General features: G+C 59.9%; 51 protein-coding genes and 1 tRNA gene (2 of these 52 only partly in view). 21 read left to right on the top strand and 31 right to left on the bottom strand.

Annotated elements, in window-relative coordinates:
• Both BUB53_RS11850 and BUB53_RS11855 read right to left on the bottom strand, forming a co-directional pair.
• A protein-coding gene (locus tag BUB53_RS11850) for an aspartate aminotransferase family protein (RefSeq protein WP_073034984.1) crosses the window boundary here: on the bottom strand, window positions 1–1,058 show its 5' portion. 340 nt of this gene lie to the left of the window's left edge; only the first 1,058 of its 1,398 coding nucleotides appear in the window; it begins with the start codon at window positions 1,056–1,058; the stop codon falls past the left edge of the window.
• A gap of 94 nt (window positions 1,059–1,152) precedes the next feature.
• Entirely contained in the window at window positions 1,153–1,848 is a 696-nt protein-coding gene (locus BUB53_RS11855) for a GntR family transcriptional regulator (RefSeq protein ID WP_073034985.1), read from the bottom strand.
• Between the two features lie 148 nt (window positions 1,849–1,996).
• Between BUB53_RS11855 and BUB53_RS11860 the strand changes: the two genes are divergently transcribed.
• The 5 genes from BUB53_RS11860 (at window position 1,997) to BUB53_RS11880 (ending at window position 7,379) form a co-directional block, all read left to right on the top strand.
• Complete coding sequence (locus tag BUB53_RS11860; RefSeq protein ID WP_073034986.1) at window positions 1,997–3,082, top strand: polyamine ABC transporter substrate-binding protein; 1,086 nt, start codon at window positions 1,997–1,999, stop codon at window positions 3,080–3,082.
• A 61-nt stretch (window positions 3,083–3,143) separates the two neighbouring features.
• The gene (locus tag BUB53_RS11865; RefSeq protein WP_073034987.1) at window positions 3,144–4,268 is read left to right on the top strand and encodes an ABC transporter ATP-binding protein; all 1,125 of its coding nucleotides are present in this window, start codon (window positions 3,144–3,146) and stop codon (window positions 4,266–4,268) included.
• A gap of 3 nt (window positions 4,269–4,271) precedes the next feature.
• Window positions 4,272–5,162, top strand: coding sequence for an ABC transporter permease subunit (locus tag BUB53_RS11870; protein ID WP_073034988.1), 891 nt, complete (start codon window positions 4,272–4,274; stop codon window positions 5,160–5,162).
• A gap of 79 nt (window positions 5,163–5,241) precedes the next feature.
• Entirely contained in the window at window positions 5,242–6,057 is an 816-nt protein-coding gene (locus BUB53_RS11875; RefSeq protein WP_073034989.1) for an ABC transporter permease, read from the top strand.
• A complete protein-coding gene (locus BUB53_RS11880) occupies window positions 6,054–7,379 on the top strand; it encodes an NAD(P)/FAD-dependent oxidoreductase (RefSeq protein ID WP_073034990.1) in 1,326 nt (441 codons plus the stop codon). The genes BUB53_RS11875 and BUB53_RS11880 overlap by 4 nt, the downstream gene beginning before the upstream one ends.
• Window positions 7,380–7,384: 5 nt before the next feature.
• Here the strand turns inward: BUB53_RS11880 and BUB53_RS11885 are convergent, their stop codons facing one another.
• The 13 genes from BUB53_RS11885 to BUB53_RS11945 form a co-directional block, all read right to left on the bottom strand.
• Window positions 7,385–8,308: a DMT family transporter gene (locus BUB53_RS11885; RefSeq protein ID WP_073035123.1), complete on the bottom strand. Its 924-nt coding sequence runs from the start codon at window positions 8,306–8,308 to the stop codon at window positions 7,385–7,387.
• A gap of 143 nt (window positions 8,309–8,451) precedes the next feature.
• Entirely contained in the window at window positions 8,452–8,946 is a 495-nt protein-coding gene (msrA, locus tag BUB53_RS11890) for a peptide-methionine (S)-S-oxide reductase MsrA (RefSeq protein WP_073034991.1), read from the bottom strand.
• Complete coding sequence (gene msrB, locus BUB53_RS11895) at window positions 8,943–9,392, bottom strand: peptide-methionine (R)-S-oxide reductase MsrB (RefSeq protein ID WP_073034992.1); 450 nt, start codon at window positions 9,390–9,392, stop codon at window positions 8,943–8,945. The genes msrA and msrB overlap by 4 nt, the downstream gene beginning before the upstream one ends.
• A 62-nt stretch (window positions 9,393–9,454) precedes the next feature.
• Window positions 9,455–10,483, bottom strand: a complete 1,029-nt coding sequence (tdh, locus tag BUB53_RS11900; protein WP_200797802.1) for an L-threonine 3-dehydrogenase — start codon at window positions 10,481–10,483, stop codon at window positions 9,455–9,457.
• An 8-nt stretch (window positions 10,484–10,491) separates the two neighbouring features.
• Window positions 10,492–11,688: a glycine C-acetyltransferase gene (locus BUB53_RS11905; RefSeq protein ID WP_073034994.1), complete on the bottom strand. Its 1,197-nt coding sequence runs from the start codon at window positions 11,686–11,688 to the stop codon at window positions 10,492–10,494.
• 26 nt (window positions 11,689–11,714) lie between these two features.
• Window positions 11,715–13,715 carry a hydantoinase/oxoprolinase N-terminal domain-containing protein gene (locus tag BUB53_RS11910; protein WP_073034995.1) on the bottom strand — a complete coding sequence of 667 codons (2,001 nt, stop codon included), beginning with the start codon at window positions 13,713–13,715 and terminating at the stop codon, window positions 11,715–11,717.
• Between the two features lie 49 nt (window positions 13,716–13,764).
• Entirely contained in the window at window positions 13,765–14,814 is a 1,050-nt protein-coding gene (queG, locus tag BUB53_RS11915) for a tRNA epoxyqueuosine(34) reductase QueG (protein ID WP_073034996.1), read from the bottom strand.
• A 62-nt stretch (window positions 14,815–14,876) separates the two neighbouring features.
• Window positions 14,877–15,542: an FtsZ-binding protein FzlA gene (gene fzlA, locus BUB53_RS11920; RefSeq protein ID WP_073035124.1), complete on the bottom strand. Its 666-nt coding sequence runs from the start codon at window positions 15,540–15,542 to the stop codon at window positions 14,877–14,879.
• Window positions 15,543–15,606: 64 nt separating this feature from the next.
• Window positions 15,607–16,326, bottom strand: coding sequence for a monofunctional biosynthetic peptidoglycan transglycosylase (gene mtgA, locus BUB53_RS11925; protein WP_073034997.1), 720 nt, complete (start codon window positions 16,324–16,326; stop codon window positions 15,607–15,609).
• A 51-nt stretch (window positions 16,327–16,377) separates the two neighbouring features.
• On the bottom strand, window positions 16,378–16,962 hold the full coding sequence (locus BUB53_RS11930) for a hypothetical protein (RefSeq protein ID WP_159437819.1): 585 nt from the start codon (window positions 16,960–16,962) through the stop codon (window positions 16,378–16,380).
• 251 nt (window positions 16,963–17,213) lie between these two features.
• Complete coding sequence (gene gltB, locus BUB53_RS11935) at window positions 17,214–21,746, bottom strand: glutamate synthase large subunit (RefSeq protein ID WP_073034999.1); 4,533 nt, start codon at window positions 21,744–21,746, stop codon at window positions 17,214–17,216.
• A 4-nt stretch (window positions 21,747–21,750) separates the two neighbouring features.
• Window positions 21,751–22,185, bottom strand: coding sequence for a GFA family protein (locus BUB53_RS11940; RefSeq protein WP_073035000.1), 435 nt, complete (start codon window positions 22,183–22,185; stop codon window positions 21,751–21,753).
• A 169-nt stretch (window positions 22,186–22,354) separates the two neighbouring features.
• The gene (locus BUB53_RS11945; protein ID WP_229709540.1) at window positions 22,355–23,788 is read right to left on the bottom strand and encodes an NAD(P)-dependent oxidoreductase; all 1,434 of its coding nucleotides are present in this window, start codon (window positions 23,786–23,788) and stop codon (window positions 22,355–22,357) included.
• 220 nt (window positions 23,789–24,008) lie between these two features.
• On the opposite strand from BUB53_RS11945, the gene BUB53_RS11950 reads away from it, so the two are divergent.
• Window positions 24,009–24,812 carry an undecaprenyl-diphosphate phosphatase gene (locus tag BUB53_RS11950; protein ID WP_073035002.1) on the top strand — a complete coding sequence of 268 codons (804 nt, stop codon included), beginning with the start codon at window positions 24,009–24,011 and terminating at the stop codon, window positions 24,810–24,812.
• Here BUB53_RS11950 and BUB53_RS11955 read toward each other — a convergent pair.
• The gene (locus tag BUB53_RS11955) at window positions 24,809–25,792 is read right to left on the bottom strand and encodes a complex I NDUFA9 subunit family protein (RefSeq protein ID WP_073035003.1); all 984 of its coding nucleotides are present in this window, start codon (window positions 25,790–25,792) and stop codon (window positions 24,809–24,811) included. The genes BUB53_RS11950 and BUB53_RS11955 overlap by 4 nt on opposite strands.
• Before the next feature lie 145 nt (window positions 25,793–25,937).
• Here BUB53_RS11955 and BUB53_RS11960 point away from each other — a divergent pair.
• Window positions 25,938–26,024, top strand: a tRNA-Leu gene (locus BUB53_RS11960).
• A 138-nt stretch (window positions 26,025–26,162) separates the two neighbouring features.
• On the opposite strand, the gene ubiV is transcribed toward BUB53_RS11960, so the two are convergent.
• From ubiV to ubiT, 3 genes are read right to left on the bottom strand one after another with little or no spacing between them, the layout of a single operon-like run.
• Entirely contained in the window at window positions 26,163–27,074 is a 912-nt protein-coding gene (gene ubiV, locus BUB53_RS11965) for a ubiquinone anaerobic biosynthesis protein UbiV (RefSeq protein ID WP_073035004.1), read from the bottom strand.
• Window positions 27,075–27,078: 4 nt separating this feature from the next.
• A complete protein-coding gene (gene ubiU, locus BUB53_RS11970; RefSeq protein ID WP_073035005.1) occupies window positions 27,079–28,098 on the bottom strand; it encodes a ubiquinone anaerobic biosynthesis protein UbiU in 1,020 nt (339 codons plus the stop codon).
• Window positions 28,095–28,595: a ubiquinone anaerobic biosynthesis accessory factor UbiT gene (gene ubiT / locus BUB53_RS11975; RefSeq protein WP_073035006.1), complete on the bottom strand. Its 501-nt coding sequence runs from the start codon at window positions 28,593–28,595 to the stop codon at window positions 28,095–28,097. Before ubiT ends, ubiU begins: the two co-directional genes overlap by 4 nt.
• A 210-nt stretch (window positions 28,596–28,805) precedes the next feature.
• Here ubiT and BUB53_RS11980 point away from each other — a divergent pair, with 210 nt between their 5' ends.
• The 10 genes from BUB53_RS11980 (at window position 28,806) to BUB53_RS12025 (ending at window position 38,356) form a co-directional block, all read left to right on the top strand.
• Window positions 28,806–29,225: an RrF2 family transcriptional regulator gene (locus tag BUB53_RS11980; RefSeq protein WP_073035007.1), complete on the top strand. Its 420-nt coding sequence runs from the start codon at window positions 28,806–28,808 to the stop codon at window positions 29,223–29,225.
• Window positions 29,226–29,312: 87 nt separating this feature from the next.
• Window positions 29,313–29,921: a TetR/AcrR family transcriptional regulator gene (locus tag BUB53_RS11985; RefSeq protein ID WP_159437820.1), complete on the top strand. Its 609-nt coding sequence runs from the start codon at window positions 29,313–29,315 to the stop codon at window positions 29,919–29,921.
• Window positions 29,918–31,225, top strand: a complete 1,308-nt coding sequence (locus tag BUB53_RS11990) for an efflux RND transporter periplasmic adaptor subunit (RefSeq protein ID WP_073035009.1) — start codon at window positions 29,918–29,920, stop codon at window positions 31,223–31,225. Before BUB53_RS11985 ends, BUB53_RS11990 begins: the two co-directional genes overlap by 4 nt.
• Entirely contained in the window at window positions 31,222–34,311 is a 3,090-nt protein-coding gene (locus BUB53_RS11995; RefSeq protein WP_073035010.1) for an efflux RND transporter permease subunit, read from the top strand. The genes BUB53_RS11990 and BUB53_RS11995 overlap by 4 nt, the downstream gene beginning before the upstream one ends.
• A gap of 239 nt (window positions 34,312–34,550) precedes the next feature.
• The gene (locus tag BUB53_RS12000) at window positions 34,551–35,162 is read left to right on the top strand and encodes a ribonuclease D (protein WP_073035011.1); all 612 of its coding nucleotides are present in this window, start codon (window positions 34,551–34,553) and stop codon (window positions 35,160–35,162) included.
• 81 nt (window positions 35,163–35,243) lie between these two features.
• On the top strand, window positions 35,244–35,780 hold the full coding sequence (locus BUB53_RS12005) for a hypothetical protein (protein WP_229709541.1): 537 nt from the start codon (window positions 35,244–35,246) through the stop codon (window positions 35,778–35,780).
• Between the two features lie 15 nt (window positions 35,781–35,795).
• Window positions 35,796–36,278: an LptA/OstA family protein gene (locus BUB53_RS12010; RefSeq protein WP_229709543.1), complete on the top strand. Its 483-nt coding sequence runs from the start codon at window positions 35,796–35,798 to the stop codon at window positions 36,276–36,278.
• Window positions 36,278–37,036, top strand: coding sequence for an LPS export ABC transporter ATP-binding protein (gene lptB / locus BUB53_RS12015; RefSeq protein ID WP_073035014.1), 759 nt, complete (start codon window positions 36,278–36,280; stop codon window positions 37,034–37,036). Before BUB53_RS12010 ends, lptB begins: the two co-directional genes overlap by 1 nt.
• A 236-nt stretch (window positions 37,037–37,272) precedes the next feature.
• Window positions 37,273–37,836 (top strand): ribosome hibernation-promoting factor, HPF/YfiA family, encoded by a 564-nt coding sequence (gene hpf / locus BUB53_RS12020; protein WP_073035015.1) that lies wholly within the window; start codon window positions 37,273–37,275, stop codon window positions 37,834–37,836.
• Between the two features lie 55 nt (window positions 37,837–37,891).
• A complete protein-coding gene (locus BUB53_RS12025) occupies window positions 37,892–38,356 on the top strand; it encodes a PTS sugar transporter subunit IIA (RefSeq protein ID WP_073035016.1) in 465 nt (154 codons plus the stop codon).
• 11 nt (window positions 38,357–38,367) lie between these two features.
• On the opposite strand, the gene BUB53_RS12030 is transcribed toward BUB53_RS12025, so the two are convergent.
• The 8 genes from BUB53_RS12030 to cysQ all read right to left on the bottom strand — a co-directional run bounded on the left by BUB53_RS12030 (window position 38,368) and on the right by cysQ (window position 47,349).
• Window positions 38,368–39,795, bottom strand: coding sequence for a sulfotransferase family 2 domain-containing protein (locus BUB53_RS12030; RefSeq protein WP_073035017.1), 1,428 nt, complete (start codon window positions 39,793–39,795; stop codon window positions 38,368–38,370).
• A 5-nt stretch (window positions 39,796–39,800) separates the two neighbouring features.
• Window positions 39,801–41,501 (bottom strand): DUF5927 domain-containing protein, encoded by a 1,701-nt coding sequence (locus tag BUB53_RS12035; protein ID WP_073035018.1) that lies wholly within the window; start codon window positions 41,499–41,501, stop codon window positions 39,801–39,803.
• 17 nt (window positions 41,502–41,518) lie between these two features.
• Window positions 41,519–42,505, bottom strand: coding sequence for a glycosyltransferase family 2 protein (locus tag BUB53_RS12040; RefSeq protein WP_073035019.1), 987 nt, complete (start codon window positions 42,503–42,505; stop codon window positions 41,519–41,521).
• A gap of 145 nt (window positions 42,506–42,650) precedes the next feature.
• Complete coding sequence (locus tag BUB53_RS12045; RefSeq protein WP_073035020.1) at window positions 42,651–43,673, bottom strand: glycosyltransferase family 2 protein; 1,023 nt, start codon at window positions 43,671–43,673, stop codon at window positions 42,651–42,653.
• Between the two features lie 43 nt (window positions 43,674–43,716).
• Complete coding sequence (galE, locus tag BUB53_RS12050; protein WP_073035021.1) at window positions 43,717–44,700, bottom strand: UDP-glucose 4-epimerase GalE; 984 nt, start codon at window positions 44,698–44,700, stop codon at window positions 43,717–43,719.
• Window positions 44,701–44,717: 17 nt separating this feature from the next.
• The gene (galU, locus tag BUB53_RS12055; RefSeq protein ID WP_073035125.1) at window positions 44,718–45,611 is read right to left on the bottom strand and encodes a UTP--glucose-1-phosphate uridylyltransferase GalU; all 894 of its coding nucleotides are present in this window, start codon (window positions 45,609–45,611) and stop codon (window positions 44,718–44,720) included.
• 140 nt (window positions 45,612–45,751) lie between these two features.
• Window positions 45,752–46,552 (bottom strand): 3-deoxy-manno-octulosonate cytidylyltransferase, encoded by an 801-nt coding sequence (kdsB, locus tag BUB53_RS12060; RefSeq protein WP_073035022.1) that lies wholly within the window; start codon window positions 46,550–46,552, stop codon window positions 45,752–45,754.
• Window positions 46,552–47,349 carry a 3'(2'),5'-bisphosphate nucleotidase CysQ gene (gene cysQ, locus BUB53_RS12065; protein ID WP_073035023.1) on the bottom strand — a complete coding sequence of 266 codons (798 nt, stop codon included), beginning with the start codon at window positions 47,347–47,349 and terminating at the stop codon, window positions 46,552–46,554. The genes kdsB and cysQ overlap by 1 nt, the downstream gene beginning before the upstream one ends.
• A gap of 139 nt (window positions 47,350–47,488) precedes the next feature.
• Between cysQ and BUB53_RS12070 the strand changes: the two genes are divergently transcribed.
• Window positions 47,489–48,310 (top strand): ABC transporter permease, encoded by an 822-nt coding sequence (locus tag BUB53_RS12070; protein WP_073035024.1) that lies wholly within the window; start codon window positions 47,489–47,491, stop codon window positions 48,308–48,310.
• Window positions 48,311–48,316: 6 nt separating this feature from the next.
• Here BUB53_RS12070 and BUB53_RS12075 read toward each other — a convergent pair whose 3' ends face one another.
• Window positions 48,317–48,925, bottom strand: coding sequence for an alpha-ketoglutarate-dependent dioxygenase AlkB family protein (locus tag BUB53_RS12075; RefSeq protein WP_073035025.1), 609 nt, complete (start codon window positions 48,923–48,925; stop codon window positions 48,317–48,319).
• A 219-nt stretch (window positions 48,926–49,144) separates the two neighbouring features.
• Between BUB53_RS12075 and dnaK the strand changes: the two genes are divergently transcribed.
• The 3 genes from dnaK (at window position 49,145) to radC (ending at window position 53,257) form a co-directional block, all read left to right on the top strand.
• Complete coding sequence (gene dnaK / locus BUB53_RS12080) at window positions 49,145–51,064, top strand: molecular chaperone DnaK (protein WP_073035026.1); 1,920 nt, start codon at window positions 49,145–49,147, stop codon at window positions 51,062–51,064.
• A gap of 75 nt (window positions 51,065–51,139) precedes the next feature.
• Window positions 51,140–52,303 carry a molecular chaperone DnaJ gene (gene dnaJ, locus BUB53_RS12085; RefSeq protein ID WP_073035027.1) on the top strand — a complete coding sequence of 388 codons (1,164 nt, stop codon included), beginning with the start codon at window positions 51,140–51,142 and terminating at the stop codon, window positions 52,301–52,303.
• Between the two features lie 189 nt (window positions 52,304–52,492).
• Window positions 52,493–53,257, top strand: a complete 765-nt coding sequence (gene radC, locus BUB53_RS12090; RefSeq protein WP_073035028.1) for a RadC family protein — start codon at window positions 52,493–52,495, stop codon at window positions 53,255–53,257.
• Here radC and BUB53_RS12095 read toward each other — a convergent pair.
• The 3 genes from BUB53_RS12095 to secA form a co-directional block, all read right to left on the bottom strand.
• Window positions 53,254–54,813, bottom strand: a complete 1,560-nt coding sequence (locus BUB53_RS12095) for a substrate-binding domain-containing protein (RefSeq protein WP_073035029.1) — start codon at window positions 54,811–54,813, stop codon at window positions 53,254–53,256. The two genes, radC and BUB53_RS12095, sit on opposite strands and share 4 nt — an antisense overlap.
• A gap of 24 nt (window positions 54,814–54,837) precedes the next feature.
• Window positions 54,838–55,836 carry a hypothetical protein gene (locus BUB53_RS12100; RefSeq protein ID WP_229709542.1) on the bottom strand — a complete coding sequence of 333 codons (999 nt, stop codon included), beginning with the start codon at window positions 55,834–55,836 and terminating at the stop codon, window positions 54,838–54,840.
• 179 nt (window positions 55,837–56,015) lie between these two features.
• Window positions 56,016–57,671 carry the 3' portion of a preprotein translocase subunit SecA gene (secA, locus tag BUB53_RS12105; protein ID WP_073035031.1) on the bottom strand. It continues 1,059 nt past the right edge of the window, so only the last 1,656 of its 2,715 coding nucleotides appear in the window; the start codon falls outside the window, past its right edge; it ends in the stop codon at window positions 56,016–56,018.

The raw sequence follows: 57,671 nt of genomic DNA on the forward strand, positions 1-57,671 counted from the left end.
TCGGCCCCGGCACGGTCGACGATGCCCTCTTCTTCCAGAATGCGCAGGTTTTCCAGCGCCACGGCGCACGACACCGGATGCCCCGAATAGGTATAGCCATGCGCGAACTCGCAATCGTTCATCACCTCGGCCACCTCGTCACATACCAGTGACCCGCCAATCGGCGCATAGCCCGAGCTGAGCCCCTTGGCGATGGTCATGATATGCGGGCGGATATTGTAGGTTTGCGACCCGAACCAGTTGCCCGTCCGGCCAAATCCGCAGATCACCTCGTCGGCGATCAGCAGGATCTCGTACGTGTCGCAGATCCGCTGGATTTCCGGCCAATAGGTCTCGGGCGGAACAATCACGCCGCCCGCGCCCTGCACCGGCTCGGCGATGAAGGCCGCGACCTTGTCTTCGCCCAACTCGTGAATCGCCTCTTCCAGTTCCCGCGCACGGGCAAGGCCGAACTCTTCGGGCGACATGTCGCCGCCCTCGGCCCACCAGTGGGGCTGATTGATGTGGTGAATATCCGGGATCGGCAGGCCGCCCTGCGCATGCATCCCCGACATCCCGCCAAGGCTGGCACTGCCCACGCTGGAGCCGTGATAGGCGTTCTTGCGGCTGATGACGATTTTCTTGTCGGGCTTGCCCTTCTGCGCCCAATAGGTGCGCACCATACGCAGGTTCGTATCGTTCGCTTCAGACCCTGATCCGGCGTAAAATACATGATTCAGGTCATGCGGCGCCAGTTTGGCCAGCTTGTCGGCCAGTGCGATGGCGGGCACATGGGTCGTCATGAAGAAGGTGTTGTAATAGGGCAGTTCCTTCATCTGGCGCGCGGCGGCCTCGGCCAGTTCATCCCGGCCATAGCCGATATTCACGCACCACAGCCCGGCCATGGCATCCAGGATGTCATTGCCTTCGCTGTCGGTCAGGGTCACACCCTTGGCGCGGGTGATCACCCGCGCGCCGCGCCCGGCCAGTTCGTTGCCGTTGGTAAACGGGTGCATATGGTGCGCGGCATCCAGCGCCTGCAATTCCGCCGTGGGCATGTGATTTGAAATCAGCGTCATGACTTAACCTTTCAAGAGCAAGAGGACACGGCGCCGCCCGGCGGCCCGTCTGTTCTTTGCCAGAATATGATCAAATTATTCGCTGTCAATCGAATCAGTTCGATACCGCCGGGGCGTCGAAAGATTGCCGTACCTGCTCCATTCCCTGGATCACATCCTCGCGGATCGCCCGCGCCGCGCCTTCCGCATCCTTCGCGCGCATCGCCTCCAACAGGTCCTTGTGCTTGTCCGGCAGGTTCTGAGTCCCGAGCCGCCCACAGACCACCCGCAGCGACGGGCCGAACCGCAACCACAACCCATCGGCCAGATCGGCCAGGATCGGGGCCTCGGCCAACTCGTACAGGCGCTTGTGAAACCGGTAGTTCAGCTCCAGATATCCGCGCAAATCGCCCGCCGAAATCGACCGGTCCAGCGCCTCGTCCAGGGCCGTCAGCTCCTCCAGGTCGTCGGGGGTCGCGCGCTCGGTGGCGCGCAGGCTCAGATGTGGGTCAAGCCATTGTCGTGCAAGGATTAATTCGCTGATATTATCGGCGTTCAGAAGCGGCACAGAGACCCGGCGATTGCCCTGAAACTCCAGCGCCCCCTCGGCAATCAGGCGGCGGATCGCCTCGCGCACCGGGGTCATGCCCGCGCCCAGCCGTTCAGTCAGGCCCTGAATGGTCACCGCCTGCCCCGGCGCCAGATCGCCGTACAGCACCAGATCGCGCAACTGCCGATAGATCACCTCATGCGCCGGCAGACGCCCTCTGGCAGTGGCGGATTCGGTTAATTTTCCGGCAGCCTTGTTCATGTCCGGGGCCTCCAGTCGCCCTGTCCTCATAACTGATCTTGCGAGTTTAACGGCTGCGTGAAAACATTGCCATATTGCCATGAGCGGAATTTTTTGATCAAATCCGCAGACAAGGCAAAACAACTTGCCGAACCAACGGGAGACCACAATGCGCAAGCTGATTCTGACAACCACCGCAACGATTGCCCTCGGCGCTGTATCCGCCAGCGCAGAAGAGGTGCGGGTCTACAACTGGTCCGACTACATCGACGAGGAACTGCTGACCAGGTTCGAGGAAGAAACCGGACTGGACCTGATCTATGACGTGTTCGACAGCAACGAGGTTCTGGAAACCAAGATGCTGGCCGGTGGCTCGGGCTATGATGTCGTGGTCCCCACCGGAACCTTCCTGCAACGCCAGATCAGTGCCGGTGCATTCCAGAAACTGGACCCGGCCAAGCTGCCCAATCTCGACAACATGTGGGACGTGGTCGAACAGCGCACCGCGCAATACGATCCCGACAACGCCTATTCGATCAACTACATGTGGGGCACCACCGGAATCGGCGTGAATGTCGGCAAGGTCACCGAATTGCTGGGCGAAGATGCCCCGGTCGACAGCCTGGACCTGATCTTCAACCCGGAAAACATGGAAAAGCTGGCCGGGTGCGGCGTGCATTTCCTGGACGCCCCGGCCGAGATGATCCCCGCAGCGCTCAAATATATCGGTGAAGACCCCGACAGCCACGATCCCGACGTGATCGCCAGGGTCGAAGAGGTCTATGCCCCGATCCGCCCCTATATCCAGAAGTTCCACAGCAGCGAATACATCAACGCGCTGGCCAATGGCGATATCTGTGTGGCCGTGGGCTGGTCGGGCGACATCCTTCAGGCGCGGGACCGCGCGGACGAGGCCGGTAACGGTGTCGAAATCGCCTATAACGCCCCAAAGGAAGGCGCGCAGATGTGGTTTGACCAGATGGCCATTCCCACCGATGCGCCCAACCCCGATGGCGCGCACAAGTTCCTGAACTTCATCATGGACGCGCAAAACATGGCCGCCGCGTCGAACTATGTGTATTACGCCAACGGCAACAAGGCTTCGCAGGAATACCTGATCGAGGATGTGATCGACGATCCAGCGATCTATCCGTCGCAAGAGGCGATGGACAACCTGTTCACGACCACGCCCTACCCGGCAAAGGTTCAGCGCGTCGTGACGCGTCTGTGGACCAAGATCAAATCGGGCACCTGACGCCCTTTTACGGCCCGCGCAACGCATTTGCGCGGGCCATTTTCTGACAGGTGGGACAGGTATGACTCAAACCGTATTCGAGCCGTGGAACGACCCGAACGAAAAACCGCTGATCCAGTTCAGGGGTGTCACCAAACGGTTCGGCGATTTCACCGCCATCGACAATCAGACATTCGACATTTTCGAACGTGAGTTCTTTGCCCTGCTCGGCCCTTCGGGCTGTGGCAAGACCACGATGATGCGCATGCTGGCAGGGTTCGAAACGCCCACCGAAGGCACAATCCTGCTGGCCGGGCAGGATATCGCGCCGATCCCTCCCAACAAACGCGCCGTGAACATGATGTTCCAGTCTTATGCGCTGTTCCCGCACCTGTCGGTCTGGGACAACATCGCCTTCGGCCTGAAACGCGACGGCATGGCCCGCGACGCCATCGGCGATCGTGTCGCCGAGATGCTGAAACTCACCCGGCTGGAGAAATTCGCCAGGCGCAAACCCCACCAGATTTCCGGCGGTCAGCGGCAGCGCGTGGCGCTGGCCCGCAGCCTTGCCAAGGCGCCCAAGCTGCTGTTGCTCGACGAACCCCTGGGCGCGCTCGATGCCAAGCTGCGCCAGGATACCCAGTTCGAACTGATGGACATTCAGGAAAAGACCGGCACCACCTTCGTGATCGTCACCCACGATCAGGAAGAGGCGATGACCGTCGCCAGCCGCGTCGCGGTGATGGATCACGGGCAGATCATTCAGGCCGACACCCCCGCGCGCATCTACGAGACCCCCAATTCCGTCTACGTGGCCGATTTCATCGGCGATGTAACCATCATCGAAGGCACCGCCACCCGGGACGGCGCGGGATACCGGATCGACTTTGCCGAAGGACAGCCCGCCCTCTATGCCGAAACCGATATCGCGCTGACCGACGGACAGCGCGCCTATCTGGCGATCCGGCCTGAAAAAGTCTCTATCACGGCGGAAAAGCCCGAAGACAAACGCAACGCGCTGCGCGGCAAGATCCTCGATATCGCCTATCTGGGCAATCTGTCGACCTATCACGTCGAATTGCCGAAGGGTCAGATCGTGCGCGCCCAGACGGCCAACACACGCCGCCTGTCGCGCCGCTCTTTCACATGGGAGGACGAGGTCTGGCTCAGCTGGACCGACACCGCCGCCGTCCTGCTGGAGCGCTGAACGATGCGGCGCGCAACTCTCATCCTCGTTCCCTACCTGTGGCTTCTGGCGCTGTTCCTGGTGCCTTTCGTGATCGTCCTGAAAATCAGCCTCAGCGACACGGCCCTGGCCATCCCGCCCTACACCCCCACGCTGGATTTCGGTGCAGGCTGGCAGGGCATCAGGGATTTCTTCTCACAGCTCGATCTTGAGAACTTCTGGTTCCTGAGCACCGACGACCTCTACTGGAAGGCCTACCTGTCCTCGGTCAAGATCGCGGCCATCGCCACCTTCCTGACCCTGCTGGCGGGCTATCCCATCGCCTACGGCATGGCCAACGCCCCCGATCACTGGCGGCCCACGCTGATGCTGCTGGTGATCCTGCCCTTCTGGACCAGCTTCCTGATCCGCGTCTATTCGTGGATGGGGATTCTTTCGGGCGAAGGCTATCTGAACCAGTTCCTGATGTGGACAGGTCTGATTTCCCAACCGCTGACCATCCTCAACACACCCATCGCGGTCTATATCGGCATCGTCTACACCTACCTGCCCTTCATGATCCTGCCCATCTATGCCGCGCTCGAACGCATGGATGCCTCCCTGCTGGAGGCTGCCGAGGATCTGGGCTGTTCGCGGTTCAAGGCCTTCTGGCTGATCACCATTCCGCTGTCCAGGAACGGCATCATCGCGGGCTGTTTCCTTGTATTCATCCCGACCATCGGTGAATTCGTGATTCCCTCGCTTCTGGGCGGATCGCGCACCCTGATGATCGGCAAGGTGCTGTGGGAGGAATTCTTCAACAACCGCGACTGGCCGGTGGCCAGCGCCGTGGCGGTGATCCTGCTGCTGATCCTGATCGTCCCGATCATCCTGTTCCAGCGCAACGAGCAGAAACAGCGGGAGGCCGAAGGATGAGAACCGTCGAGCACCTGAAATCTTCAAAAGATTTCAGCCCGATGTCTTTTCAGGACATCGTCACCCGGAGGGCGTGCGCATGAGACGCTTCACCTGGTTCAACGCCACATCGCTGACCCTCGGCTTTGCGTTCCTCTACCTGCCGATGGTCCTGCTGATCATCTACAGCTTCAATGAGTCCAAGCTGGTCACGGTCTGGGCGGGATTTTCCACCAAATGGTACGGCGAACTCCTGCGGAACGAGGCATTTCTGGACGCCGCATGGGTCACGCTTCAGGTGGCCTTTGTCAGTTCCACCATCGCCACGGTCCTTGGCACCATGGCGGCCTATGTCATGGTCCGCGCGGGCCGTTTCGCGGGGCGTACCCTGTTTTCCGGCATGATCTACGCACCGCTTGTCATGCCCGAGGTGATCACCGGCCTGTCACTGCTGCTGTTGTTCATCGGCATCGGGCTGGACCGCGGGGTATTCACCATCATCCTCGCCCATACGACCTTTTCGATGTGCTACGTCTCGGTCGTGGTGTCCTCTCGGCTGGTCAGCTTTGACCGTTCACTGGAAGAGGCCGCGCTCGATCTGGGCTGTTCGCCGATGCAGGCGTTTCGCCTTGTCACCCTGCCCATCATCGCGCCTGCGGTGATTTCCGGCTGGCTGCTGGCCTTTACCCTGTCGCTGGACGATCTGGTGATCGCATCCTTTACCGCCGGTCCGTCGGCCACCACCCTGCCGATCAAGATCTGGTCGTCGATCCGCCTGGGCGTCAGCCCCGAGATCAACGCATTGTCCACGCTGATGATCGCCGTGGTCGCCGTTGGGGTCATCACCGCCTCGATCGTGACGAAACGTGCGGCCCTGCGGCAACAGGCAGATCAACGCGCCGCCGAACGCGCATGAAACACGTCTTTCCCGAGCACACCTATGGCGATGCGCCCCGTGCGCAGTGCTATTGGGGCGATACGGTGTCCGATCCCGGCTATCCTGCCGCCTCGGGGCAGATCACCTGCGATATCGCGGTGATCGGCGCGGGCTTTACCGGCCTTTCCGCCGCCTTGCATCTGGCCGAATCCGGGGCCGATGTAGCCGTATTAGAGACGAATACACCCGGCTGGGGCGCCTCGGGGCGCAATGGCGGATTCTGCTGTCTTGGCGGGTTCGGGGCCCCCGACCCGGTGATCGCCAAGCTGCACGGCGAAAACGCCCGCGCCGAGGCCCGCCGCGCCGAAATGGCCGCCGTCGAAACCGCCGCCGATCTGATCGAGCGCCACGATTTGCAGGTCAACCGCCACTCGGACGGCGAAACCGTCATGGGCTTCACCCCCAGATCGCTGGCCGGGTTCGAAGCCGAGTCGAAACGGATCGAGGTCGATCTCGGCATCACGCCACAAATCATCCCGAACGAAGATCTGGCACAGCACGGCATGACCGGCCCGTTCCACTGCGGCATGAGTATTCCGGTGGGGTTCGCCCTGAACCCGGCCAAATACGCGCTTGGCCTCGCACAGGCGGCCAGCACGCAGGGCGCGCGTATCTTTTCGCGCTCACCCGTGCAGCGGATCGACCACGGCAATCGCTTTACCCTGCATACGGATAGCGCCCGGATCACCGCCAAACGCCTGATCGTAGCAACCAACGGCTATTCCTCGGACGACCTGCCGCGCTGGATGCGGGCGCGATACCTGCCTGCGCAATCCAATGTGCTGGTCACCCGCACCCTGTCGGACGAAGAGATCGCCGAACAGGGCTGGTCCAGCCACCAGATGGCCTATGACGAACGGTTCTTCCTGCATTATTTCCGCCTGATGCCCAACCGGCGCTTCCTGTTCGGGATGCGTGGCGGGTTGTTCAGCTCCCCGGCACAGGATGCCCGCATGCACCGCACGATCCGCAGCCATTTCGAGCGGATGTTCCCCGCCTGGGCGCATGTCGATACCCCCTATAGCTGGAACGGGTTGCTCAGCCTGTCGCGCGACATGACCCCCTATGCCGGCCCGATCCCCGAAATGCCGGGGGCCTTCACCGCGCTCAGCTATCAGGGCAACGGCGTGGCGATGGCCAGCCACGCGGGGGCGATCCTTGCCGATCTGGTACAGGACAAGACACCAAGCCGCGCCTATCCGTCCATCCTGCGCAAACCGCCCCGGCGCTTTCCCCTGGGCCGTTTCCGGCGCGCATGGCTTTGGCCGCCCTACGCGGTGGCTGCATTGACCGGCGGGTAACAGGCTTAGCCCTGCGGGGTACGCAATGCACGGGCCTGCCCACGCTTCAGGCCCAGATGACGCTCGCGCAGGATGATGATGATCCCCGCCGCAATCACCAACACCGCACCCAGCAACATCGGCCCGGTCGGCACCTCGTCGAAAATCACGTACCCGATCGCCAGCGCGAACAGCATCGACGCATAATCGAACGGCGCCACCACACTGGCATCGGCAAAGCGATAGGCCGAAGTCAGGAAAATCTGCGCGATGCCGCCGATCAGCCCCGCGAGGATCAGATAAACAGTCTCTGTTCCGCCCGGAATCGTCCAGCCAAAGGGAATCGTCAGCAACGACAGCAAGGTCGAGGTGGCCGAGAAATAGAACACGATGGCACTGGTTTGCTCGGTCGCCACCAGCTTGCGGATATAGATCTGCGCCAGCGCCGCACAGGTGGCCCCCATCAGAACCATCACCGCGCCCACGGCCTGCGTGGTCTGCACCGTTTCGCCCGTCAGCGTGCTCAGGCGCGGGGCCAGCACGATCAGAACCCCCACCAGCCCCAGCGCGACCGCCCCGATCCGGAACAGGCCCACCCGCTCGTCCAGGAACATCGCCGCGAACACTACCGTCAGCAGCGGCGCGGTATAGCCCAGCGCCGTGACCTCGGGCAGCGGCAGCAGGCCAAGACCGGCAAACATCAGCCCCATCGCCGCCGTGCCCACGAACCCGCGCCAGAAATGCCCCATCGGCGACGTCACCCGCAGCCCCGTGCGCAGATCGCCGCGCACCGCCAGCCATGTCAAAATCACCGGAATCGCGAACAACGAGCGGAAAAACACCGCCTGGCCCGGCGGCACGGCATCCGACGCCGCCTTGATCAGCGAGGACATGACCACGAACAGGATCACGGAACAAAGTTTGAGGGCAATCCCCTTGAATGGGCTCATCTGCGCGTTTCCTTCCACGCGCATGATTGCGGCGACCCGGCAGAGAAATCAATCCGCTTGCACCACAATCCACCCTTCAACGAGGCGCATAGCTGATCCCGGTCAGGCAGAAACAGTCACTATTCCAGCCTGAACAGACAATCTCAGCTTTCCGGCAACACCCAGTCCGGGCGCGGAAAATGGCAGGTATAGCCCTGCGGAAAGCGTTCCAGATAATCCTGATGCTCGGGCTCGGCCTCCCAGAAATCGCCGACGGGCTCGACCTCGGTCACCACTTTTCCGGGCCAGCGTCCCGAGGCTTCGACATCGGCGATGGTCTTCAACGCCATCTCCTTCTGCGCCTCGTCCACATAGTAAATCGCCGAACGATAGGACATGCCCATATCGTTCCCCTGCCGGTTCAGTGTCGTCGGATCGTGGATCTGGAAAAACACCTCCAGCAACTTGCGATAGCTGATCCTGCCGGGATCGAAGATGATCTCGATCCCCTCGGCATGGGTGCCGTGATTGCGATAGGTGGCGTTGGGCACATCCCCGCCGGTATAGCCGACACGGGTGGAAATCACCCCGTCCAGCTTGCGGATCAGGTCCTGCATTCCCCAGAAACAGCCCCCCGCCAGTACGGCACGTTCGCTCATGTCACGTCCTCCACCTGATCCAGGTAATCGCCATAGCCCTCAGCCTCCATGTCGTCGCGATGGATGAACCGCAGGCTGGCCGAATTGATGCAATAGCGCAAACCGCCCCGGTCCTGCGGCCCGTCGGGAAACACATGCCCCAGATGGCTGTCGCCATGGGTGCTGCGCACCTCGGTGCGGACCATGCCGTGACTGTCATCGCGCAGCTCGTTGATATGCGCAGGCTCGATCGGCTTGGTGAAACTGGGCCAGCCACAGCCCGATTCATACTTGTCCGAGGACGCAAACAGCGGCTCCCCCGAGACAATATCCACGTAAATCCCCGGCTCCTTATTCTCCAGATACCGGCCCGTGCCGGGCCGCTCGGTCCCGCTTTCCTGCGTGACCCAGTATTGCTCCGGGTCCAGGGCGGCGATTGCATCGGGGTCTTTGGTATACCTGGTCATTCTCACGCTCCTGTTCCTGTCCCTTCAAAAGATGGGGCAAAGGACGACCGATGAAAGGGGGCTCACCCCTCCCAGTCCATCACAACCTTGCCAGAATTGCCCGAAATCATCGCCGCGAACCCCTGCTCGAACGCGTCGATATGAATCCGATGCGTGATCAGGCCCGACACGTCCAGCCCCGACTGCACCAGCGCGATCATCTTGTACCATGTCTCGTACATCTCGCGGCCATAGATGCCCTTGATCTGAAGCATCTTGAAAATCACCGTGTTCCAGTCCACCGGGAATTCCGTCGGCGCGATCCCGAGCAGGGCCAGCTTGCCGCCATTGTTCATCCGCGCGATCATCTGCTGCATCGCCGGGGCCGCGCCCGACATTTCCAGCCCCACGTCGAACCCTTCGGTCATGCCGATCTCGTCCATCACGTCGCGCAGGGTCTCGTTGCCCACATCCACGACATGCTGCACCCCCATCCGGCGCGCCAGATCCAGCCGATAGGGGTTGATATCGGTGATCACCACCTTGCGCGCGCCCACCTTCTGGGCCACCAGCGCGCCCATGATCCCGATTGGCCCGGCACCCGTCACCAACACATCCTCACCCACCAGATCAAAGCTCAGCGCAGTATGCACCGCATTGCCCAGCGGATCGAAAATCGCGGCGATCTCGTCGGGGATGTCCTCGGGGATCGGCACCACGTTACTTTCGGGGATGCACAGGTACTCGGCAAAGGCGCCGGGGCGGTTCACCCCCACGCCCTTTGTATTGCGGCACAGATGCCCCCGCCCGGCGCGGCAATTCCGGCAGGTTCCGCACACGATATGCCCCTCGCCCGATACACGCTGCCCGATACGATAGGTCCGCGCCGCCGCACCCATATCCACGATCTCACCGACGAATTCATGCCCCACGACCATCGGCACCGGCACCGTTTTCGCGCTGAATTCGTCCCACTTCCAGATATGCACGTCGGTGCCGCAAATCGCGGTTTTCTTTATCTTGATCAGCACGTCGTTCGGCCCCGGTTCGGGCACCGGAACGTTCTGCATCCACAGCCCCTCTTCGGGCCGCGCCTTGACCAGCGCCTTCATCTCGTTCGTCATCGGATCACCCCCAGATCACGACCGACCGTTTCAAAGGCATCAATCGCCCGGTCCAGCATCGCGCGATCATGCGCCGCGCTCATCTGGGTGCGGATGCGGTCCTGATCCTTCGGCACCACCGGAAAGCTGAAAGCAGAGACAAACACACCGTGATCGTCCAGTTTCGCCGCCATCGCCTGCGCCAGTTTAGGGTCGCGCAACATCACCGGAATGATCGCATGATCGCCGGGCAACAGTTCGAACCCCAGCGCGCCCATACGTTCACGAAAATAGGCCGCGTTGTCCCAGATACGGGCGCGGCGTTCGGCCCCGTCCTCCATCATCCCGAACACCTTCAGCGAGGCCGCCGCGATCACCGGCGCCAGCGTGTTGGAAAACAGATAGGGGCGCGAGCGCTGCCGCAGCCAGTCCACCACCGGCCCGCTGGCCACCGTATACCCGCCCGAGGCCCCGCCCAGTGCCTTGCCCAGCGTCCCGGTCAGAATATCCACCCGGTCCATGACCCCGAACTTTTCCGGCGTACCCCGGCCCGTATCGCCCACGAACCCCGTGGCATGGCAATCATCCACCATCACCATCGCATCGTAACGATCCGCCAGATCGCAAATCTCGTCCAGTTTCGCGTAATAGCCATCCATCGAAAACACACCATCCGTGGCGATCAGGCGATGCCGCGCCCCCTGCGCGGCCTGCAAACACTGCTCCAGATCGGCCATATCGGAATTGGCGTACCGATGCCGCTGCGCCTTGCACAGGCGCACGCCGTCGATGATGCTGGCATGGTTCAGCGCATCGGAAATGATCGCGTCCTCGGGGCCGAGAATCGTCTCGAACAAACCGGCATTCGCGTCAAAACAGCTTGGATACAGGATGCAATCCTCTTTCCCCAGAAACCGCGCGATCACGCCTTCCAGCGCCTTGTGCTCTTCCTGCGTCCCGCAAATGAAGCGCACGCTCGCCATACCGAACCCGTACCGGTCCAGCGCCTCATGCGCGGCGGCGGTGATCTCGGGATTGTCGGCAAGCCCCAGATAGTTGTTGGCGCACAGGTTGATCACCTCGCGCCCGCCCTCCAGCATAACCTTCCCCGCCTGTTTGCTGGTGATCACCCGTTCGGATTTATACAACCCCTCGTCGCGCAGCCCTTCAAGGCGTCCGGCAATATCCTCGTCAAAACGGTCTCTTGCACTCATCTGCCTTGTCCTTTCCCTGTTGTCGGTCAGACGGCGACGCGTGGCCTCCCTGTCGCCTCGACCGTGATTTCGGCCTCCAGAAACACCTCACGCCCTTCGGCCTGTGCGCTGCGCAGGTCTCGGGCGGCGTGGGTGTGTATATCTTCGGCCCCCGCCGCCACCGCCTCGGCCCGTGCCTCGGCCGTCAGCGCATTTTGCAAGGCCAGCATCGCCGCCTCAGCGTCTGTATGATCCTCCGGCCCGGTTTCCAGATGCACCCGGTATTTCCCTTCCGCCGGGCAGGTCACCGTACCGCTGCGCCGGATCGTAACACGACCCACCACCGCACCGATAGCATTGGCCACACCCGCATGTTCGGGCAGAACCATCCGGCAGCTCAGGCGCTGCCCCACCGCAGGGTAATAGGACGGGGCCGATGCCCCAAGCCCCACCACCGGCACGTTCAGCCCGCTTTCGATGCGCACCAGCCCGTGGTGATGGGCCAGCCCGCGCTGCATCAGAACATGGCGCGCCAGGTCTTCGGGGGAAAGCCCGAACTCATAGGCATCCTCGGCAAAAGCAGTCTCTAACAAGGCCAAAGATGTCTGATGCGTCAACTGATCCACGATCATCTGCGCCAGTGTTTTGGGGTCGGGACACAGCATGTTACCACTGCCCGTGCGCCGCCGCCCCACCAACTCCAGCGCCTTGCGCGCCGCCGGCGCATCCCAATCCTTCAGGCGGCCCAGAACATGGCTGGCATCCGAAGGCGTGACCCCGGCCAACTGCACCAGCCCCCGCGCGACCAGCCGTTTCAGCGCCTGCCCCTCCAGCCGGGTTTTCAATATCTTTCCGGTCGGATGCACCTGATCGCCGATCCGTTGCAACAGGCTCTGTTCCCGCTCGGGCAGGCCATCGGCCTCGAGCCCCGGCACCGCCCGCACGAAACGCGCGTCATGCTCGTTCGGCACGGTGCGGCGCAACTGATCGTCCAGCGCGGCATGGACCACCTCGGGCGCTTCCGACGCGATCAGGCTGACCGGAATCAACCGCCGCGGCCCCAACGACACGCCCCCGTGCAGGCCCTCTTCCAGAACATGCACTTCGCTGTCACCGCCCAGCCCCGTGGTGCGCATCGCCACCGCCTCGACCATCGTGCGCCACGGCCCCACCTTGGCGCCCGCCGGGTCGATCATCGGGCGCCCATTGCGCAAAACGGCCACATCCGTCGTCGTGCCGCCGATATCCGAAACCAATGCCTCATCCGCCCCGGTCAGCCACCGCGCGCCCACGATACTGGCCGCCGGACCGCTGAGAATGGTCTCGATGGGCCGCTCGCGCGCCTGCTCGGCAGATACCAGCGCACCATCGCCGCGCACCACCATCAGCGGCGCATCAATGCCGAGCCGTTCCAGCGTGCCCTCGGCCCGGTTGATCAGCCGGGCGATCATCCCGATCAGCCGCGCGTTCAACAGCGCCGTCAACGCCCGCTTCGGGCCATTCAGCCTGGCCGACAGGTGATGCGAACAGGATACGGGCCGCCCGGTAACCTCCTGCACGATCCGGGCCGCGCGCAATTCATGCGCCGGGTTGCGCGTGGCGAACTGCGCCGCCACGGCATAGGCGGAAACGCCTGAATTCGTCTCTAACCATGCCCGAAGCGCGGTTTCATCCAGCGCCACGCGCTCGGCCCCGGCATGGCTGTGCCCGCCCGCGATCGCCACCGCCGGATCGCCCGCCAGCACCTCGCCCAGCCCGTGGCCTTCGATATCCTGTTCGCGAAACCCGATATAGATCAGCCCGGCGCGCCCGCCCTGCCCCTCGACCAAAGCATTGGTCGCCAGCGTCGTCGAAAGCGAGGCCAGACCGATCTGCCCGCGATCCGCGCCGCTTTGCTCCAGTACGGCGGAAATCGCCCGCTCGATCCCGATGGCCAGATCGTGCCGCGTGGTCAGCGCCTTGGCCTTGGCCACAACCTCGGTTTCGTTGCGGATCAGAACCGCATCTGTGTAGGTGCCACCGGTATCGACCCCCAAAAGCAACGCCATCTCGCCCGCTCCTTAACCCGTTCGCAAGCGGTGTAGCGGGTTTTGCGGATCAATCCATCCCGTTTGCGGCATGACGCAGTCGCAACACAGCCCAGCGCGCCGCATCCGCCACCGTTTCATTCGCATCCTCGCACAGCCCCTGCGCCACGTCGCTCAGCGCCGGATCGCCGGAATTCCCTATGGCATACAGCACGTTGCGCACAAACCGGTCCCGCCCGATCCGCTTGATCGGGCTGCCGGAAAACCGCGCCCGGAACCCGGCATCGTCCAGCACCGCCAGCTCGGCCAGCTTCGGCGCGATCAGATCCTCGCGCGCATGATACTTCACCTCGCGCGCCGCCACGGCGAACTTGTTCCACGGGCAGGCCGCCAGACAATCGTCGCAGCCATAAATCCGGTTGCCCATCCGCGCGCGCAGTTCTTCGTCCACTGGGCCCTTATGCTCGATCGTCAGATAGGAAATGCACCGCCGCGCATCCAACTGGTAAGGCGCGGGAAAGGCATCGGTCGGGCAGGCGTCCAGACAGGCCCGGCACGATCCGCAATGGTCGATTTCCGCAGGATCGGTCTCTAATTCCAGCGTGGTGAAAATCGACCCGATGAAAAACCAGCTGCCCAGATCACGGCTGACCAGATTGGTGTGCTTGCCTTGCCAGCCCAACCCGGCAGCCTGCCCCAGCGGCTTTTCCGGCACCGGCGCGGTATCCACGAACACCTTCACTTCGCCCCCGGCTTCGGCGATCAGCCACCGCGCCAGCCGCTTCAGCCGCTTTTTCAAAACATCATGATAATCGCGGTTTCGCGCATAAACAGAGACTGTTCCGACATCCCCTTGCGCCAATGTCGCCGTCGGATCGTCCGCGGGCGTATAGCTTTCGCCAAGCATCAGGATACTGCGCGCCTCAGGCCAAAGAGCATGCGGATCGCCCCGCCAATGGCTCCGCTCGGCCAGCCACCCCATCTGCCCGTGATACGCCTTGCCCAGAAACGCCGCCAGCCGGTCGGGCACATGCCCCACATCCCAGGGCCGGCACACCCGCGCCAGATCGAACCCCTCTTCAATGGCCCGTGCCACCAACTTGTCTTTCAAGCTGCCCATGGCTTCTTCTTGCTCAAAATATCCTGGGGGGAGGCCGCAGGCCGGGGGGCAAAGCCCCCAACTCAGAAATCCAGATCGGCATAATGCGCCGGCGGCGGGAATCCGGGCACCTGATCGGCCAGAATGCCCCGGAATGCGGGCCGCGACTTGATCTTGGCATACCAGTCCTTGACCGCCTCGCTGCGGTTCCAGTCCACGTCGCTGATATAATCCAGCGCGCTCAGATGCGCGGCGGCGGCGAAATCGGCCAGGGTCATGACATCCCCCGCCAGCCAGCGCCGCCGGTCCAGCAACCACGCCATGTAATCCAGATGATACTTGATCGCCCGCGCGCCCGCCTTGACATTGGTGCTGTCGGGAAAGCCCTGTTTCATCACCTTCTTGTTCACCCGCTCATACAGCAGTTTCGAGGTGACTTCGGAATGGAACTTGTCATCGAACCACGCCACAAGGCGGCGCACCTCGTATCGCGCCTCGGCGCTTTTGGGCATCAGGGACGGTTCGGGATATTTCTCTTCCAGATATTCGCAGATCGCGGTGCTTTCGGCCATGGTCTGCCCGTCGATCTTCAGCACCGGCACCTTGCCCGCCGGGTTGCGCCGCAGGAAATCCGGGTCTTTTTCCCAGTACCGTTCCTCTGTCAGTTCGCATTCGATCTTCTTTTCCGCAAGGCTCAGCCGCACCTTGCGGCAGAACGGTGACAACGGAACGTGATAGAGCTTGGCCATGATCAAATCAAACCTTGGTCGAATGGTCGGGATGCCCCCTCCATGCCGTGAATGGGCACGGTTTTCAATCCTCGAAACAGGCCGAACGCCCGTCCCGGCGGATGGTGGCCGCACCGTCCATGATCGACGCGGCCCGCTTGCGCAGCCATTCTCCCGGCTTTGAGGCCGACCGATCCTTGGGGTCCGGCAACACCGCGGCCAGCCGCGCGGCCTGCATCGCGCTCAAGTCCTCGGGGCCGACACCGAAGTAATGGCGCGCGGCGGCCTCGACGCCGAAAATGCCCTCGTCGAACTCGGCCACGTTCAGGTACACCTCGATGATCCGGCGTTTGGTCCACAGCCCCTCGACAACCGGGGTGATCGCGGCCTCCAGCGCCTTGCGCAGCCAGCTGCGCCCGTGCCACAGATAGACGTTCTTGACCGTTTGCTGACTCAGGGTCGAGGCCCCCCGCCCGCCGCCGTCCTCGATAGCGGTGCGGATCGCGGCCATGTCGAACCCCCAATGCAGGCAGAAATTCGCATCCTCCGCCGCCACGACCGCCCGCGCCATTACCGGCGCAACCTCGTCCAGCGGTACCCATTGGTAGTCTATTCCACCCAAACGGCGCGCTTCCTGCCCCATGTAAAAGGTCTGCGGCGGGGTCAGCACACGATGCGCCGCCACCGTACCCACGACCACCAAGATCACGATCAGACAAAACCGGATCGTCCAGCGACGCACCCAGCGTACCGGCTGAAATCGGCGCGGCTCGGGCGCGGTTTTCTTGGTCTTGCGTTTGGCCATTGCTGCCCAGCTATAGCGCCCGGTCAGGACGTTGCAAATCCCGCGTTTGTATCATTCTGCCACCTTCCGGACAGGCCTGTCCGCCATCTGTTTCTCATAGGCATTGCGAAACATACCGCCGAGTTCCTCGACCGTGCGGCGCACCCGCGCGCGCCGCCCGGCAATCGCATCCTGCGCCAACCGTACAAGGTATCCCCGCTCTTTCAGGGTTTCGCTGACCCGGTGCCCGAAGCCCGGCAAAATGAAATGTGCCACCCCGCGTGTTTTGGGAAAGCGCAGCGCATGTTCCAGTTCACCGGGGCCATCGCCATGCAGAATGAAATATTTCGTCTGCGCCGCATCCAGGTTTTCGATCCTGTCAAAGCGGAATTCACGAATTTTCGACCGGAAGAACCTCCAGCGATCCTCCTCCGGTACAACCTTTGGATTGGCCGAGTATTGCGGCGTCATCGCAAGAACCGAGTCAAATCGCGTCAACCGCGACAAATGTAACAGCATGGTCGCTCCCATCGAATCGCCAATTCCGGCAATCCGGGTCGCGCCCGCCTTCTCGGCGGCATCTTCGACGGTACGGACGACAGTTTCCGCCATTCCCGGCGCATTCAGCCAGCTCCGGCTTTGGTCTGTGATGAACAATGCCGGATTCTTCCCTCCGGCTGTGGCGATCTTCACGAATTCCGGGGGTGGCGGCGAATGTCGTTTTTTGCCCACGCTGGAACAACTGACAACAAGTGTTCCGGTCTCGCCTCCTGTCCGGAAAATCCGCAACGGCGGTTCAATCACCAAATCCTGTAACTCTAACTGCATCGGGCCCTCTTTCGCACCTTGACCGAAGTCTTAGCGCAAAAAAGGGCCCGATGGGAAAGGCAAGGATGCCGTCGCCGCGATTATTCCGCGGGAATGGCGCTGTCTTCGGCAGTCAAGGGATGGCGCAGCTTGTTCAGCATCTCCGTGGGGCAGACCTGAATGAAGTTCGCCTTTTCCAGATCCCAGTATTGCAGCAGGTCCTGCGCCTTGCGGCTGCCGGTTTCGTCGGCATGACGGCGCACCAGCGATTCCAGTTCGGCCAGCCAATAGTCTTGCGTGACAGGGCAGGTGACCAGAGATTCCATGTTGATCAGCTTTTCTGTCGCGCCGTCGGGATCGTAAAGATAGGCCATGCCGCCCGTCATACCGGCCCCGAAATTGGCCCCGATGCTGCCCAGGATCACGGCGACACCGCCGGTCATGTATTCGCACCCGTTGCTGCCGCAGCCCTCGACCACCACCCTGGCGCCCGAGTTCCGCACCGCAAACCGCTCACCGGCGCGTCCGGCGGCAAACAGGTAGCCATCGGTTGCACCATAAAGAACGGTATTGCCGATGATCGTGTTCTCGGCGGCCACCAGCGGGCTTTGCTGCTGCGGGCGCACCACGATGGTGCCCCCCGACAGGCCCTTGCCGACATAGTCATTGGCATCGCCTGACACTTCCAGCTTCAGCCCCGGCGCGGCGAACGCCCCAAGGCTCTGCCCCGCGCTGCCCGTCAGCTTGACGGTCAGGTGATCGGGTTGCAGGCTGTTGCGCATCCCGAAATTGCGCACGATGTGGCTCGAAACCCGCGTTCCGACCGTCCGATGCGTGTTCTGCACCGCGTAATGCAGTTGCATCTTCTCGCCTTCGTTCAGGAACCGCTGCGCATCGCGCACGATTTCCGCGTCCAGCGTATCGGGCACCGGGTTGCGCGGACGCTCGCGGTCATAGCGCGCATTCTTCGCGCCATCCACGGTGATCAGCATCGGGTTCAGGTCCAGATCGTCCAGATGCGCACTGCCCCGGCTGACCTGCGTCAGCAGATCGGCCCGCCCGATCACTTCGTCCAGCGACCGCGCACCGATGCTGGCCAGCAACTCGCGCACTTCCTGCGCATAGAAGGTGATCAGGTTCACCACCTTGTCGGCATTGCCCGTGAACTTGGCGCGCAGCGCCTCGTCCTGCGTACACACGCCGACCGGGCAGGTGTTGCTCTGGCACTGGCGCACCATGATGCAGCCCATGGCGATCAGCGCGGCGGTGCCGATGCCGTATTCCTCGGCCCCCATCATCGCCGCCATGACGATATCGCGCCCGGTGCGCAGCCCGCCATCGGTGCGCAATGTCACCCGGTCGCGCAGCTTGTTCATGCTCAGCACCTGATGCGCCTCGGTCAGGCCCATTTCCCACGGCAGGCCGGCATATTTGATGCTGGTCGCCGGGCTGGCCCCGGTGCCGCCATTGTGCCCCGAGATCAGGATCACGTCCGCCTTGGCCTTGGCCACCCCGGCGGCAATCGTGCCCACGCCCGACTGCGCCACCAGCTTGACCGTGACCTTCACGATCGGGTTGATCTGCTTGAGGTCATAGATCAGCTGCGCCAGATCCTCGATCGAGTAGATATCGTGGTGCGGCGGCGGCGAAATCAGCGTCACGCCGGGCGTCGAATGGCGCAGCCGCGCGATCAGGTCGGTCACCTTCATCCCCGGCAACTGCCCGCCCTCGCCGGGCTTGGCGCCCTGCGCCACCTTGATTTCCAACTCCTCGCACTGGTTCAGATACTCGGCCGTCACGCCGAACCGCCCCGAGGCCACCTGCTTGATCTTGGCCGACGGGTTGTCGCCATTCGGCTCGGGCACGAAATGCGCCGGGTCTTCGCCGCCCTCACCCGAATCCGAGCGCGCACCGATCCGGTTCATCGCCACGTTCAGCGTCTTGTGCGCCTCGGGGCTGAGCGCGCCAAGGGACATCCCCGGCGTCACGAACCGCTTGCGGATCGCGGTCACGCTTTCCACCTCTTCCAGAGGAATCGCCTCGCCCAGCGGCTTGATCGCCATCAGGTCGCGCAAATGGATCGGCGGGTTAGCCTGCATCGCCTTGGAATACTGCTGCCACAGCGCATAAGACGCCCGGTTGCAGGCCATCTGCATCAGATGCATCGTCTGCGCGCCCCAGGCATGGCTCTCGCCCGATTTGCGCATCTTGTAGAACCCGCCGATCGGCAGCACATCCTTGCCCCCGGCAAAGGCATCGCCGTGAATCTCTTCCAGCTTGGCCTGAATGCCGCTCACACCGATGCCGCTGATCCGGCTGGTCAGACCGGGGAAATACTCGTTGCACATCGCCCGGCTCAGACCCACGGCCTCGAAGTTCACACCACCCCGATAGGACGAGATCACGCTGATCCCCATCTTCGACATGATCTTCAGCAGACCCTGATCAATCGCCTCGCGATAGCGCGCGATATTCTCGGTCAGGCTGCCATCCAGCAGGCCACGCCCGATCCGGTCGGCAATCGTGTCCTCGGCCAGATAGGCATTGACCACGGTCGCCCCGGCCCCGATCAGCACGGCGAAATAATGCGGGTCGATACATTCCGCCGACCGCACGTTCAGCGAACAGAAGGTCCGCAGCCCCTTGCGCGTCAGGTGCGAGTGCACCGCGCTGGTGGCCAGGATCATCGGCATGCCGATGCGCCCCTCGCCCAGCTTGTGATCGCTCAGCACCAGATGCCCGGCGCCGCTGCGCACAGCATCCTCGGCCTCGGCGCGGATACGCTCCAGCCCGGCCTGCAACGCGCCCGCCCCGGCCTCGAAGGTACAGTCGATCTCGGTCACGTCGCCATCGAACTGGCGCATCAGCTCGTCCCACTGGGCATTGCCCAGGAACGGGCTTTCCAGCACCACGATTTCCGTCTGCTGGCTGGATTCGTCCAGCACGTTCTTCAGGTTTCCGAACCGCGTTTTCAGGCTCATCACCCGGTATTCGCGCAGGCTGTCAATCGGCGGGTTCGTCACCTGGCTGAAGTTCTGACGGAAGAAATGGCTCAGCGGGCGGTATTTCTTGGACAGAACCGCACTGGGCGTATCGTCGCCCATGCTGGCAATCGCCTCTTTGCCGTCTTCGGCCATCGGGGCCAGAATCGTCTCGATTTCCTCCACCGAATAACCAGCGGCGATCTGACGGCGGCGCAATTCGTCCCCCGTGAACAGGGGCGTTTCCGGGACACCGGCCAGCACCTCGTCGAGATCGTTGATCTTGCCGACCCATTCGCCGAACGGCTGGGCATGGGCCATTTTGTCCTTGATCTCGGTGTCGTGATACAGCTTGCCCTCGGTCATATCCACGGCCAGCAACTGCCCCGGACCCAGCGCGCCCTTTTCCTTGACCGTGGCTTCGTCCACCGGCACCATCCCGGCCTCCGAGCCCGCAATCACCAGCCCGTCGCCGGTCACCACATAGCGCATCGGGCGCAGCCCGTTCCGGTCCAGCCCGGCACAGACCCAGCGGCCATCGGTCATCGCCAGAGCGGCGGGGCCGTCCCACGGCTCCATCACCGAGTTGCAGTAGGAATACATGTCGCGCCACGCGACCGGCAGTTCCTCGGCCTGCTTCGACCAGCTTTCCGGCACCAGCATCGTCTTGGCCATCGGCGCATTGCGCCCCGCGCGCACCAGCACCTCGAACACCGAATCCAGCGCCGCCGAATCCGACGATCCGCCGGGGATGATCGGCTTGATATCCTCGGCCAGGTCGCCAAAGGCGCTGCTGGCCATGCGGATTTCATGGCTTTTCATCCAGTTGACGTTGCCCTTCAGCGTGTTGATCTCGCCGTTATGCGCCAGCATGCGGAACGGCTGCGCCAGCCACCACTGCGGAAAGGTGTTGGTCGAATAGCGCTGGTGATAGATCGCAAAGGCCGATTTGAACCGCTCGTCCTCGAGATCGGGATAGAACACCGCCACCTGTTCGGCCAGCATCATGCCCTTGTAGATGATCGACCGGCAGGACAGCGACGCGATATACATCTCGTTGATATTCTGCGCCGCGGCCGCCTTTTCGATCCGGCGGCGAATCACGTAAAGCTCCCGCTCAAAGGTCTCTTCGTCGATCCCCTTGGCGTTCGAAATCAGGATCTGCTCGATCTCCGGGCGCGTGGCGTTGGCCTTTTCGCCAAGGCAACTGATATCGACCGGCACATGCCGCCAGCCATAGATCGAATGCCCCATGCGCAGCACTTCGGTTTCCACGATGGTCCGGCAGGCCTCTTGCGCGCCGAAATTGGTGCGCGGCAGGAACACCTGCCCGACGGCCATCAACTGATCTTCGCGCGGCTCATGGCCGGTGCGGCGAATCTGATCGTAGAAGAACGGCACCGGAATCTGCACGTGAATGCCCGCACCGTCACCCGTCTTGCCATCGGCATCCACCGCGCCGCGGTGCCAGATCGCCTTCAGCGCATTGATGCCCGCCTCGACCACCTTGCGGCTCGGCTTGCCGTCGATCGAAACGACCAGACCCACCCCGCACGAGGAATGCTCTTCCTCTTCGCTGTACATACCGTTTTCGGCCAGCCACTTGCGCTTGGCCTCTTCGGTCGCGGCCCAGTTGGTGTCAAACCTTGTCATGGTCTCAGACCTCCTCGTTCAGATGCGGGTTCTCCGCCTCGTATTGCGTCCGGCTGATACGATCATGATCGCCAGCCAGTGAAAATCCATCGGGCGCGCAGTCGGCATAGACCACGCGAGTCAGCCGTGCGCCGGCCGCATTCTCGAAAAGACCGGGCAGGAATTCGTAAACTCCGGTATCCGGCCCATCCACGTTGCGCAGCCAGAGCGCCGATCCGCAGGTGTCGCACCATGCCCGCTCCGAAAACCAGGACGAGCGATACGTCTTGACCGGGCCGGACACCGTGACACCGGCCTCCGGCGCTTCGATGCCCATCTGGACCGAGCCCGACCATCGCGTACACATGCTGCAATGGCAGGCCGAGATTTCATCGGACAAGCCGGTGACGGCGATCTGAACCGCGCCACAAAGGCAATGTCCCGTCACTTGCGTTGTCATCCGTCCTAGCCGTCCTCTGCCTTTGTCAGGTAGGTCAGGGCTGCTGCCCTGTCTGCTGTCATGTTCCGCGCATTTGGCGCGGTTGTGTCCATTGCGCACGCGCGATCCGTGAAACCGCCGGAATTTCGTACAAAACCCGTGTCCATTTCGTACGTTTTGTACGAAACGCTTACTCCGCCGCGACCGATTGCGCGGCGTTCAGGTAATCCAGGATCGCCTCGGCTGAATCGCGCCCGTCACGGATCGCCCAAACCACCAGAGACGCCCCGCGCACGATGTCGCCCACGGCAAAAACACCGTCCATCGCGGTCTTGCCCGTGGTGAATTCGGCCTTCACCGTTCCCCAGCGCGTGACCTCCAATTCCTTTTGATTCCAAAGGGTTGGCAGGTCTTCGGGCTCAAATCCCAGCGCCTTGATCACCAGATCGGCGGGCTCATCCACTTCGGCGCCCTCGATAGGTTCGGGGCTTTGACGCCCTGTCGCATCGGGCTGGCCAAGGCGCATCTTCTGCACCTTCACCACACTCACCGGATCGCCGACAAAGCCCTTGGGCGCGCTAAGCCATTCAAAAATAACGCCTTCTTCCTCGGCATTTTGCACTTCGCGCTGACTGCCCGGCATGTTGTCCCGGTCCCGGCGATACAGGCACTTGACCGATTTGGCCCCCTGCCGGATCGCCGTTCGGACACAATCCATAGCGGTATCGCCACCACCGATCACAACAACTTGTTTGCCTTCGGCGTTCAGCTCGCCACTGTCATACTCCGGCACCGTATCGCCAAAGGACAGCCGGTTGCTGGCCGTCAGGTAATCAATCGCCCGCACAATCCCCTTCGCACCGGCCCCCGGCCCTTGCAGATCGCGGCTTTTGTAAACACCCGTCGCGATCAGTACCGCGTTGTGTTTATTACGAATTTCCTCGAATGCGATGTCCTTGCCCACGTCACAGTTCAGCACAAACTCCACGCCGCCCTGCTCCAGTTGATCGACCCGGCGCAACACCACATCCTTCTCCAGCTTGAAGCCCGGAATACCATAGGTCAGCAACCCGCCACCGCGATCATAGCGGTCGTACACCGTCACCTGCACACCCTCGCGCCGCAGCACATCCGCCGCCGCCAAACCACCGGGACCGGCGCCGATTATCCCAACGGATTCAATACGTTCCTGCTTGGGCGTCACCGGCTTGACCCAGCCTTCCTCCCACGCGGTATCGGTAATGTACTTCTCGACCGCACCGATGGTCACGGTGCCATGGCCCGACTGCTCGATCACGCAGTTGCCTTCGCACAAACGGTCCTGCGGACAAATCCGGCCACAGATTTCCGGGAAGGTATTGGTCGCCTGACTGACCTCATACGCCTCTTGCAAACGGCCCTGAGCCGTCAGGCGCAACCAGTCGGGAATGTTGTTATGCAACGGGCAATGCGACTGGCAATAAGGCACACCGCACTGGCTGCACCGGCTGGCCTGCTCCTTCGCCTTCTCGTCGGCGAACTCCGCATAGATCTCGTGAAAATCCTCACGACGGTCATCTGCCGCCCGCTTTTCTGGCATGTCCCGTTGGACGGTCACGAATTTCAGCATCGGTTGCTTTGCCACGGCATGGCCTCCGGAATTGTCTTGCACCGCGCTTGTCTACTGGATTGCATGCGCAAAGAAAAGTCACAACAGTTGACCTAATATGAAAATTTTCCTGGCACCGCGATCTATGCGTTAAAGAATTCTTCATAATTTCGATCCGATTCGGACCTAAATGCGGACTTCCCTCTGAATCTCAATGATTTATAGCTGAAGCACCGTTATTCGCAGGACTTGGCCGATGCCCCTCCTTCATTTGTTTCTTGTTGCCATTGTCCAGGGCCTGACCGAGTTTTTGCCGGTCTCTTCGTCCGGTCACCTGATTCTGCTGCCCAACCTCACTGGCCTGAACGATCAGGGACAGGTCATCGATGTTGCCGTTCACGTCGGCACGCTTTTCGCTGTCGTTCTGTATTTCTGGCAGGATGTCAGACAGGCCCTGACAGGGCTGCCGCGCCTCCTGATCGGTCGCACCGATACCCAGGGCGCATGCCTGGCCTTGCTTCTGCTGATCTCTTCGGTCCCGGTGATCGGCTTCGGACTGATCCTGCATCTGACGGAACTGGATTCCGAGATGCGCTCGATCAAGGTGATCGGCTGGACCATGCTGGTATTCGGGGTCCTTCTGTATTGGGCCGATCAAATCGGCCCCAGCAAAAAACAGGACCGCGACTGGAACATTCAGGATGCCATGGTCATAGGTGTCTGGCAGGCCATTGCCCTGATCCCCGGCACATCACGCTCGGGCATCACCATCACCGGCGCGCGCTTCCTTGGCTATACACGGAAGGACGCAGCCAAGGTCTCGATGCTCATGTCGATCCCGACGATCTTTGCCAGCGGCGTCTTCCTCGGAACCGAAGCCGCTATGACGGCAAACATGGCGGCATTGCGCGATGGCCTGATTGCCGCGCTGCTGGCTTTTGTCGCAGCTCTTTTGGCGCTGTCCCTGATGATGCGCCTGCTGCGCAGCGTCAGCTTTACGCCCTATGTGATCTACCGGATCATCCTTGGCGTGGCTCTTCTGGTGATCGCCTACAGTTAATTGACCCGCAGGTTAGAGGCCGATTCCTTGATCGCCTCGTATTGACCCGCCGGACGGAAACGCCACAGGTAATCGGGCATAATCGCCTCCATCGCGACGGGCTTGATACCCAAGTCGGCGAACCCCCTGGCCCCTTCGGACACAACGTTGTCCACCCGCAGGCTGCGCACCTGATCGCGCGTGATCTGCGGCGGGATCAGCCCCAGAGAAACCGTCTGAACAAGCTCCATCACACCGGCCATGAGGCTGGCAATGCCGAATGGAATATTCATGATCAGACGGCGGCGGCGAATAACACCCAGCATTTGCTGCATCAATTCGCGGAAGGTGTTCACATCCGGGCCGCCAAGCTCGTAAATACCCGGCGCGGCCGCGCCGGTCACGCCCATTGCTGCGGCACTGGCAGCGTCATCCACATAGACCGGCTGAAACTTCGTGTCGGCCCCGACAACAGGCAGCACCGGGCTGAACCGGGTCATGCCTGCAAAGCGATTGAAGAACTCGTCCTCGGACCCAAAAATCACGGACGGGCGCAGAATCACCGCTGTCGGGAAATGTTCAAGCACCACAGCTTCACCCCTGGCCTTGGTTTGCGCATAAATGCTGTCGGAATCGACATTCGCACCGATGGCCGAAATCTGCACCATGCGCTGCACACCCTCTTCGGCAGCGAGTCGCGCAATCCGTTCTGCGCCTTCATGCTGCACGGCGTCGAAGTTGTTCTTGCCCTTGCGGTCGAACGTGCCCACACAGTTCACCACCGCATCGGCCCCCTGCATCACGGCACGAACACTGTTGTCGTCACGGATGTTGCAAAAGACCGGCTCGACCTGCCCGACAGCACCATAGGGTTTGACATGCATCGCTTCGTTCGGGCGGCGTACGGCGACGCGGATGCGCCAGCCCTCCTTGGCCAGACGTCGTGCGATATAGCGGCCGACGAATCCCGATCCGCCGTAGATGGTGACGAGTTTCGACATCTGAGGGTCTCCCGGCTTGAAAATACTGTCTCTTCCTAATCCCCTATGGCGTTTTGAACAAGGTGCTATGAGCAATGCAACGATTTGACGAAAATCTCCGTTGACACCGCCAGCCGGCAGGTCTAAACGCCCCTCCACGACACCTGCCCAGGTGGCGGAATTGGTAGACGCGCTAGCTTCAGGTGCTAGTGTCCGTATGGACGTGGAGGTTCGAGTCCTCTCCTGGGCACCATTTCTTTTTACAGGTAATGAAAGTGTCGCATTTCATCTGAAATTGAGCACGGAATTCCAAACACCGCTTGAGCACATACGTGTTCTGAACGCGCGAGCTCGTGGCGCGCGCGCATCGATTCTCAGGCAATCTGTTTGCTCAGGCCGCCACAGCCTTACGGTTGATATGGCGATACCCGGCAACACCGTGCCAGAATCCATTGCTGAACGCGGTGCCCGCACAGATCGTCGAAAGACGAGATCGGCCGTCGTCTGCATCCAGCCCTGAGTTCAGCACATCGTTGAACACCTGCGCGACGGCAACCATATCCACATTCTGCGGCAGCAGACGGGCATGGGTTATTCCAAGCGCCTTCATTTCCGGCAGTTCTGCCAGCAATTCGATATAACTTTCCGATTGGGTCTGGATTCCGTTCACGCGCAGAATCGGCTGATCGTCACGGGTTGCCAATGGCATGCCATCGGGGTCGTCTTCGCAGATGAACTGGCAATTGTCTTTGGTCCTGCCATGTGCCCGCGCGTGATAGCAACGCGCCGATACTGCCAGCGGCGCGCGTCCGAAAACCTGCACTTCCACCCCGAGATCCAGATCGCGTGCCGCCTTGGCCGCTATACCGACCGCCTCACCCGGCATTTCGGTGGGCAGGCAAACATGGGTCGCCCCCTGGTCTGCCATCCACGTGATCGTGGCTTCGTTATAAGCGTTCAGGAACGGCCCCACACGATGTGATCGGCCATCCCGTGCCAGAAGACCCGCAGCATTGTTGATCTCAATTTCATGGTCTTCGCTTTCCATCAGATCAGCGGTTGCCTGACGCTCCCGTTTGAGCATCACCTCGGCCAGCGAGCACAGCACCACGCGCTTCCCGCCGCGCTGCAACCGCTCGATGACCTGCGGCATCTCGCGCTCGAAGAACGGTGCGCGCTTTGAGCAAATCACCTCGCCCAGGTAGACCGTATCGACAGGCGCCTCATCTGCGATACGCGCATAGAAATCCCGCTTGCGCTCGACGGTCCAGTGATATGCCAGTGGCCCCAGTGTCAGTTCCATTGCCCTATCTCCATTTCTTGGTCTTGAACGCACCCTGCGTTTCCTTCTGCCCCTCGGTCAGCGCCACCAGGTCGGCCAAATCAGGCGTCGCGCCCGCGCGGATTGCATCCACCGCCTCGCGGAAACTGCCCACCACCTTGCGGACATAGGATTTCGAGCGCTGTCGTCCTTCGATCTTGAAGGCGTGCACCCCCGCCTCCATCAGATCGGGCAGAAGGCGCGACAGGTTCAGACTGACGGGTTCCTCAAAGGCATAATACCCTTCAGGCCGATGCGGCGCCGTGTAACGACCCTTGCAGATGGTAGGGTAGCCCGCCGTTTCACCCGGTGCGAAACTGTCGATAGTGACCCCGCCAAGACACGAGCGCAGCGCGCCATCGGCATCTTCTTCATATGTCACCTTGGCCGCCGGAGAGCAGACACCATCCATGTTCGTCGATTCTCCGGTCATCCAGTTGGTCAGGCTGCACCGGCCCTCGACCATCAGGCCGTGATTGCCGAAAATGAAGGTTTCGATCTCGCAGGGGATTTCCTGCTTGATCGCGCGAATTTCAGGAATGGTCAGGATGCGCGGTAGCACTACGCGTTTGACCCCGAAATTCTGACAATAGTATCGGATCGCTTCGGGGCTGGAGGCAGCGGCCTGAACCGACAGATGCAACCGCAGGCTTGGATGATTTGTGGCGATATGCTGCGCTACGCCCATATCGGCCACGATGCAGGCATCCACGCCGACACGGGCCGCAATCGCCGCCGCATCGCGCCACAGATCGACCTTCCCGGCAGGGGGGTATGTATTGAGCGCCAACAGAACCTTGGCGCCCCGCTGATGCGCATAGGCAACCGAGGCCTCCAACTCTTCGGGGCTGAAATTCAGCCCCGGAAAGTTGCGGGCATTCGTGGCATTGCGAAACCCGCAATAGACCGAATCCGCCCCGGCATCGACGGCAGTACGCAAAGCCGCGGGCGTGCCTGCCGGACACACCAATTCACCCGCTTCGGAAAACCGGCCTTCCGCTCTCATGTTCCGCTCCTCCGTCGCAACACACCCAGAACCGCTCGGCCGGGCGGGCCGAACAGATCGGCCGTTTCCTGTGCAATCGAGCCATCCACGTCGTCCAGCGCATTGCGCAACGATACCACGGCCTCGGTGTTGCCCGAGATTACAAGATCACGTGAAAAGAAGGCCGCATCGCCGTCGTCCTCACCATCAACAAGATTCAGGAGCAGCATGAACGGCCCCTCGATCCTGGCATCGTGATCAGGCAGCGGGTAACGCGGAACAGCACGGAAAACCGGTTGCTCCGGGTCTGGGCGCAAATGCAGCGCAAAGGGAAGTTCACGCGCAACGATCAGGAAATCGGCTTGCTGATAAGGCGCGATGCGCGCGAACATCTCGGGATGTCGGCGGGCAATACGCCGTACGACACGCGCCAGAACGGGCTGCAACAGCGCGCGCACCGGCGCAGTTGGAAATATCGGCCATCGGCTGGCCGGACGATGAGTCGTCGCATCTGTCATGATGGGTGTTCCGATCCGATTGAAGCAAGGCTGACCTGTCTCGGCACACAAGCGCATCGTATCGCTGTCCGTCCTGACATTGTCCGTCCTTTTATCCGCGCATCAACAGAGCGCATCAGGGCAGTGGGGAACTGCCCCACCGGGATACCCTCTGGCCTAGTCCGCTGAATAAGTATTGTAAATGCCAATTGAACCGACTAACCAGCGACCATGCGTCTCACCTCTTTTACGGAATTTGGCCTGCGTATGCTTATGCGCATGGCGGCAACCCCGCATGTGGCCCTGTCCACTGCGGATTTCGCCAATGAGTTCGGCTTGTCACGTCATCATCTGGCAAAAATTGTTCAGCACCTATCCCGTGCAGGGCTGATTGAAACCCGCAGGGGAGGCGGCGGCGGGGCCATCCTTGCGCACCGGCCGCAAGAGATATTCCTGGGTGATCTGATCAGACTTCTGGAACGAGACCATCCGCTGGTCGAATGCTTTGGGGCCGATGGCGGTGACTGTTCACTTGACGGGCGCTGTCGCCTCAAAGCCCGATTGCGCGCGGCCGAAGCGGCGTTCCTGGCTGAACTGAACACCACGACATTGGCGGATATAGCACTCCCCTTTCTGCAAAAGAGAACCTGACCGACAATTACAGTGCCGCAAGGCATTGCCTGTCTCCCTCAATATGTTAGTGATTACTCACTTACTTATGGTGAAGCAATGTCTAGAATGCGAAAACCCGCTGAGGAACGGCAAGCCGAGATCATCGAAACGGCACTCCAATTGCTGACACACACACCTGTCGAAAAACTTTCGACAGCTCTGGTTGCAAAAGAAGTCGGCATAACTCAGGCCGCAATCTTTCGGCATTTCCCAACCAAGGATGCGCTATGGCAAGCCGTGCTTGAGGATATCGAACGCCGCGCAGTCAATCTATGGAATGATGCCGTTGCAAAGGGAACATCCCCACTGGAGCGATTGGCTGAACTGATTGCAGCGCAACTTGGCCTTATCGCGGCCTATCCCGCTATCCCCACGCTGATTTTCAACGCCGGCCAGATATCGGCCGAGGATACGCTGCGCCCCATTCATCGGCGTATCATGTCGGGATTGCGGCACCGTCTGCTGGTCGAAATTCGAGAGGCTGCACAGACGGGTCAAATCCCTCCTGCGCCATCCACCGAAGATTGCGCCGATCTGTTCCTGGGTCTTGTGCAAGGTACGGTGTTACGCTGGAAATTATCGGATCGCTCATTCGATCTGATCCGGGAGGGCCGACGCATCGCCACAATCCAGATCGGCCTGCTGAGAGGCCACAAAGCCGGGGATGACAAATGAAGTTCCGGCGTCCACTCAAGATCCTTCCCCCGCTTGCCATCGGCATCGGCGTTGCCCTCTGGCTGATGTCCGGGGCCGAGCCCCCTCAGCGTAGCGCACACCAGGAACGTTCGGTCACCGCCCGTACAATGACCGTAAAAACAACGCCTCTGGCACCGGTGGTCCGTGGCTTTGGCACGGTGCGCGCTGCGCAAAGCTGGCAAGCGGTCGCCGAGGTATCGGGCGCCATCACGTTCCGGCATCCAGATCTTGAAACCGGAAATGTGATCCCCGCAGGCACCCGTGTTCTGGAGATCGACCCAAGCCGTTATGAAACGGCGCTACAAGAGGCACAGGCCGACCTGAACGCGCTGAAAGCCGAAAACGAACAGATCGATATCGAAGCGGCGAACACAAACAACATTCTCACCATTGAAGCCGAAAGGCTGGCCTTGGCGACCGCCGACCTGAACCGTGTGCGTACCCTGACGGAACAGGGCGCCACATCGCAGGCCCGGCTGGATGAGCAGGAGCGCATAACGCTTCAATTGCGCCGCACCGTGCAGGAATTGGAAAACAATCTGGCCCTCGTCCCGGTTCAGAAGGCGCGGCTGGATGCGCGGATCGCCCGCACCGAAGCCACGCTCGACCGAGCCGAACGCGATTTGAACATGACCAGTATCGTAACACCGTTCAACCTGCGCGTGGGCACGGTGCATGTCGAACGATACCAGTTCGTGACAAGTGGCCAATCCCTTGTTGCCGCCGATGGAATCGCGCGGGCAGAGATCACGGCGCACTTGCCGATCGACAGTTTCCCAAGGCTTATGGGCGCGGCAGCAAATGCCGGGGTTCAGTTCGATGCCGACCACCTGCCGCAGGTATTGGAACGTATATCGGCCGAATTGAAACTGATCTCCAACCCCGGCCAGGTCCGGAACGGCAGGGTTCTTCGAATCGAGAACGCATTGGACCCACAGGCACGCTCGGTACCGGTGGTGATCGCGGTTGACGATCCCTACAAGGGGGCACGCCCTCCGGCGCACCTGCCGCTTGTCCCGAATATGTATGTCGAAGTGATCCTGACCGCCCCGCCGGGAAACCCGAGAATTGCACTGCCCGTGCAGGCCGTTCACCAGGGCGATACCGTGTATCTGCGCAATACGGATGGACGGCTTGAACTACGGAACGTGACAGTCGGTTGGCGACAGGCCGACCTGGCCATAATCGAAGACGGCCTGACCACCGGCGAGGAAGTGATCGTTGACGATATCGTACCGGCTTTACCCGGCCTGCGTATCGTTCCCGCGGAGACCGGGGAATGATCGCTTGGTTCGTTCGTCACCCCACCGCGGCCAATCTGCTGCTCATCCTGATCGCGACCGCCGGGATCATGGCGGCTCCAACGCTGAAACGCGAAACCTTCCCGGATTTTCGCAAGACCGAGGCGGAAATTTCAGTCGTGTATCGGGGCGCAACGGCTGGCGATGTCGAAGACGCGATTTGCAGGCGCCTTTGGGATGCGGTCGAAAGCGTGGAATATCTGGACGAGCTGACCTGTACCGCACAGGAAAACGCGGCGCGGGCTGTCGCCACGATGCAGCCGGATGGAAATGTGGGGCAATTCGTCAACGATTTGCGCACCGAAGTGTCCGCAGTTGATGATTTCCCTGTCGAGGCCGACCCGCCCGTCGTGCGGCAACTCAACCGTTCGGACGCCGTGGTTTCCGTAGCGGTCGCGGGCGATATGCCCCCGGCCTCGCTGGAGCATTACGCTTCTGACTTGCAAGACCGTCTCGCCGCCCTGCCCGATGTGGCCAGCGTGACAATAACGGGCTTTGGCGAACGGCAATACCGCATCACCGTACCCCGTGCAGTTCTGGAACAGCACGGGCTGACCGCCGCAGGGCTTGCGGACCGCATCGGTGCCCAAAGCCTCGACCGCCCCCTTGGCAGCCTTGAAACGGATCGGCTCGATATCGCCCTGCGCTTTGCCGACGAACGCCGCACACCCCAAGCCCTTGCGCAGATCGTTATCTTGTCGAAAGCCAACGGTGCCGAACTGACCCTGGGGCAGATCGCGCAGATCGAAGAAACCTTCAGCCCGGATGAAAAACTGGCAATCCTCGATGGGCAGCGGGCAGCCTTTTTGCAGGTCAATAAATCGCTCGGAGCCGACGCCCTGCGCGTATTCGACGATGTCCAAACCCTGATTGAAACCGAACGTCGCGCCTTGCCCCCTACAATGCGCATCAAACTGGTTCAGGACATGACAAGCATCGTGCGCGACCGCCTTGCCATGCTGGTGCAGAACGGCGTAATCGGTCTGATTCTCGTGATCGCCGTCATGAGCCTGTTTTTCCGGCCCGGCTTTGCCATATGGGCCGCGTTGGGGTTGCCCGTGGCCTTTCTGGGGGCGTTCATCGCGATGGCATTGACGGGCCTTTCACTCAACATGATTACCTTGGTCGCGCTTTTGATGGCAATCGGGATCGTGATGGACGATTCCATCGTAATTTCGGACTCGATCGCCGAAGAAGCGGCCCAAGGCGCACCCCGAAGCGACGCCGCCATCGCAGGTACCAAACGGGTGTTACCCGGCGTCCTGTCGTCCTTTGCGACAACGGTTGCAATCTTCGCACCCCTGTCATTCCTCGCCGGCGATCTGGGAGCAGTGCTGGAGGTCTTGCCTGTCGTATTGATCGCCGCCCTCGCCGCAAGCCTGCTCGAAGCGTTCTGGGTTCTGCCCCATCACCTGTCGCACGGGTTGCATTTCTCACGGTGGCCCCCGTCACGGTTTCGCGAAGGGTTTGAAAAAGGCTTCGGAAACCTCCGCGACAACGGGCTTGGACGGCTGGTCGATAAAGCCGTCCAATGGCGGTATGCGACCACCGGCCTGACCCTTGCCGCACTGATCATAACAGTGGCGCTGCTGCGCAGCGGATACGTCCAACGCGAAGCCCTGCCCGAGATTGACGGCGATGTGCTCGAGGCGCGCATCCTGATGCCCCAGGGCACACCACTTCATCAGACGACACTGGTCACAAATCGGGTGATCGCGGCGCTTGAGGTCGTCAACCAACACCTCTCGCCCAGGCAACCCGATGGTGAGGAGTTGGTGCAAACCGTTCAGACGATCTTTGACCGAAACCTGAGCGCGGACGAAAACGGTACACATGTCGCGACAGTGTCGGTCGATTTGTTGGGCGCGGAAAAACGCACAACCAAACTGGATGAACTGATCGCCGCGTGGCGGGCAGAGATCGGCGAACTACCCGGTGTGCTGGCCATAACCCTGACCGAACCGGGACTAGGCCCACAAGGTCAAGCCGTCGAAATTCGCCTGTCCGGTCCTGACCTGGACGATCTGCATATGGCGGCCACACGTCTTGTGGCTGAGTTAGAGACATATACGGGCGTCTATAACACCATGCATGATCTTCGGCCCGGTCGGCCCGAATTGCGCCTGACACTGGCAGAGGGCGCGACCGGCCTGGGCCTTACCGGGCGCGATGTGGCCGGGCAGATCGGTGCAGCATTTCTGGGCCGGATCATCACAACCGTGCAGGATGGAGATGTCTCCCATGAAATCGAACTTGAGCAAAGCCCGGTCGACAGAAACGCATTCGACGACCTGACAACCTTTGAAGTATTGCTACCCGACGGCACCCGCATTCCACTGACGACGGCAACCACGATCACGGAAACCCGTGGGTGGGGCCGTATCACTCATGTAGACGGGCAACGTACCGTCACCGTCGCCGCAGATGTCGATGGACGCATCGGCAACGCCGATGAGATAGTCACCGAACTGAACAACGGATTTCTGTTGGATCTCGTAGATTCGACTCCGGACCTTCAAGTCCGGATCGAAGGGCAAAACGCCAACTCGGCCCAAACCATGGGGTCGATCCTGCGTGGCTTCCTGATTGGATTGGTGGGGATTTACGTGATCCTGTCTTTTCAGTTTCGCAGCTATTTGGAACCAATCATCGTGATGATGACAATTCCGCTGGCGCTGGTCGGCGTCGTGCTGGGTCATCTGGCTATGGGGTACAATATTTCAATGCCATCAATAATGGGGGCGGCTTCACTGGCCGGAATCGTGGTGAACAACGCCATTCTGCTCGTACAGGCCATTGACGATCACAAATCCAGAGGCGTGACTCCGGCTCAGGCGGTCGGGGCGGCCAGCCGCGACCGGTTCCGTCCCATCGTCGTATCGGTCACAACAACGATCATGGGGATGGCCCCTCTATTGCTGGAAACCAGCACACAGGCGCAGACAGTCAAGCCATTGGTGATCTCGGTGGTTTTCGGACTGCTGTCCGCAACGCTTCTGGTGCTTCTGGTTCTGCCTGCATTCTATGCCATTCTCGACGACTTTCGCGCCGCCAGAGACCAACATTGACAGAGGCAGACCATATCGTACACGACAAGCGCCCGATGCCAGGCAGGGCGCACAACAGTCACTCTTCCTCTTCGGCTATCTCGCCAGATTGATCGGGGTTGAACTGGATTCCGTCCCGTCCGATAAGAACCGCTGGATCATATTACGCGTTTGGGGGTTTTGCTTTTGCTGTCCAGACCCCAAATTCAGGGGGAATATTGTCTGTCCGGGGCATCGTTCCTTCAGCAAAAGGAATCGAAATGGCGAACTATCTCTACAAGAACGATCTGCCCGCAGATCTGGATCTGGGTCCGGTTGTTGCAATTGACTGTGAAACCATGGGCCTGAATCCGCACCGTGATCGCCTGTGCGTGATCCAGATGTCGGGCGGAGACGGAAACGCGCATCTTGTTCAAATCGAGAAAAGTCAGCATGAAGCGCCCAATCTGGCAGCCATGCTGGAAAATCCAGATGTGCTGAAGTTGTTCCATTTCGGTCGCTTCGACATTGCTGCAATGTACAATGCCTTTGGTGCGCTGGCTGCTCCGGTTTATTGCACCAAGATCGCCAGCAAACTCGTGCGTACCTACACCGACCGGCACGGTCTCAAGAATTTGCTGCAGGAACTGATTGGCGTCGATATCTCGAAACAACAACAATCCTCGGATTGGGGGGCGCCGGACCTGACCGACGCGCAACTGGATTATGCCGCCTCGGATGTATTGTACCTGCATCGCCTGCGCGATGAGTTGAACCGCATGCTGGCACGCGAAGGCCGTGTCGAGATGGCGCAGGCCTGTTTCGATTTTCTTCCCACCCGCGCGCGTCTGGACCTGGCCGGCTGGCCCGAGATCGACATCTTCGCGCACTGAACCATGGCCCGACATACCAATCTCCGCTCCAAACTGGTGGCATGGATGAAAATCCTTCTGCCTCTGGCGGCATTGGGCCTGTTGTCCACCTTGTTCCTGCTGTCTCGCACCGTCGACCCGACCAAATCAATTGCGGTTTCACAAATTGACATTGAGAAACGCGCACAGGAACAAGGAGCCTCGAACCCGACATTCGCCGGCGTCACCGACAGTGGCGATCAGATTGTCGTCAGAGCTCAAAGTGCCATTCCGGACAAGGAGGATATGCGCCTCATGCACGCCAGCGGTATCGACGCCACACTGGCGCTGAAATCCGGTGCCGTGATAGATGTCACCGCGCAAGGTGCCGATGTAGACAGCGATGCATTCAAGGCGCAGCTCAACGGGAATGTGCGCGTTGTCACCAGCAACGGTTATGATTTCGGCACCGATGTTCTGAATTCGCGCTTTGACATCCTTTATGCCGACACGCCCGGCCCCGTTAGTGGAACCGGCCCCCCCGGAGATCTGGATGCCGGACGTATGATCCTGACCAGCGACGAACAGACCGGCGATGCACATTTGCTTTTCACGGATGGCGTCAAGCTGATATACCATCCCCAGAATTCAGAGGATTGACCCGACGTGACCCGTATTGCCCGGCTGACCGCTTTCTTTTTGTTGTTTTGTTCGCCTGTCGCCAGCCTTGCACAAGGGTCACAGGTGGCCTTTGGCAACACCCAGCAGGACAGCAGTTTGCCGGTCGAGATCACGGCCGAAACACTGGACGTCAATCAAAACGACAACACCGCCATTTTCACCGGAAACGTGATCATCGGTCAGGGAGAGATGCGCCTGTCCGCACCGCGCGTTCTGGTGGTCTACAAGGACGATCAAAGTGGCATCAAACGGCTTGAAGCACGAGGTGGCGTCACCATTGTCAGCGGTCAGGATGCGGCGGAAGGTCGCGAAGCGGACTACGACGTCGACAATGGCATGATCGAATTGCGCGGCGACGTTCTGCTTGTGCAGGGTCCGCAGGCGCTGACCTCGGACAAAATGGTTGTCGATACCCGCGCCGGGACCGCGCGCATGACCGGCCAGGTCAAAACCGTATTGCAGCCCGAGGGCGAATAATGGCCGCTCCGAACCTGAAAGTCGCACACGAAAATAGCGGGCTCGAAATTCAAAGCCTGCGTAAGAGCTACAAGAAACGCGTGGTGATCCGCGACGTTTCGCTATCACTGCAACAGGGCGAAGTCGTCGCCCTTCTCGGCCCCAACGGTTCGGGGAAAACCACGACATTCTACGCGATTGCCGGGCTGGTGAACCCTGAAGGCGGTCATGTGTTGATCGACGGGCAGGAAGTAACGAATCTGCCCATGTATCGCCGTGCTAAGATGGGAATCGGTTACCTCCCGCAGGAAATGTCGATTTTTCGTGGCCTCTCGGTCGAAGACAACATCCTTGCCATCCTCGATATCTCTGAACCCGACCGTCACAAACGCCGCGAACGTCTGGAAGAACTGTTGTCGGAATTCTCAATCGAGCATTTGCGCCGCGCACCGGCGCTGGCCTTGTCGGGCGGCGAGCGCCGCCGGGTCGAAATTGCCCGCTGCCTCGCAGCCCACCCCAAGTATCTGTTGCTGGACGAACCTTTTGCCGGAGTCGATCCAATTTCGGTCGGCGATATCCGTCACCTGGTCGCAGACCTCAAGAAACGCGGGATTGGCGTTCTGATCACCGATCACAATGTGCGAGAAACGTTGGAAATTGTTGATCGCGCTTACATTTTGCATGATGGCAAAGTTCTCATGTCGGGCACCCCGGGTGAAGTTGTCGAAAACGAGAATGTCCGCCGTGTCTATCTGGGCGACAATTTCAGAATCTCGTGATCTTTCGCCGAAAGCACATCTGCAAATGCGATCTCAGTTGACAACCACCCCTGAAAACGCCTCAAATGAGGTTATGACATTTCAGGCTTCTGTTCGCGCATGCCCTATCGTCCCGCTCTGCGGGCAGGGTCTTGGACAAGCCGCTGAAATGTCGATTTCCCGTATCCGGACCTAAGCAACGACACCGTAATCCACGCGTGCCGCACGCCCCCGGATCGTTAAATGAAGGAGTTAAGATGCGCTATCAAATCAGTGGCAAGCAGATCGACATCGGTGACGCACTGCAAACGCATGTCAAAGAAGAACTGGGCACAGCCGTGGCAAAATACGCCGAGCGTCCAACCGACGCTCACGTGGTTTTTTCCAAGAGCGCCAGTGAATTTGTCTGCGAAACCATTGTGCATCTTTCAACCGGCCTGACGGCTCAGGCCAAGGCCCATTCCCACGAGATTTACTCGGCCTTTGACAAGTGCTGTGACAAAATGGAGAAACAACTCAGACGGTATAAACGCCGCCTGAAAGACCACCACCGCGACCGTTCCGAGCCGGTTGAACTCTCTGGTGCTTCCTCATATATCCTCGCTTCTGACAAAGGAGATGAGGATTCGGAACCGGAAAGCCTTCAGCCGATCATCGTCGCCGAGATGGAAACCAGTATTCCATCGCTTTCGGTTGGCGAAGCGGTCATGCAGATGGAACTTGCGGGGTCTCCGGTGCTGGTCTTCCGAAACGAGGGAAACAAGGGTCTGAATGTCGTGTATCGTCGTGAAGACGGCAACATTGGCTGGATTGATCCGTAAACAGGCACGAGGGCCGGGCGCGCACAGCGTCGCGCCCGGTGGAGCGTCGAAAGCGATGGAAATGTCTATGATCCTCAAGCCAGAGGCGGTGCGTGTGCTATCTGCTGTTTCAAGCAAAAAGCGCCTGATGCATGAGTTGGGCAGCGTTGCTGAATCGGTCTATGGCGTCAATCAGGCGGATACGGTCGAAGCCCTGCAAGAACGCGAAAGCCTCGGACCCACCGGGGTGGGTCATGGTGTTGCCTTACCCCATGCCCGTCTCGATGGTCTGGATGAGGTTGTCGGCGCGCTTGTGCTGCTGGAAAAGCCCATCGATTTCGATGCGGTCGACCGGCAACCCGTCGATCTGGCTTTTGCCCTTTTCGCCCCACGCGAAGCCGGAGTCGAACACCTCAAGGCACTGGCGCTCGTGTCGCGCACCCTGCGTGATCCGGCGGTCTGTGCCAAGCTGCGCGCCAATACCGATCCGGCGACCCTTTACACCATTGTAACCGAAGCTCAGGCTGCGCAAGCGGCCTGATACCCCACAGGTCAATTCCAGGGTCCGAACCCGAACATCATGTAGTCACGCTGGTAGACATCCTTTACCAGCGCTTCGATTTCATCATCGTAGATATCGGACAGATCAAAGGGCTGGTCTGTTGGGGCGGCCTGGGGACAGGGCGGTTTCGTATATCCCACCTGACTCGCCAGTACGGGCAAATACGTGGCCATCTCATCCTCGCGGATAACCATGTCGGGCACGGAAAACTGCGCCATCCCCTGGATAACCGCGGCTTGCGTCGCCCAATGGGCATCAATCCTGATATTCGTCTGTCCTGCCAGATTGGCGCGCAGGAATTCTACGAAACTCATGAACGCGGTACGATGAGCCCGGCGATCATACTCGTTCCCCGGTTCGCCTCCGGGAATGGGTAGTTTATGGAAATTCCGCAGCACCTTGCGAATATCGTGATACGTGCCGGGCCCCTGCATCAGGATTTTCGAGCAAAACACATCGTGGACGCGCGCCACGGGATGGCGCAACACGGTAAAGCTGCGATGACCCTTGTTCCGCCGTTTCCACTGTCGCAAGCTCTTCTGGTTCAGGTGCGTCGGCAGCGTGCCCTCCGGAACCTCGTCCAGTGCCGCCATCCAGGCACGCACTTCATTTTCAGGACCGGACCGAACAGGCATATAAAGTAACGGTGCGCGTGCGCCGGTTACATATCCCGGCACCGCAGGGCCCCGGCGTGGCTCGAAATTCGGGGTACGCGACAAATTGAACGGGTCCAGCCCCGACAGGCTACGTTCCATTTCTTCATAGTTCGACACCTTGGATTGCAGCGCACTGGGGTTTTGCTTTTTCAGCGATGTGTCCAACTCGTCCAGACACTCATCGCTACCCAGGAATTTGGCAAGTCCGTTGATCACATCGACAGACTGGATATCCTCGTAATCGACGTAAAATGCCGTTTGGCCAGTGGTTTGCAGATGGTTCAGTAAAAACACCTGAAATTTCTGAAGTTGCGCCACATGGGTTTCAAATTCGGCAGCGTCGAACCGGATCTTGCTATCCTTGCGACGTTTCACATTGGTCAGTTTCCACTGCCCGGTCGCCTGAGCGATCTTCCATGAAACGAAGCTATCCACCGGGTTTCGTGTCAGGATGACCTTGGCACAACGCGGATCATCCAGACAAATATCCAGAACCCGCCGGTCGTGATCATGAAAGAACCGGAACCCGCCAAGGCCCTTTGACTGAGTCTTGATCGTGTCGATCAACCGCGCAGGGTCGGCATCGCGCATCGCCTGCGTAATACCCAGAACCTCGGTCCGGTTCGGGTAACCTATGAAATACGGATTGAACGCCTCGCCATGACATTCGAAACCGTCAAAGGCATTCAGGTTGTTTTCCAGAAAATTCGATCCGGTGCGCATTTCGGCGAACACCACGAAATAGTCGAATGCATCGGACATACAGCTTACTGCACCAGATAAGGTTTGGGTTTGTTGTGCTGCGGCTCATGCGGGTCATGCGCCACCGGGAAGTCACCCATCAGATATGGGTGCATGCCCTGATTTTTCAGATTCTGCAAAAACTGGCCAAATCCGGTCAGGTCGGCCATCTTCGGAACCTCGGCCAGGCCACGTAGATTTTGCTGTCCGATCTCGTCAATAATGGTCTGCAACGGCTCCATCGGCGCCTCGATGAACTCCGCCATGGTCCAGATTCGGATGCGCGCCTTGGCCCATTGCGAACGCAACACCTCGAGATGCTTGCTTTCGGCGCGTTGCAGGCGGGCAGCCTCCTGCCGGATTTCCGAGAAGTTCCTGTTCGATTTGAACAATGGCACGGCCCATGCCCCGGTGATAACCGAAATCTGCGCGTTCGGGTCCTTGGCGATATCCCATTCGATCTTTTTAATGCGGTCACGCGGCCCCATCTGGAAACACTGACGTTCCCCCCGTGTGTTCCAGATCAGGCTGGTCAGAAAGGCGCGCGGATTATAATCGCGCAGCGCCGCACTGTCGCTGAGCGCTCCATTTACCACGCTCTGCCCATCCGCAAATTCGGCACGTTCCGGCGCAAAGAGATGCCCGTGCACCCGCGTGCCGGTGGCGCGCGCCAGCCACGCCTCGAAATTCTCGAAAAGATCTCCGAACCCCTCGAACACCGAGTACTGCGCGCAAGTCAGGCCGTTTTCGCGCCCTTCCACCGGAAAACGGCTTTGCATGTAAAGGCCGGGGCGTCCGCGTGTGCGCCGCTCCACCGCTTTCGAGAAAATCCTGTCGATCTTGCCGGGGTTCGGTTCGGTACGCTTCATGACCCCGGCCTTATCCGACAAAAAGGCATCGTACAGACGATTGGCAAACGGCCAGATTTTGCGCGCGACAAAACAATCCGACCGGCGCAGCAACTGCAAATGATCGTCATAGAAAATATGCGGCTTACCTTGATAGTCGAACTTGGACAATGTCAGCGAACGGCTTTCGATCTGGCGCGAATACTGTCGCGACAGGGTCTGGAAATAGCTTTCATCGGGAATCCAGACACGCTTGAAATACCGGTCATAAACCTCCCTGTCCGGATCAGACAGAATGGCCGACAAGGTCTGCCGGGTCAGACACCACCACTGGCTGCCCATATGCGGTACAATACCGTTGGGAATGCGGCGCTTGTAACCGATCCTGCGTTGCAAGGCGACGTAGCGATCGAACAGAAAGCGCTGCTTGCGCCAGGAAAACGGAAAGCGCAGCGTGAACCGTTCGTGATCCAGTCCGCCAATCGTCCATGGTACATCGGCGGTGGTTGCAGACTCGATAAAATCGGTGTGTGGCCGTTCGGCCAGATAGTCCTTGAGTTCCTGCACCGGCCGTAGCGGCAGACACGACCCCGAGGCCAGACAGACGTGGCGCACATCCGGAAATTCTTCCAGCATCAACTCCGCAGCGCTTTGCGTTGCGGCCACCAGGCCCCAGGTCCCCCACTCACAGCGGTGGCGCTTGCTGTACCGCACGTCAGGCAAGTCCGACATTGCCTTGGTAAATGCCTTGTAAGCATCGCGGGGCACCGACTTGTCGGCATGAATTACCAGCGGGCAACCGGCAGCGGCCCAATGCCGCGCCACCTGTTCAGCCCGATCAAAGGCCGTGTGCACCAACATGATGATACCGACACTCACCCGCTACTGCCCCTTCTTCATGCCCAGTTCCCCTTGGACATCAGCCCAAGGATCTCCAGCTGGCGCCAGTTTATATACTTCTCGGACCATTTGCACCAAAGGTCTGGATTGTCCTGAAGGTTATCATAATAGGACTGATATTCGACACTGGCGGCATAGTGCTGTTTGCGCTGCAACTCCTCTTCGGCCTTGGCCGCAAAGGTATCGAGGAACTTGGCATGCAGAAGAACGCCGCTTGTTTTCTCACCGCCAAGCGTATCGTAAGTCTGGTTCAGCCCGCGCGGTAACAACATATGAGTCGAACTGACATAGGCATAGCGCCGGTCCCATTTGACCAGTGGCACCTTGTTCAACGCCGGTGCTTTCTTGGGCATATCGGAAAAGAACACACGCGCTCTCGGCCCGCCCTGAATCCAGAGATTTCCGAAAGCGTCATTTTTCTGGATCATGTAATTTCCGGGATCGAACCACGCAGCGATCTCCATGGGGTTCTGACCCAGCCGGTACGGTACGGCGTCCATCCGGCCCTTTGGATACATATCCAGCAACATCGCCCCGAACGATCGTAGCTGCGAGCCGTCCAGCCAGTCGGTCAGCGCCCGGATCGGTCGGGTATCGCAAAACGGGTAGACAAAGAACTCATCCGGATCGACAACCAGCGACCAGTGCCCGTGCCCATATCGACCCTGCAACCAGTTCAGCCAATCGACCCCGAAACGTGCTTTCTTGTAGCTCGCCTTGGTGGTCCAAAGCGATACATCGGGTTGCTCGGCCAGATACTCGCACCCGCCATCCTGACTGTCGTTATCCACCATCAGAAAATGCGATACGCCCAGATCGCGGTAATATTTCAGGAAATAAGGCAGGCGCACATATTCATCGCGAAAGGTCGAAAACAGAAGGATATTGCCGGGGCTGATACGGTCAGTCCGATCCACAACCGGCCTGAGCGCAAAGTGCTTGCGCCACGCCCGGACCTTGGCGCGCCTGCGTTTCAGCCGCATGCGATATGACTGCACCAAGCTCACGCTCTGCCTTCCTGCGCCTCTTGACTCATACTGAATTGTAATTGGCAGACGCTTAACACATTCTTTTTCCGAAAAGAAAACAATACTGCGCATAAACGCAACATCGTTTCATATACCCTTCTCAAACCCACCCTCCTTTTGACATCAGGCCCATCGCCTCCAACTGTCGCCAACTGATCAGTTTGGTCGAACCGTCACACCACAGGTCGGGATTCTCCATCAGCCCATCGTAATAGGAGTCATAGAGCGCACTGTTCGCGAAATGCTCGCGCCGCCGCTTTTCCTCTGCGGACTTATCGACAACGACATGCAGGAATTTCGTATGAAGCAATATGCCCGACAGCATCTCGCCACCGTCCTCGGAATAGACCCTGTTCAGGCTTTTGGGCAGTAATGAATGCGCCGAACTGACATAAGCATAACGCCAGTGCCACCGTACGAGTGGCATCTTTCCCATGGTCGGCGCGCGGCGGGGCTGGTCGCCAAAAAACACCCGGGCACGCACACCTCCCTGAATCCACAAATTCTCGAGATCCGGTTTCTTGCGGATCATGTAATTGCCGCCATCGAACCAGTTTAGCGCATGAAACGGATCATCGCCCGCACGATAGGGGTGATCCCGCAAACGGCCCTTGGGATACATGTCCAGCATCAACGCCCCCATGGACCGTCGGCCACTTTGATCCAGCCACCCAGTCAGGGCCGCCAAGGGGCGCGTATCATGATGTGGATAGATCAGGATTTCATCGGCATCCACCGTCAGGCACCAATGCCCGCTGCCATGACGGATTTGCAGCCAGGTCAACCAATCCACCCCGAAACGCGACAGCTTGTAACTATGCGATGTATGCCAAAGCGAAACATCGGGCTGCCGCGCCAGATAATCGCGCGTGCCATCATCGCTGTCGTTGTCGACGATCAGGAAATGCGCCACACCCAGGCGGCGGTAATGCTCAAGAAAGTAGGGCAGACGCACGATTTCGTTTCGAACCGTCGAAAAGACAAGGATCGCATCCGGGGAAATCTTCGCGGTGCGATCCTTGACCGGATGCAATTGCCGGCGTTTTCGAACGGCTCGAAACAGCAGGCGACGGCGCTTCCAGCGCAGCCGGTATGCCTTTGCCGCTTCGCTCAGCCAACCCATGCCTGCATGTCCGCTCAATTCCGCTTTCGCGGCAGAATCGGCATTATTTGTCGTAATGTCCAGTTTGATGCCACCGCCACGCATCCCCGATCATCTGATCCAGCGTCGAGCGGGCGGGGGTCCAGCCAAGTTCTGCCTCGGCCCGGCTGGAGCCTGAAACCAGCTTGGTGCAATCTCCGGGCCGTCTTGGCCCTTCGATACGGGGCACATCCTTGCCGGTGATGCTCTCGGCGTTTTCGATCACCTCTCGCACGGAAAACCCTGTGCCGGTGCCAAGGTTGAACACCCGGCTACCCTTGCCCTGCTCCAGCCAGTTCAGCCCCAGAACATGCGCGTCCACCAAATCCATCACATGCACGTAATCCCGAATACAGGTCCCATCCGGCGTATCGTAATCGGTGCCGAAAATGGTCAACGCATCCCGTTTGCCTTGAATGGCATCCAATATCAGCGGCACCAGATGCGTTTCGGGTTGATGGAACTCGCCCACTTCGGCCTCGGAGTCGGCGCCCGCAACATTGAAGTACCGAAAAACCACGTGGTTCAGGCCATACGCACCTTCGAAATCGCGCAACATATCCTCGATCGCACGCTTCGAAGCGCCATAGGCGTTGATCGGATACTGTGCGCTGCTTTCGTCCAGAACCACATTGTCCTGGTCTCCATAGGTCGCACAGGTCGACGAAAACACCACGTTCATACACCCTGCCTGCACCGCAGCCTGGAACAGCGTCAGCGATCCGGCCACATTATTGTGCCAGTAAAGGCCCGGCTCCCGCATGCTTTCACCGACCTGGCTCAGCGCCGCGAAATGCAGGATGGCAGCGGGCTGATAGGCTGCAAAGATCTGGTCCAGCCGCTCCCGGTCAGTAAGATCGCCCTGCTCGAACGGCCCGAACTTCACGGCTTCTTCCCAACCGGTACTGAGATTGTCATAGGTTACAGGCGTGTATCCGGCAGCCTTCAGCACCTTGCATGCGTGTGAGCCAATGTAACCCGCGCCACCGGTAACAAGAATATTCGTCACGTTGGCCCCCTGCCCGATTACTGTGCAGCTTTCCGAGCGTGAACGATATCGCTGATATACCGGTACAGATCATCCCGCAGCTCATCGCGTGCCAGGGCAAACGAAACCGTCGCCTGAAGAAAGCCCGCTTTCGATCCGCAATCGAAGCGTTCCCCTTCGAAACGATAGCCGTAAACCTCGTCCCCGTCTTCGCGGGCAGCAGCAATCGCGTCGGTCAGCTGGATTTCCCCACCGGCTCCGGTCTTTTTCTTGTTCAGCTTTTGCAAAACCTTGGGTGTCAGGATATACCGTCCGATCACCGCAAGGTTCGAAGGCGCATCACCCAAGGCCGGTTTTTCGACCATACCCTTGGTGGAAACAACGCGGCCCATGTCTTCCTTGATATCCAGAACCCCGTATGCCGAAGCCTTGTCCTCCGGCACTTCCATAGCGGCGACGACGTTGCCCTGGGTTTCCTCGAATGCCTCGACCATTTGCGCCAGGCAGGGTTTGTCGGCCGCTATCACGTCATCCGGCAGCAAAACCGCAAAAGGCTCGTTCGCAATCAAATGGCGCGCGCACCAGACAGCATGCCCAAGGCCAAGCGGCTTGTGCTGGCGCAGATAAGCAATCTCGCCGCTATCCATGTTTGTGGATTTCAGGATTTGCAGCAACTCGTCCTTGCCCTTCTTGCGCAGTTCCTGCTCCAGCTGCGGGGCGAGGTCGAAATAATCCTCCAACGCGCCCTTGCCGCGGGAGGTCACGAAAATGAACTCTTTGATACCCGCGGCGCGTGCTTCGTCGATCGCATATTGCACCAAGGGGCGATCAACCAGCGTCATGATCTCTTTCGGAACCGATTTGGTTGCCGGCAAAAACCGGGTTCCCAAACCTGCCACCGGGAAAATTGCTTTCGTGACTCTTTTACGCATCATTACTCCTGACCGCCTCGCTCCCAAGGCTAGCTAACAGATTGCTTTTCCATTTCTGCGATACTGTAGCAATATGTCATTTTCCAGTAACAAATCCGGGGAAATTACGACCGGAAACATACCCGGAGAAAGTTCGCTCATCAGATGAGAGACATTTCGCTTATCATCGCCTCAATCCGTAGAACGTCCTCGGGGTTGTTTAGTTCCCAGAATTGTCGCCCACGTGCATCCACCTCGACACAACGAACCGGCTTCCCGTTCTCCAGAAACCGCAGTTGTTCCAACCCTTCGAGCTGCTCCAGCGGACCCTCCGGCCAACCCTGATAGTCTTTCAACGCCTGCGCCCGATATGCGTATACGCCAACATGGTGAAATACCGGAGTCGCTTCGTCATCCTCATAGCTACGCGATGTAAACGGTATCACTTCTTTCGAGAAATACAGCGCATGACGTGCCGCATCGAACACCGCGGTCGTCCCGCCGACACGTCCGGCGCGACGATCTTCCAGAAACCCGTTCAAGGCCCGGCCATCGCAGCGCAGTACCGGTGTCGCCATCCCGGCATCGGCATCCTCGACCAACGCGTCTATTAGAGCCTCCACAAACCAATGCGGGGTCAGCGGTGCATCCCCCTGTAGGTTGACGATCACGTCATGCGCTCCGCCCAAAGCCTTGTGCGCCTCGGCGCAGCGTTCTGTTCCGTTGCGACACCCTTCCGAGGTCATAACGACCTCCGCGCCGAAGGCTTCGGCAGCCGTGCGAATACGATCGTCATCGGTGGCCACCACGACACGCGGATCACCCCCGACCTGCTTGGCTGCCTCCCAACTGCGCTGAATCAGGCTCTTCTTTTCACCCGTGGCCCCGGTCAGCTCAACCAGCGGCTTACCTGGATACCGGGTCGAAGCATACCGGGCCGGAATGACAATCAGCGGCTGCATCAGGCTTCCTTCAGGTCGACACCCGGCGCATGGGCGATGAAGAACGGATTGGCAAATCCGTCTTTACCATACTTTAGTGGCGCATGGTCATCGAATCGCACCACATGCCCGCCCGCGCCATGCAATACCGCCTGACCTGCGGCCGTGTCCCACTCCATCGTGCGGCCAAGGCGCGGATACAAATCCGCTTCGCCGGTCGCAACCAGGCAAAACTTCAAAGATGATCCAGCACTGGTCATGTCCTTGACACCATATTTGCCGATATAATCATCCGTGGCCTGATCGCGGTGCGATTTACTGGCCACAATCATCAACTCGCTATTGTCGGGCTGCGACACCTTTATCTGCCGCACCGTACCGACCGTTTCCTTGTCGAAAGGTCCGTCCTCTTCCACCGATGTACCGTCGGCCTGAGTAAAGAACATGCGGCCCTTGGCAGGCGCATAAACCACGCCCCGCACGGGCACACCGTTTTCGACATAGGCGATGTTCACCGTGAAATCGCCACGACGATTTATGAATTCCTTGGTTCCGTCCAGCGGATCGACAATCAGGAAAGTATCGACGCTCTGGCTATGTGAGCCGGATTGCTCTTCGGTCACCAATGCCACATCGGGAAATGCATCACGCAACCCTGCGGAAATCAGCGCGTCAGCCGCTTCATCGGCCTCGGTCACAGGGCTGTCGTCGGATTTGACCTTCACGTCGAACTCATCGGAATTGTAGATTTCCATGATCCGGTCTCCGCCCTCCAGGGCCAGGTGGCGCATGACCTTCACCAGCTTTTCGTAATCCAATTTACCGCTCCTGTTTACTCTGCGTACAAAAGGTACGCCTTGTGTTGATCCGTGGCGTGGTGCCCCTTATGATATGCTGGTAACGGATCGGCAAGAAATCCGTATAAGAAATGCAGTTACATGCCGACAAGGCGAGGCCATGTTTCAGAAAGTCACCCCAAAGAGCAATCTGCAGTCGGCGATTGCCACTATCGAGTTGATCTATCACGCGACCGTGCGCAGCGTTCGGAAAACGCACGGAAACGCCTTGTTTGCGATTATCAACAATATCCTGACAGCCGTAATTTTTGTTCTGGCATTTTACGTGATGTTCTCGATGTTGGGCTTGAGAGGCGCAAAGCTGCGCGGCGATTTCCTGCTTTACATGATGTCGGGAATTTTCCTGTTTCTCACGCATATCAAGGCGCTTGGAGCGGTGGCCGGGGCCGAAGGGCCGTCCTCTCCGATGATGCAGCACGCCCCCATGAATACGGTGATCTCGGTTGCGGCGGCTGCACTTGGCGCACTTTATATTCAGGTACTGTCGGTCGCCGTGATCCTGTTTGCCTATCACGTCGCCGTCACACCTTTTGAAATCGCGTATCCCATACCGGCATTCGGAATGATCCTGTTGTCCTGGTTCACCGGTGTTTCCATCGGGCTGGTGTTGCTGGCGGTCAAACCGTGGTTTCCAGGGTTTGTCGGGATTTTCACAACCGTCTATCAGCGCGCGAACATGATCGCCTCGGGCAAGATGTTCGTTGCCAACTCCCTGCCGTCCTTCATGGTCGCAATGTTCGACTGGAACCCGTTGTTTCACGCCATCGACCAGTGCCGGGGCTTTACCTTCATCAATTACTTCCCACGCAATTCCTCGGTGGAGTATCCCGTGATCGTTGGTGTTGTGCTTCTGGTGATCGGAATGATGGGCGAATTCTACACACGCCAGTACGCATCGAAAAGCTGGGACGCCCGCCGCTAGGATGGCCTAATCGACCACACGCAGCGTCAGGTTGATCCGCCCGCCGCGCGGCAACAACGTGGACGAGCCAACTCTGATCCTGTCGATCCCATGATAGATCAACCGCGCCTCGCCACCCATGACCAGAACGTCCCCCGACTCCAGCCATGTTGATTCGGTCCTGCCCCCGCGCGTCGTGTTACCGATGCGAAACAGCGCGGAAGCCCCTAACGAAACCGACAGAACCGGCCAGCTGAAATCGCTCTCGTCGCGATCCTGGTGCATCCCCATCTTGGCCGACTCATCGTAGTAATTCACCAGACAGCAATCCGGGCCGCGCCGATCACCGACCAGATCGGCCCAGATATCGAGCACCGCCTGCGGTATCGCGGGCCAGGGGCTGTCATCGGCCTGACATGGCTCATACCGATAGCCGCTGCGATCCGTCACCCAGCCATAACGCCCTGCCGAGGTCATCCGCACCGACATCCGCCGCCCGCCCGGCGTGACCGGCCGCGCAAAGGCCGCCGCACGCACAACCCCGCGCAAATCCTCTACCAACCGGGCCTGCGCATCGGGCGCCAGATACCCCTTGTGAATCTCCACCCCTCGTATGTTCAACACCGTTCCGGCCATCTCACCCCCGGCTTTCGCAATCCGCCCGCCAGAAATTATGCATAAAATACCAGATTACACTTCCCGGCGGCGCTTGCAGGGCCACAATCGCCTGCCTATATACGCGCAAAGCACGGAACCCGGCCAGTTCTGTCGGGGCCCGTCCAACCATCGGGGGTCTGATGCCATAACGGGTCGGGCGTCCGGAACATCGCCTTGTAATGGAAGGGATCGAAAAACATGTCTAAAGTGATCGGTATCGACCTCGGAACCACCAACAGCTGCGTCGCCATCATGGATGGCAGCCAGGCCCGTGTGATCGAAAACTCGGAAGGCGCGCGCACGACGCCCTCGATCGTGGCCTTTGCCGAAGGTGAGCGCCTCGTCGGACAGCCGGCCAAGCGTCAGGCTGTCACCAACCCCGAAAACACCATCTTTGGCGTCAAGCGCCTGATCGGTCGCCGCGCGGATGACGCGGATCTGGCCAAGGACAAGAAGAACATGCCGTTCAACGTCATCGACGGCGGCAACGGCGACGCCTGGGTCGAAGCCCGCGGCGAAAAATACAGCCCCTCTCAAATTTCCGCCTTCATCCTCGGCAAGATGAAGGAAACCGCCGAAAGCTACCTTGGCGAAGACGTGACGCAAGCCGTCATCACCGTGCCTGCCTATTTCAACGACGCTCAGCGTCAGGCCACCAAAGACGCAGGCAAGATCGCCGGTCTCGAAGTGCTGCGCATCATCAACGAGCCGACCGCCGCCGCACTGGCCTACGGTCTGGACAAGGAAAACACGCACACCATCGCCGTTTATGACCTTGGCGGCGGTACGTTCGACGTGACCATCCTTGAAATCGACGACGGCCTGTTCGAGGTGAAAGCCACCAACGGCGACACCTTCCTTGGCGGTGAAGATTTCGACATGCGTATCGTCAACTACCTGGCGGACGAGTTCAAAAAGGAACACGGCGTCGACCTGACCAAGGACAAAATGGCCCTTCAGCGCCTGAAGGAAGCTGCCGAAAAAGCCAAGATCGAACTGTCCAGCAGCTCGCAGACCGAAATCAACCAGCCCTTCATCTCGATGGGCACGGACGGCCAGCCGCTGCACATGGTCATCAAGCTGACCCGCGCCAAGCTGGAAAGCCTCGTGGGCGACCTGATCAAGGCCTCGATGAAGCCCTGTGCAGCCGCGCTCAAGGATGCCGGTCTTTCGGCAAATGAAATCGACGAAATCGTTCTGGTCGGCGGCATGACCCGTATGCCCAAGGTGGTCGAGGAAGTGACCAAGTTCTTCGGCAAGGAGCCCCACAAGGGCGTGAACCCCGACGAAGTGGTCGCCATGGGCGCCGCTATTCAGGCCGGTGTTCTGCAAGGTGATGTCAAGGATGTCGTCCTGCTCGACGTGACGCCGCTCAGCCTGGGGATCGAAACGCTCGGTGGCGTTTTCACCCGCCTGATTGACCGCAACACCACGATCCCGACCAACAAGTCGCAGATCTTCTCGACCGCCGAGGACAACCAGAGCGCCGTGACGATCCGCGTCTTCCAGGGTGAACGTGAAATGGCGGCCGACAACAAGCTGCTCGGTCAGTTCAATCTCGAAGACATTCCGCCCGCACCGCGCGGCATGCCCCAGATCGAAGTGACCTTCGACATCGACGCCAACGGTATCGTCTCTGTTTCGGCCAAGGACAAAGGCACCAACAAGGAACAGAAGATCACCATTCAGGCGTCCGGTGGCCTCAGCGACGAGGACATCGAGAACATGGTCAAGGAAGCCGAGGAAAACGCCGAGGCAGACAAGGCCCGCCGCGAACTGATCGAAGCCAAGAACCAGGCCGAAAGCCTCATCCATTCGACCGAAAAATCGGTGGAAGAGCACAGCGACAAGGTCGATCCGACCACGGTTGAGGCTATCGAACTGGCCATCGCGGCACTGAAAGACGACCTCGAGAAAGAGGATGCAACCGCTGATAAGATCAAGGCAGGCATCCAGAACGTGACCGAGGCGGCCATGAAACTGGGCGAAGCCATCTACAAGGCTCAGGCCGAAGAAGGCAGCGACGAGCCCACCGCAGCCGATGAGGCCGCCGGTCCGGACGACGACGACATCGTCGATGCCGACTTCGAGGACCTCGACAACGACAAGCGCTCGTAAGGCGCCTGACGGGACCAGTGGGGCCGGTCCGACCAACGGGCCGGCCCTGCGTGTTCCAGCAAAAGGAGATCCCCGATGGCCAAACGCGACTATTACGAAGTGCTCGGCATATCCAAGGGCGCGTCGGCGGACGAAATCAAAAAGGCCTATCGCAAGAAAGCCAAGGAACTTCACCCCGACCGCAACAAGGACAACCCGGAATCCGAGGCACAGTTCAAGGAAGCCGGCGAAGCCTATGACATTTTGAAAGACCCCGAAAAGAAAGCGGCCTATGACCGCTTCGGCCATGCCGCCTTCGAAGGGGGCATGGGCGGTGGCGGCCCGCGTCCGGGCGGCGGCTTTGGCGGCGGTGCCGGTCAGGGCGATTTCGCCTCGGCCTTTTCCGACGTGTTCGACGACCTGTTCGGCGACTTCATGGGCGGCGGTCGTGCAGGCGGCGGGCGTCAGCGCGCCGCGCGCGGCTCGGACCTGCGCTATAACTTGCGTGTCACCCTGGAAGAGGCCTTCAACGGCAGCCAGAAAACCATCAACGTGCCAACCTCGGTGCAATGCGATGCCTGTAACGGCTCGGGTGCCGAAGGCGGCGCAGAACCCACCACCTGCCCCACCTGTTCAGGCATGGGCAAGGTGCGCGCGCAGCAGGGTTTTTTCACCGTCGAACGCACCTGCCCCACCTGTTCGGGGCTCGGCCAGATCATCAAGAACCCGTGCAACACCTGCCACGGTCAGGGCCGGGTCGAGAAAGAGCGCGCGCTGAACGTCAACATCCCCGCGGGCGTTGAAACCGGCACCCGTATCCGCCTCGCCGGTGAGGGCGAGGCTGGAATGCGCGGCGGTCCTGCCGGTGACCTCTATATCTTTATCGAGGTCGCCAAGCACGACATCTTCGAGCGCGAGGACACAAATCTGTTCTGCCGCGTTCCCGTGTCGATGACCACCGCCGCACTTGGCGGCGATATCGAGGTGCCGACAATCGACGGCGGTCGCAGCCGGGTCAAGATTCCGGCAGGCTCGCAATCGGGCCGGCAGATGCGCCTGCGCAACAAGGGCATGCCCGCCCTGCGCGGTGGCAGTTCCGGCGACATGTTCATCGAACTGGCTGTCGAAACCCCGGTGAACCTGACCTCGCGGCAAAAGGAACTGCTGCGGGAGTTCGATTCACTGTCCGAAGACAACAACCCCGAAAGCAAAAGCTTCTTTTCGTCGGTCAAAAGTTTCTGGGACGGCATGAAGGGCTGATATCCGCCACATCGGCACTCGACAGGTTACAAGGGCGCATCTATCAGGTGCGCCCTTTTTCTTTGTTCTGCGGCATTTGGTTAACGCCCACCGTACCGATGCAATACCGACACGATACCGACGTTATACCGATGCCGGTTTCAGGGTCTTGTTAACCTTTCCCTAACCGCTCACCGGCAAGCTGCGGGCATGAGCAAACCCCGCGCATTTTCCGAGATGCCCCTGCCTCTGTTTCAGGCAGACGAGGCCACAACGCAGCCCCTCCCCCAAGGCGCGCGCCTGCCCTCCTATATCCGGGATCACCGTAAACGCCTGCGGGATCGCTTCCTGTCCGGCGGCCCGGAGGCCCTGCCGGATTACGAGATGCTGGAACTGATCCTGTTCCGCGCCATTCCCCGTCGCGATGTCAAACCTCTGGCCCGGCAACTTCTTGAAAAATTTGGAGATTTCAACGGCGTTCTGTCCGCATCGGCACAACATCTGGCCGAAGTTTCCGGTGTTGGCGCCGCGGTCATCTGTGAATTCAGGATCATCGAGGCCGCCGCCCACCGCCTGTCCCGCGCCCGCGTGATGCAGCAGCATGTGATCTCATCCTGGGATGCACTTCTGGACTACTGCCACACCACCATGGCGCATCAGCAGGTCGAACAGTTTCGCGTGTTTTACCTGAATCGGAAAAATATCCTGATTGCCGATGAAAAACAGGCCAGCGGCACCATTGATCATGTCCCCGTCTACCCGCGCGAAGTGGTCAAACGCGCCCTCCACCTGAACGCCAGCGCCTTGATTTTAGTGCATAATCATCCATCCGGAGATCCCACACCGTCTGAATCCGATATCGCGATGACCCACCAGATTCGCGCTGCCGCCGAGGCACTTGGAATCGCCCTGCATGATCACATCATCATCGGAAAGTCCTGCGAACTCAGCTTTCGCTCCGAAGGGTATCTTTAACGCACCCAGACCTCGACGCGCCGATTCACCTGCCGCCCCCATTCGCTGTCATCACACGCCATCGGCATCGCTTCGCCAAAGGCCTCAACCTCCAACGTGATGCGGTCCAGATTGGCCGTTTCCGCCGCCATCGACACTGCCTGACGCACGGCTTCGGCACGACGCTTGGCGATGATCTTGTTCGGTCCGGCCGGTCCATCCCCATCGCTGAACCCCACGAACACCAACCGCCGCGCATCGTACAGCCCCACCTCCAACGCCCGCGCCAGTTGCTGCACGTTCGAACGCGATTGAGCATCCAACCGCGCCGATCCGGCCTCGAAACGGAAGGTCGTTGTCAGGCGTCGCAACGGCGACAGCACCGAAACCATTCGCTGTAGTTCCGCCAACGGCACCTCATCCCCGGCGCGCGCGATCGCATTGGCAAACCTGTCACCCTGCGCGTTGATCGTGATCTCTTCTGGCGCACGGTCGACAAATCCCGCACGCCGGATCACCAACTGCGCCGAAGGATCACGCAAATAGACCAGAAATTCACGCGCCAGCTTGGGGAAACGGCGCGCAGGCATGTACAAGAAGAGTGGCGCAGTCAGCGGGTAATCCTCGGTCTTCACGGCCCGGCGCGACGCACTGAGCGCAAAGCCGCACTGTCCTTTTAACGCCAGTGCCCATGTATTTCCCGGCTCTGACCGGCTGGTCACACCCAAACCAAACGGATCATCGGCGACCGCAGCAGTCAGGGCCGGTCCGTCCTCATAATGCTTAGCCGTCTCCGTCAAAGTCGCGTGCACAGGCCTTAGCAACCTGTCGATTGTCGCCTGCCCCAATCCCGAGGAGCCATCGAGCACATGAACCGTGATCGGTGCATCCGGCCCCCCCAGATCGGACCAGTTCTCGATTTCGCCGGATAGAACCTGCGCAAGCTGCGGCGTCGTGATCGCCTGAACCGGATTGCTTGGCGCCACCACCGGCACCAGGCCATCAAGCGCTACGATCCTGCTGCGCCCGCGGGCCGACAAATCGCCCATCCCGGCGTCACGCGCGCGCGATAGCTCGTCTTGCCGGGCTTCCCGCATGGACATCACGATATCCGCCTCGTTGGCCAAAAGGTCGGCAAAACCCTCGTCCGTATTGGACAAGCGAAAGGTAAATTCACCCAGCAACGAACCGTTCTCCGGATCACTGAGCGTGTAAAGAAACCGCTCGTCGTCCAGCGCCTTCCGGGTAAGATCATACTGATGACGAATGGCAAAGGCCTCTAACAGCGCAGGCATCAACACCCGGCCGATTGTCGGCGCTCCGGAGAATCTGACGCGCGCGACATAATTCTCGAGACTGGGACATCCCGGCCCTTCACATCGCACACCCGAACCATCAACCGTCAATTCGCCATAAACGGTCTGAACACGATAGAATTCCCCGTCAAAACCCAACAGGTTGCCGGAAATCTCGACATCGCCATCGCGCGATGTCAGCGTCACGTCCTGCGCTGCAACCGTATAGGCCTGAGTAAACAAAAAAAGTGCGGCGACCGACGCCGCACGCACGAATGTCATTCCATGACCCCCGGATACTGCGGATTACTTCCGCGCGATCTTCAGGTCATTGAGCATGTTTTTCAACACCAGAAAATCACCGGTCGCATCGCAGGCTGGCATGGCCAATTCAAGGTCCCGCGCTCTAAGGGTTCCGCCGTTACGAACCTCAAGCGACTGCGCGGTGATGTCGCGGCCACAATTGGCCGATGTGATTTCGGCCTCGACGCTCAGGTGAATATCTCCCGGCTTTTGCGCTGCTCCGGACGGGAAAGTGTAAACCTCGGCCAGCCGCGCATTTGGAACATCCTTTGCTCCAAGACGCGTCAGAACCCCTCTGTTCCCTCTGGCCATCTGCTCAAAATCACCCGCTGCATCGGCCCACACATGGCCGGGATCGTCATATCCGGCCCCATACTCCAACGCATGAAGCTGCAATCCACTATCGCCCTGCCATTGGATGACGGCACGCTCATAGAATTCCAGCGCATCCAGACTGACGCTGGCCATTGCCGCCTCGCCATTGGGAAACGACGCCATGAAAACCGCATTTGGCGAAAGCCCCGGTACGATCATACGGCTATTGCCCTTGCTGTCGGTGACCTCGGTGAACATCATTCCGCTGTGGTGCAGGGTAAATCTTTCGTTTACCAGGCAAGGCGCATTTACGGTAACTTCCGCCATGGCTGCGACAAGGGCCTTGGCGTTCATAGTGATGTCGCATGAGAATGCCGGGGCCGGTTCCTCAGGCGGCAGATCCAATATCGTTTGGTCGGTCAATGCCGCCTTTGCAATCTGCGCACCATTGACCGGGTTTGCCGGCAACCGCTTGGGTTGCGGCCCCATCTTCGGAGGGGTCGGAATGCTGGCCGACGTCAATGTGATACCGGTCAATTTCCCCCTGAACTCTTGTTCAGGGATTGGCCCGGAGCCCCCTGACACTTGCGTGAAATTGTCTTTCACCGCCTGAACCGGCGCGGCAGCAATCATCCCACCCATGCTCACTTCGGTTGCAACCGGTTCGGAGGAAGCCGCGTTTTGCATGATGAACCCGACACCGAGCGCACAGGCAAAGGTGCCGCCAGCAGTCAGGATGCGCCTTGGATTGATCATGGCCGATTCTCCCACTCCAATCTCGGGGTGGCTTAACCATGATCAACGAAACAGGCGTCCGTGTGGCATCCCCAAGGAGGAAGTACGGCCAACGCCGAGCGCCACGTAACTCAGGCCAGACGCCCGTGGCAGTGCTTGAACTTCTGACCGGAACCGCACGGACATGGCTGGTTTCGGCCAGGATTGCCCCAGGTCGACGGATCGTTTTCGTCGAATCCTTCCACCGCCCCGGCAGCGGTTGCAGCCCCGGCAGCCGCCGCACCGGCGTGTTTCGCTTTGGCCGCGTCTTCCATCGCAGAACGTTGGTCGGCGATTTCCTGCATCATTGCCTTTTGTTCTTCCTCGGTCATCGGCCGAATCTGCGCCAGCTTCTGCGTCACATCCTGACGCAAGCTGTCCAGCATCGTCTCGAACAACTGGAAGGCTTCGTTCTTGTATTCATTCAGCGGATCACGTTGCGCATATCCACGGAAACCGACGACACTTCGCAGGTGTTCCAGCGTCAACAGATGCTCTCGCCACTTGGCGTCAATGGTTTGCAGCAAGATCTGCTTTTCGATGGCGCGCATGTTTTCAGGGCCGAAGGCGTCGGTTTTTTGCTCCATCATCTCGTCGGCAGCCTTGTCCAGACGGTCGGCGATCTCATCGTCGTCGACGCCTTCTTCCTCGGCCCAGGCCATGACAGGAAGGTCCAGATTCAACTGCTCGATCACCGCGGCATACAGCCCTTCGGTATCCCATTGATCGGCATAGGTCTTGGGCGGCATGTAGGTGTCGATCAGATCGTCGATCACCTCACCGCGCATATCCCGCACGATCTCGGAAAGGTCATCGGCCTTCATGATGTCGAGACGCTGCTTGAAGATAACCTTGCGCTGCTCGTTCATCACATCGTCGAACTTCAGCAACTGCTTGCGGATGTCAAAGTTACGGCCTTCGACCTTGGCCTGCGCCCGCTCAAGCGATTTGTTCACCCAAGGATGAATGATCGCCTCGCCTTCTTTCATGCCAAGCGTCGACAGCACTTTTTCCAACCGTTCCGAGCCGAAAATACGCATCAGGTCGTCTTCGAGGCTCAGGAAAAATGCTGAACGGCCCGGATCGCCCTGGCGCCCCGACCGGCCACGCAACTGATTGTCGATCCGACGGCTTTCGTGGCGCTCGGTCGCCAGAACGAACAGACCACCGGCCTGTTTCACGGCCTCTTCGTCAGCCGCATGTTCCGCTTCGATCTTTTCGCGCACGTCTTCCGGATCGGCTTCAGGGTTGGCCTCCAATGCCTCCATGATCTTGAAATCGACATTGCCACCCAGCTTGATGTCGGTTCCGCGCCCGGCCATGTTGGTCGCGATGGTCACGGCGCCCAGCTTACCGGCATCGGCCACGATCTGGGCTTCCTGCTCGTGCTGACGGGCGTTCAGGACATTGTGCTTGATCCCCGCCTGGGTCAGCAACTGGCTGAGAAGTTCGGATTTTTCAATCGAAGTGGTACCCACAAGGATCGGTTGGCCCTTTTCATGGGCTTCGTTGATCGTTTCGACGATGGCGTCGAATTTTTCCTTCGTGGTGCGGTAAACCGCGTCATCTTCATCCAGACGTGCAATCGGCTTGTTGGTAGGAACTTCAACAACGCCAAGGCCATAGATTTCGGCGAATTCCTCGGCTTCGGTCGCGGCTGTCCCGGTCATACCGGACAGCTTGTCATAGAGCCGGAAATAGTTTTGGAAGGTCACGCTGGCCAGGGTCACGTTCTCGGGCTGAATGTT

Source organism: Roseovarius pacificus (assembly GCF_900142665.1).
In the GTDB taxonomy this organism is placed as follows: Bacteria; Pseudomonadota; Alphaproteobacteria; order Rhodobacterales; family Rhodobacteraceae; genus Roseovarius; species Roseovarius pacificus.

What these genes read in the sequence shown, in the direction of transcription:
- gltB (WP_073034999.1), bottom strand. Translation starts at nt 21,746, where the DNA reads ATGACAAGGTTTGACACCAACTGGGCCGCGACCGAAGAGGCCAAGCGC.
- BUB53_RS11910 (WP_073034995.1), bottom strand. Translation starts at nt 13,715, where the DNA reads ATGGCGTTGCTTTTGGGGGTCGATACCGGTGGCACCTACACAGATGCG.
- BUB53_RS11880 (WP_073034990.1), top strand. Translation starts at nt 6,054, where the DNA reads ATGAAACACGTCTTTCCCGAGCACACCTATGGCGATGCGCCCCGTGCG.
- BUB53_RS11990 (WP_073035009.1), top strand. Translation starts at nt 29,918, where the DNA reads ATGAAGTTCCGGCGTCCACTCAAGATCCTTCCCCCGCTTGCCATCGGC.
- BUB53_RS11995 (WP_073035010.1), top strand. Translation starts at nt 31,222, where the DNA reads ATGATCGCTTGGTTCGTTCGTCACCCCACCGCGGCCAATCTGCTGCTC.
- msrB (WP_073034992.1), bottom strand. Translation starts at nt 9,392, where the DNA reads ATGACCAGGTATACCAAAGACCCCGATGCAATCGCCGCCCTGGACCCG.
- ubiT (WP_073035006.1), bottom strand. Translation starts at nt 28,595, where the DNA reads ATGACAGATGCGACGACTCATCGTCCGGCCAGCCGATGGCCGATATTT.
- BUB53_RS11860 (WP_073034986.1), top strand. Translation starts at nt 1,997, where the DNA reads ATGCGCAAGCTGATTCTGACAACCACCGCAACGATTGCCCTCGGCGCT.
- BUB53_RS12100 (WP_229709542.1), bottom strand. Translation starts at nt 55,836, where the DNA reads ATGCAAAACGCGGCTTCCTCCGAACCGGTTGCAACCGAAGTGAGCATG.
- mtgA (WP_073034997.1), bottom strand. Translation starts at nt 16,326, where the DNA reads ATGGCCAAACGCAAGACCAAGAAAACCGCGCCCGAGCCGCGCCGATTT.
- BUB53_RS12075 (WP_073035025.1), bottom strand. Translation starts at nt 48,925, where the DNA reads ATGGCCGGAACGGTGTTGAACATACGAGGGGTGGAGATTCACAAGGGG.
- queG (WP_073034996.1), bottom strand. Translation starts at nt 14,814, where the DNA reads ATGGGCAGCTTGAAAGACAAGTTGGTGGCACGGGCCATTGAAGAGGGG.
- BUB53_RS11940 (WP_073035000.1), bottom strand. Translation starts at nt 22,185, where the DNA reads ATGACAACGCAAGTGACGGGACATTGCCTTTGTGGCGCGGTTCAGATC.
- BUB53_RS11885 (WP_073035123.1), bottom strand. Translation starts at nt 8,308, where the DNA reads ATGAGCCCATTCAAGGGGATTGCCCTCAAACTTTGTTCCGTGATCCTG.
- msrA (WP_073034991.1), bottom strand. Translation starts at nt 8,946, where the DNA reads ATGAGCGAACGTGCCGTACTGGCGGGGGGCTGTTTCTGGGGAATGCAG.
- BUB53_RS12095 (WP_073035029.1), bottom strand. Translation starts at nt 54,813, where the DNA reads ATGACATTCGTGCGTGCGGCGTCGGTCGCCGCACTTTTTTTGTTTACT.
- dnaK (WP_073035026.1), top strand. Translation starts at nt 49,145, where the DNA reads ATGTCTAAAGTGATCGGTATCGACCTCGGAACCACCAACAGCTGCGTC.
- BUB53_RS11985 (WP_159437820.1), top strand. Translation starts at nt 29,313, where the DNA reads ATGCGAAAACCCGCTGAGGAACGGCAAGCCGAGATCATCGAAACGGCA.
- BUB53_RS12070 (WP_073035024.1), top strand. Translation starts at nt 47,489, where the DNA reads ATGTTTCAGAAAGTCACCCCAAAGAGCAATCTGCAGTCGGCGATTGCC.
- hpf (WP_073035015.1), top strand. Translation starts at nt 37,273, where the DNA reads ATGCGCTATCAAATCAGTGGCAAGCAGATCGACATCGGTGACGCACTG.
- BUB53_RS11950 (WP_073035002.1), top strand. Translation starts at nt 24,009, where the DNA reads ATGCCCCTCCTTCATTTGTTTCTTGTTGCCATTGTCCAGGGCCTGACC.
- BUB53_RS11875 (WP_073034989.1), top strand. Translation starts at nt 5,242, where the DNA reads ATGAGACGCTTCACCTGGTTCAACGCCACATCGCTGACCCTCGGCTTT.
- radC (WP_073035028.1), top strand. Translation starts at nt 52,493, where the DNA reads ATGAGCAAACCCCGCGCATTTTCCGAGATGCCCCTGCCTCTGTTTCAG.
- dnaJ (WP_073035027.1), top strand. Translation starts at nt 51,140, where the DNA reads ATGGCCAAACGCGACTATTACGAAGTGCTCGGCATATCCAAGGGCGCG.
- BUB53_RS12045 (WP_073035020.1), bottom strand. Translation starts at nt 43,673, where the DNA reads ATGGGTTGGCTGAGCGAAGCGGCAAAGGCATACCGGCTGCGCTGGAAG.
- BUB53_RS12040 (WP_073035019.1), bottom strand. Translation starts at nt 42,505, where the DNA reads ATGCGGCTGAAACGCAGGCGCGCCAAGGTCCGGGCGTGGCGCAAGCAC.
- BUB53_RS11870 (WP_073034988.1), top strand. Translation starts at nt 4,272, where the DNA reads ATGCGGCGCGCAACTCTCATCCTCGTTCCCTACCTGTGGCTTCTGGCG.
- BUB53_RS12025 (WP_073035016.1), top strand. Translation starts at nt 37,892, where the DNA reads ATGGAAATGTCTATGATCCTCAAGCCAGAGGCGGTGCGTGTGCTATCT.
- BUB53_RS11855 (WP_073034985.1), bottom strand. Translation starts at nt 1,848, where the DNA reads ATGAACAAGGCTGCCGGAAAATTAACCGAATCCGCCACTGCCAGAGGG.
- ubiU (WP_073035005.1), bottom strand. Translation starts at nt 28,098, where the DNA reads ATGAGAGCGGAAGGCCGGTTTTCCGAAGCGGGTGAATTGGTGTGTCCG.
- kdsB (WP_073035022.1), bottom strand. Translation starts at nt 46,552, where the DNA reads ATGCAGCCGCTGATTGTCATTCCGGCCCGGTATGCTTCGACCCGGTAT.
- BUB53_RS12030 (WP_073035017.1), bottom strand. Translation starts at nt 39,795, where the DNA reads ATGTCCGATGCATTCGACTATTTCGTGGTGTTCGCCGAAATGCGCACC.
- ubiV (WP_073035004.1), bottom strand. Translation starts at nt 27,074, where the DNA reads ATGGAACTGACACTGGGGCCACTGGCATATCACTGGACCGTCGAGCGC.
- fzlA (WP_073035124.1), bottom strand. Translation starts at nt 15,542, where the DNA reads ATGGCCAAGCTCTATCACGTTCCGTTGTCACCGTTCTGCCGCAAGGTG.
- tdh (WP_200797802.1), bottom strand. Translation starts at nt 10,483, where the DNA reads ATGAAGGCGCTGGTCAAGGCGCGGCCCGAAGAGGGGCTGTGGATGCAG.
- BUB53_RS11980 (WP_073035007.1), top strand. Translation starts at nt 28,806, where the DNA reads ATGCGTCTCACCTCTTTTACGGAATTTGGCCTGCGTATGCTTATGCGC.
- BUB53_RS11905 (WP_073034994.1), bottom strand. Translation starts at nt 11,688, where the DNA reads ATGAGTGCAAGAGACCGTTTTGACGAGGATATTGCCGGACGCCTTGAA.
- BUB53_RS11865 (WP_073034987.1), top strand. Translation starts at nt 3,144, where the DNA reads ATGACTCAAACCGTATTCGAGCCGTGGAACGACCCGAACGAAAAACCG.
- BUB53_RS11955 (WP_073035003.1), bottom strand. Translation starts at nt 25,792, where the DNA reads ATGTCGAAACTCGTCACCATCTACGGCGGATCGGGATTCGTCGGCCGC.
- lptB (WP_073035014.1), top strand. Translation starts at nt 36,278, where the DNA reads ATGGCCGCTCCGAACCTGAAAGTCGCACACGAAAATAGCGGGCTCGAA.
- galU (WP_073035125.1), bottom strand. Translation starts at nt 45,611, where the DNA reads ATGCGTAAAAGAGTCACGAAAGCAATTTTCCCGGTGGCAGGTTTGGGA.
- BUB53_RS12000 (WP_073035011.1), top strand. Translation starts at nt 34,551, where the DNA reads ATGGCGAACTATCTCTACAAGAACGATCTGCCCGCAGATCTGGATCTG.